Annotated in this window: 49 protein-coding genes and 4 pseudogenes; 25 read left to right on the top strand and 28 right to left on the bottom strand. The window is 68.7% G+C overall.

Features of this window, described 5'->3' with window-relative positions; genetic code table 11:
- Window positions 1–318 precede the first annotated feature (318 nt).
- Window positions 319–477 (top strand): Tn3 family transposase, encoded by a 159-nt coding sequence (locus tag ACIQFZ_RS31035; protein ID WP_402692783.1) that lies wholly within the window; start codon window positions 319–321, stop codon window positions 475–477.
- Window positions 478–1,038: 561 nt separating this feature from the next.
- Here ACIQFZ_RS31035 and ACIQFZ_RS31030 read toward each other — a convergent pair.
- On the bottom strand, window positions 1,039–1,392 hold the full coding sequence (locus ACIQFZ_RS31030; protein ID WP_402692765.1) for a VOC family protein: 354 nt from the start codon (window positions 1,390–1,392) through the stop codon (window positions 1,039–1,041).
- 309 nt (window positions 1,393–1,701) lie between these two features.
- Here ACIQFZ_RS31030 and mihF point away from each other — a divergent pair, with 309 nt between their 5' ends.
- Window positions 1,702–2,016: an integration host factor, actinobacterial type gene (gene mihF, locus ACIQFZ_RS31025; RefSeq protein ID WP_402692764.1), complete on the top strand. Its 315-nt coding sequence runs from the start codon at window positions 1,702–1,704 to the stop codon at window positions 2,014–2,016.
- A gap of 407 nt (window positions 2,017–2,423) precedes the next feature.
- On the opposite strand, the gene ACIQFZ_RS31020 is transcribed toward mihF, so the two are convergent.
- Both ACIQFZ_RS31020 and ACIQFZ_RS31015 read right to left on the bottom strand, forming a co-directional pair.
- Window positions 2,424–6,077, bottom strand: coding sequence for an ExeM/NucH family extracellular endonuclease (locus tag ACIQFZ_RS31020; RefSeq protein ID WP_402692763.1), 3,654 nt, complete (start codon window positions 6,075–6,077; stop codon window positions 2,424–2,426).
- Between the two features lie 759 nt (window positions 6,078–6,836).
- Entirely contained in the window at window positions 6,837–7,253 is a 417-nt protein-coding gene (locus ACIQFZ_RS31015; protein WP_402692762.1) for an HAD family hydrolase, read from the bottom strand.
- Between ACIQFZ_RS31015 and ACIQFZ_RS31010 the strand changes: the two are divergent.
- The 3 genes and pseudogenes from ACIQFZ_RS31010 to ACIQFZ_RS31000 all read left to right on the top strand — a co-directional run.
- Window positions 7,217–7,447 (top strand): annotated as a pseudogene (locus tag ACIQFZ_RS31010) (IS630 family transposase); the annotation flags it as partial. The gene ACIQFZ_RS31015 and the pseudogene ACIQFZ_RS31010 overlap by 37 nt on opposite strands.
- A gap of 83 nt (window positions 7,448–7,530) precedes the next feature.
- Entirely contained in the window at window positions 7,531–7,986 is a 456-nt protein-coding gene (locus ACIQFZ_RS31005; protein WP_402692761.1) for a VOC family protein, read from the top strand.
- A gap of 123 nt (window positions 7,987–8,109) precedes the next feature.
- Window positions 8,110–8,301: a hypothetical protein gene (locus ACIQFZ_RS31000; protein ID WP_402692760.1), complete on the top strand. Its 192-nt coding sequence runs from the start codon at window positions 8,110–8,112 to the stop codon at window positions 8,299–8,301.
- A gap of 275 nt (window positions 8,302–8,576) precedes the next feature.
- On the opposite strand, the gene ACIQFZ_RS30995 is transcribed toward ACIQFZ_RS31000, so the two are convergent.
- Window positions 8,577–9,563: a LacI family DNA-binding transcriptional regulator gene (locus ACIQFZ_RS30995; protein WP_402692759.1), complete on the bottom strand. Its 987-nt coding sequence runs from the start codon at window positions 9,561–9,563 to the stop codon at window positions 8,577–8,579.
- A gap of 134 nt (window positions 9,564–9,697) precedes the next feature.
- On the opposite strand from ACIQFZ_RS30995, the gene ACIQFZ_RS30990 reads away from it, so the two are divergent.
- The gene (locus ACIQFZ_RS30990; protein WP_402692758.1) at window positions 9,698–11,497 is read left to right on the top strand and encodes an amidohydrolase; all 1,800 of its coding nucleotides are present in this window, start codon (window positions 9,698–9,700) and stop codon (window positions 11,495–11,497) included.
- A gap of 305 nt (window positions 11,498–11,802) precedes the next feature.
- Here ACIQFZ_RS30990 and ACIQFZ_RS30985 read toward each other — a convergent pair whose 3' ends face one another.
- Entirely contained in the window at window positions 11,803–11,958 is a 156-nt protein-coding gene (locus tag ACIQFZ_RS30985; RefSeq protein ID WP_402692757.1) for a hypothetical protein, read from the bottom strand.
- A 763-nt stretch (window positions 11,959–12,721) separates the two neighbouring features.
- Window positions 12,722–13,681, bottom strand: a complete 960-nt coding sequence (locus ACIQFZ_RS30980; RefSeq protein ID WP_402692756.1) for a DUF5937 family protein — start codon at window positions 13,679–13,681, stop codon at window positions 12,722–12,724.
- A 66-nt stretch (window positions 13,682–13,747) separates the two neighbouring features.
- On the opposite strand from ACIQFZ_RS30980, the gene ACIQFZ_RS30975 reads away from it, so the two are divergent.
- The 3 genes from ACIQFZ_RS30975 to ACIQFZ_RS30965 all read left to right on the top strand — a co-directional run bounded on the left by ACIQFZ_RS30975 (window position 13,748) and on the right by ACIQFZ_RS30965 (window position 16,165).
- Window positions 13,748–14,221, top strand: a complete 474-nt coding sequence (locus tag ACIQFZ_RS30975; RefSeq protein WP_402692755.1) for a cupin domain-containing protein — start codon at window positions 13,748–13,750, stop codon at window positions 14,219–14,221.
- Window positions 14,222–14,487: 266 nt separating this feature from the next.
- A complete protein-coding gene (locus ACIQFZ_RS30970; protein WP_402692754.1) occupies window positions 14,488–15,162 on the top strand; it encodes an SDR family NAD(P)-dependent oxidoreductase in 675 nt (224 codons plus the stop codon).
- A 202-nt stretch (window positions 15,163–15,364) separates the two neighbouring features.
- Entirely contained in the window at window positions 15,365–16,165 is an 801-nt protein-coding gene (locus ACIQFZ_RS30965; protein WP_402692782.1) for a transposase family protein, read from the top strand.
- A gap of 119 nt (window positions 16,166–16,284) precedes the next feature.
- Here the strand turns inward: ACIQFZ_RS30965 and ACIQFZ_RS30960 are convergent, their stop codons facing one another.
- From ACIQFZ_RS30960 to ACIQFZ_RS30935, 6 genes are all read right to left on the bottom strand, one after another.
- Complete coding sequence (locus ACIQFZ_RS30960; RefSeq protein WP_402692753.1) at window positions 16,285–16,857, bottom strand: hypothetical protein; 573 nt, start codon at window positions 16,855–16,857, stop codon at window positions 16,285–16,287.
- A gap of 70 nt (window positions 16,858–16,927) precedes the next feature.
- Window positions 16,928–17,083, bottom strand: coding sequence for a hypothetical protein (locus tag ACIQFZ_RS30955; RefSeq protein ID WP_402692752.1), 156 nt, complete (start codon window positions 17,081–17,083; stop codon window positions 16,928–16,930).
- Between the two features lie 687 nt (window positions 17,084–17,770).
- On the bottom strand, window positions 17,771–18,271 hold the full coding sequence (locus ACIQFZ_RS30950; RefSeq protein WP_402692751.1) for a DUF302 domain-containing protein: 501 nt from the start codon (window positions 18,269–18,271) through the stop codon (window positions 17,771–17,773).
- A 1,043-nt stretch (window positions 18,272–19,314) separates the two neighbouring features.
- Window positions 19,315–19,599, bottom strand: coding sequence for a hypothetical protein (locus tag ACIQFZ_RS30945; protein ID WP_402692750.1), 285 nt, complete (start codon window positions 19,597–19,599; stop codon window positions 19,315–19,317).
- A 73-nt stretch (window positions 19,600–19,672) separates the two neighbouring features.
- Window positions 19,673–20,221: a DUF1524 domain-containing protein gene (locus tag ACIQFZ_RS30940; protein WP_402692749.1), complete on the bottom strand. Its 549-nt coding sequence runs from the start codon at window positions 20,219–20,221 to the stop codon at window positions 19,673–19,675.
- A 251-nt stretch (window positions 20,222–20,472) separates the two neighbouring features.
- Window positions 20,473–22,761 carry an N-acetylmuramoyl-L-alanine amidase gene (locus ACIQFZ_RS30935; protein ID WP_402692748.1) on the bottom strand — a complete coding sequence of 763 codons (2,289 nt, stop codon included), beginning with the start codon at window positions 22,759–22,761 and terminating at the stop codon, window positions 20,473–20,475.
- Between the two features lie 947 nt (window positions 22,762–23,708).
- Here ACIQFZ_RS30935 and ACIQFZ_RS30930 point away from each other — a divergent pair.
- Both ACIQFZ_RS30930 and ACIQFZ_RS30925 read left to right on the top strand, forming a co-directional pair.
- Window positions 23,709–30,449 carry a polymorphic toxin-type HINT domain-containing protein gene (locus tag ACIQFZ_RS30930; RefSeq protein ID WP_402692747.1) on the top strand — a complete coding sequence of 2,247 codons (6,741 nt, stop codon included), beginning with the start codon at window positions 23,709–23,711 and terminating at the stop codon, window positions 30,447–30,449.
- A 94-nt stretch (window positions 30,450–30,543) separates the two neighbouring features.
- The gene (locus tag ACIQFZ_RS30925) at window positions 30,544–31,101 is read left to right on the top strand and encodes a hypothetical protein (protein WP_402692746.1); all 558 of its coding nucleotides are present in this window, start codon (window positions 30,544–30,546) and stop codon (window positions 31,099–31,101) included.
- Between the two features lie 795 nt (window positions 31,102–31,896).
- Here the strand turns inward: ACIQFZ_RS30925 and ACIQFZ_RS30920 are convergent.
- From ACIQFZ_RS30920 to ACIQFZ_RS30910, 3 genes are all read right to left on the bottom strand, one after another.
- Window positions 31,897–32,691 (bottom strand): hypothetical protein, encoded by a 795-nt coding sequence (locus ACIQFZ_RS30920; protein ID WP_402692745.1) that lies wholly within the window; start codon window positions 32,689–32,691, stop codon window positions 31,897–31,899.
- A gap of 432 nt (window positions 32,692–33,123) precedes the next feature.
- Window positions 33,124–33,495, bottom strand: a complete 372-nt coding sequence (locus tag ACIQFZ_RS30915; RefSeq protein ID WP_402692744.1) for a toxin Doc — start codon at window positions 33,493–33,495, stop codon at window positions 33,124–33,126.
- A 1-nt stretch (window position 33,496) separates the two neighbouring features.
- Window positions 33,497–33,754 carry a YlcI/YnfO family protein gene (locus tag ACIQFZ_RS30910; protein ID WP_402692743.1) on the bottom strand — a complete coding sequence of 86 codons (258 nt, stop codon included), beginning with the start codon at window positions 33,752–33,754 and terminating at the stop codon, window positions 33,497–33,499.
- A gap of 346 nt (window positions 33,755–34,100) precedes the next feature.
- On the opposite strand from ACIQFZ_RS30910, the pseudogene ACIQFZ_RS30905 reads away from it, so the two are divergent.
- Window positions 34,101–34,439 (top strand): annotated as a pseudogene (locus ACIQFZ_RS30905) (Ku protein); the annotation flags it as partial.
- Between the two features lie 15 nt (window positions 34,440–34,454).
- Here ACIQFZ_RS30905 and ACIQFZ_RS30900 read toward each other — a convergent pair.
- Both ACIQFZ_RS30900 and ACIQFZ_RS30895 read right to left on the bottom strand, forming a co-directional pair.
- On the bottom strand, window positions 34,455–34,838 hold the full coding sequence (locus tag ACIQFZ_RS30900) for a toxin Doc (RefSeq protein WP_402692742.1): 384 nt from the start codon (window positions 34,836–34,838) through the stop codon (window positions 34,455–34,457).
- A 3-nt stretch (window positions 34,839–34,841) separates the two neighbouring features.
- Complete coding sequence (locus ACIQFZ_RS30895) at window positions 34,842–35,090, bottom strand: antitoxin MazE7 (RefSeq protein ID WP_376552701.1); 249 nt, start codon at window positions 35,088–35,090, stop codon at window positions 34,842–34,844.
- 55 nt (window positions 35,091–35,145) lie between these two features.
- Here ACIQFZ_RS30895 and ACIQFZ_RS30890 point away from each other — a divergent pair, with 55 nt between their 5' ends.
- The 4 genes and pseudogenes from ACIQFZ_RS30890 (at window position 35,146) to ACIQFZ_RS30875 (ending at window position 36,628) form a co-directional block, all read left to right on the top strand.
- Window positions 35,146–35,370, top strand: a complete 225-nt coding sequence (locus ACIQFZ_RS30890; protein WP_402692741.1) for a hypothetical protein — start codon at window positions 35,146–35,148, stop codon at window positions 35,368–35,370.
- The gene (locus tag ACIQFZ_RS30885) at window positions 35,279–35,515 is read left to right on the top strand and encodes a DUF418 domain-containing protein (protein ID WP_402692740.1); all 237 of its coding nucleotides are present in this window, start codon (window positions 35,279–35,281) and stop codon (window positions 35,513–35,515) included. Before ACIQFZ_RS30890 ends, ACIQFZ_RS30885 begins: the two co-directional genes overlap by 92 nt.
- Before the next feature lie 69 nt (window positions 35,516–35,584).
- Window positions 35,585–36,040, top strand: a pseudogene (locus ACIQFZ_RS30880) (IS21 family transposase); the annotation flags it as partial.
- A 153-nt stretch (window positions 36,041–36,193) separates the two neighbouring features.
- Window positions 36,194–36,628 (top strand): universal stress protein, encoded by a 435-nt coding sequence (locus ACIQFZ_RS30875; RefSeq protein ID WP_402692739.1) that lies wholly within the window; start codon window positions 36,194–36,196, stop codon window positions 36,626–36,628.
- A 21-nt stretch (window positions 36,629–36,649) separates the two neighbouring features.
- Here ACIQFZ_RS30875 and ACIQFZ_RS30870 read toward each other — a convergent pair whose 3' ends face one another.
- From ACIQFZ_RS30870 to ACIQFZ_RS30860, 3 genes are all read right to left on the bottom strand, one after another.
- Complete coding sequence (locus tag ACIQFZ_RS30870) at window positions 36,650–39,421, bottom strand: AAA family ATPase (protein WP_402692738.1); 2,772 nt, start codon at window positions 39,419–39,421, stop codon at window positions 36,650–36,652.
- A gap of 295 nt (window positions 39,422–39,716) precedes the next feature.
- Window positions 39,717–40,271 (bottom strand): ester cyclase, encoded by a 555-nt coding sequence (locus ACIQFZ_RS30865; RefSeq protein ID WP_402692737.1) that lies wholly within the window; start codon window positions 40,269–40,271, stop codon window positions 39,717–39,719.
- 33 nt (window positions 40,272–40,304) lie between these two features.
- Window positions 40,305–40,865, bottom strand: coding sequence for an NADPH-dependent FMN reductase (locus ACIQFZ_RS30860; protein ID WP_402692736.1), 561 nt, complete (start codon window positions 40,863–40,865; stop codon window positions 40,305–40,307).
- A 150-nt stretch (window positions 40,866–41,015) separates the two neighbouring features.
- On the opposite strand from ACIQFZ_RS30860, the gene ACIQFZ_RS30855 reads away from it, so the two are divergent.
- Complete coding sequence (locus ACIQFZ_RS30855) at window positions 41,016–41,489, top strand: MarR family winged helix-turn-helix transcriptional regulator (RefSeq protein ID WP_402692735.1); 474 nt, start codon at window positions 41,016–41,018, stop codon at window positions 41,487–41,489.
- A gap of 24 nt (window positions 41,490–41,513) precedes the next feature.
- Here ACIQFZ_RS30855 and ACIQFZ_RS30850 read toward each other — a convergent pair whose 3' ends face one another.
- The 4 genes from ACIQFZ_RS30850 to wrbA all read right to left on the bottom strand — a co-directional run bounded on the left by ACIQFZ_RS30850 (window position 41,514) and on the right by wrbA (window position 44,908).
- The gene (locus tag ACIQFZ_RS30850) at window positions 41,514–42,140 is read right to left on the bottom strand and encodes a TetR/AcrR family transcriptional regulator (RefSeq protein WP_402692734.1); all 627 of its coding nucleotides are present in this window, start codon (window positions 42,138–42,140) and stop codon (window positions 41,514–41,516) included.
- Between the two features lie 113 nt (window positions 42,141–42,253).
- Complete coding sequence (locus ACIQFZ_RS30845) at window positions 42,254–42,970, bottom strand: CE1759 family FMN reductase (RefSeq protein ID WP_402692733.1); 717 nt, start codon at window positions 42,968–42,970, stop codon at window positions 42,254–42,256.
- 44 nt (window positions 42,971–43,014) lie between these two features.
- On the bottom strand, window positions 43,015–44,202 hold the full coding sequence (locus ACIQFZ_RS30840) for a CE1758 family FMN-dependent luciferase-like monooxygenase (protein WP_384089292.1): 1,188 nt from the start codon (window positions 44,200–44,202) through the stop codon (window positions 43,015–43,017).
- A gap of 64 nt (window positions 44,203–44,266) precedes the next feature.
- Window positions 44,267–44,908, bottom strand: a complete 642-nt coding sequence (wrbA, locus tag ACIQFZ_RS30835) for an NAD(P)H:quinone oxidoreductase (protein ID WP_384089290.1) — start codon at window positions 44,906–44,908, stop codon at window positions 44,267–44,269.
- Between the two features lie 371 nt (window positions 44,909–45,279).
- Here wrbA and ACIQFZ_RS30830 point away from each other — a divergent pair, with 371 nt between their 5' ends.
- Together ACIQFZ_RS30830 and ACIQFZ_RS30825 are read left to right on the top strand one after the other, a co-directional pair.
- Window positions 45,280–48,042 carry an ATP-binding protein gene (locus ACIQFZ_RS30830; RefSeq protein ID WP_402692732.1) on the top strand — a complete coding sequence of 921 codons (2,763 nt, stop codon included), beginning with the start codon at window positions 45,280–45,282 and terminating at the stop codon, window positions 48,040–48,042.
- A 93-nt stretch (window positions 48,043–48,135) separates the two neighbouring features.
- Complete coding sequence (locus ACIQFZ_RS30825) at window positions 48,136–48,987, top strand: alpha/beta fold hydrolase (RefSeq protein WP_402692731.1); 852 nt, start codon at window positions 48,136–48,138, stop codon at window positions 48,985–48,987.
- 166 nt (window positions 48,988–49,153) lie between these two features.
- Here ACIQFZ_RS30825 and ACIQFZ_RS30820 read toward each other — a convergent pair whose 3' ends face one another.
- From ACIQFZ_RS30820 to ACIQFZ_RS30810, 3 genes are all read right to left on the bottom strand, one after another.
- Window positions 49,154–49,423: an ester cyclase gene (locus tag ACIQFZ_RS30820; protein WP_402692730.1), complete on the bottom strand. Its 270-nt coding sequence runs from the start codon at window positions 49,421–49,423 to the stop codon at window positions 49,154–49,156.
- Window positions 49,395–50,051 carry an isochorismatase family protein gene (locus ACIQFZ_RS30815; RefSeq protein ID WP_384089284.1) on the bottom strand — a complete coding sequence of 219 codons (657 nt, stop codon included), beginning with the start codon at window positions 50,049–50,051 and terminating at the stop codon, window positions 49,395–49,397. Before ACIQFZ_RS30815 ends, ACIQFZ_RS30820 begins: the two co-directional genes overlap by 29 nt.
- A 548-nt stretch (window positions 50,052–50,599) precedes the next feature.
- Complete coding sequence (locus ACIQFZ_RS30810; RefSeq protein ID WP_402692729.1) at window positions 50,600–52,021, bottom strand: NF041680 family putative transposase; 1,422 nt, start codon at window positions 52,019–52,021, stop codon at window positions 50,600–50,602.
- Window positions 52,022–52,447: 426 nt separating this feature from the next.
- On the opposite strand from ACIQFZ_RS30810, the pseudogene ACIQFZ_RS30805 reads away from it, so the two are divergent.
- The 6 genes and pseudogenes from ACIQFZ_RS30805 to ACIQFZ_RS30780 form a co-directional block, all read left to right on the top strand.
- Window positions 52,448–53,416 (top strand): annotated as a pseudogene (locus tag ACIQFZ_RS30805) (IS110 family transposase); the annotation flags it as partial.
- A 148-nt stretch (window positions 53,417–53,564) separates the two neighbouring features.
- Window positions 53,565–54,185 carry a hypothetical protein gene (locus ACIQFZ_RS30800; protein WP_402692728.1) on the top strand — a complete coding sequence of 207 codons (621 nt, stop codon included), beginning with the start codon at window positions 53,565–53,567 and terminating at the stop codon, window positions 54,183–54,185.
- Window positions 54,186–54,393: 208 nt separating this feature from the next.
- Entirely contained in the window at window positions 54,394–54,600 is a 207-nt protein-coding gene (locus ACIQFZ_RS30795; RefSeq protein ID WP_402692727.1) for a hypothetical protein, read from the top strand.
- Window positions 54,601–54,796: 196 nt separating this feature from the next.
- On the top strand, window positions 54,797–55,234 hold the full coding sequence (locus ACIQFZ_RS30790) for an RRQRL motif-containing zinc-binding protein (protein WP_402692726.1): 438 nt from the start codon (window positions 54,797–54,799) through the stop codon (window positions 55,232–55,234).
- Window positions 55,235–55,256: 22 nt separating this feature from the next.
- Entirely contained in the window at window positions 55,257–55,730 is a 474-nt protein-coding gene (locus ACIQFZ_RS30785; RefSeq protein WP_402692725.1) for a Pycsar system effector family protein, read from the top strand.
- 310 nt (window positions 55,731–56,040) lie between these two features.
- Window positions 56,041–56,289 (top strand): hypothetical protein, encoded by a 249-nt coding sequence (locus ACIQFZ_RS30780; RefSeq protein WP_402692724.1) that lies wholly within the window; start codon window positions 56,041–56,043, stop codon window positions 56,287–56,289.
- Here the strand turns inward: ACIQFZ_RS30780 and ACIQFZ_RS30775 are convergent.
- Entirely contained in the window at window positions 56,279–56,629 is a 351-nt protein-coding gene (locus ACIQFZ_RS30775) for a hypothetical protein (RefSeq protein ID WP_402692723.1), read from the bottom strand. The genes ACIQFZ_RS30780 and ACIQFZ_RS30775 overlap by 11 nt on opposite strands.
- Window positions 56,630–56,739: the final 110 nt, after the last annotated feature.

Raw genomic sequence — 56,739 nt, 5'->3', positions numbered from 1 at the left:
TCAGCGAGGAACGCACAGGTCAGCGCCTTGCCAGCTCAGCAGCCGTCCGCGTACGCGATCTTCCAAACTGGTGCTCCAAGGCAGAGTCACCGAGTTGACTGCGTCGTTCCACCACCGATGTACTTCCACGCATGGCAGGAACGGATGACGGTCAGTCACTCGAAGCTCACCCCGCTGTCTCCCGGCCTGTGACCGCGGCGCAGGACTACGTGGAGGGGAGGCTGTCTCAGCACCAGAAGTGGTACGACAAGAAGGCCGTCAAGACGAAGGCCATGCATCTCCGGATGAGGACGATATCCGTCGTCGGAGGAGCCTTCGCTGCTCACCAACGCGGTTATCTTCCACAACGCCCTGGACATCGCCGAGTTCGTCCGCCAGCTCCAGGAGGAGGGATGGGAGATCGACCCCGAGGACCTGGCCCACGTCGCCGTACCTGACCGAGCACATCCGCCGCTTCGGCGAGTACTCCACCCATGAACTCGGCCTCCAGCCCGAGGCATACGACCCGCACCTGGACGTCGACTTCAGCCAGCTCCGCGGTGACGAGCCGCCCACCAGCGACGGCTACGGCCAGGCAGCCTGACCAGCCAGGACACCCGAAGGGACCTCGACCCGTGCTCTTGTCCATGCGGCGCGACCCCGGCTGACTGCAGCGTCCTGGACATGCTTGGTGCCCAAGGACCGCGCCTGGGTCACCGTGCTGGCCTCGCCGCGGTGGTGGCGCCTGCCCAGGGAGGACCGCAGGCCGCTACCGGTCCGGCCTCGAACTCGGTCTCTGGACCAGCCGCCACGTCCGCAGAAGCGGCCTGTGCCTGTCGTGCTTGGTTCGGCGAGAGCAAGCCCGACATCCGGTTCTTGACGGCGGCGACTGCCGCAGCTTCGCCCGGCTCCTGCACCTCCTCACCGATACCCAGGGCCCGAAGTAGACCGCGTCAGGTTCGTCCGCGTCGGCCAAAGACACGCGAGCGGCTGGCAAGCAGCCCCTGGTCACTTCCGGAGCAGAACTTTCGGGGCCCCGGACAACTGCCCGGCCTCCGCTCAGCTCTTCCGCTCACTCAGGACGCAGAACTCGTTGCCCTCCGGGTCGCGGAGGGTCACCCAGTGCTGCTCGTCCTGCACGGTGTCGACGCGCCGGGCACCGAGGGAGAGCAGCCGGGCGACCTCGGCTTCCTGGTCGTCGGGGCGGAAGTCGGGGTGGAGCCGGTTCTTCGACGTCTTGCCCTCGGGGACAGGCACGAAGAGCAGGCCCGGCATCTGGTCCGGCTCAGGCCGGATCTCGATGATCTCCTCGGATTCGTCGACCACTACCCAGCCGAGAGCCTCGGCCCACCAGCGCCCGAGAGCGACGGGGTCGGCGGAGTCGACGATGATCTGTTCCCATTCCAGTGCCATGGGCCTGAGCATAGACAGGGCCGGCGGCCCACCCCGCGAAGCCGCCACTCTTCCCCGACCATGAGTTCGACGCCAGGATGGTCGCTGTCGTCCGCCAGGAGGTCGAGCGGATGAGGATGCTTGAGTGGGAACTCACGGGCACCCACCCGAGCAACACCGACCCGGACACCGAGTGACTCGCATAAACGGTCCGAGAGCGTCCCCATCGCCGAAGAGACCGTGTAAACCCCGTAAACATGCTGGTCAAAGCCTTAGCGGCGAGGACATGATGAGCGTTCCACTTCGCACGACGAGAGGATGAACCCCCTCATGGCTCTGCCGCCGCTTTCGCTCGAACAGCGCCGGGCCGCACTCGACAAGGCCGCCGCCGCCCGCAAGGAGCGGGCCCAGGTGAAGGACGCACTCAAGCACGGCAAGCTGTCGCTGCGCGAGGTGCTGGCCAGCGACTCCGAGGCCATCCGCAAGACGACGGTCCGCGCCCTGCTCGAATCCCTCCCCGGCATCGGCAAGGTCCGGGCCCAGAAGCTCCTCACCGACATGGAGATCTCTGACAGCCGCCGCGTGCGCGGCCTGGGCATCCAGCAGCGTGAACGGCTCCTCGAACGGTTCGCGCCCAAGAGCTGACTACCGCTCACGCAGGGCGTACGGGCTGATCTCCTTGTACCGGTCATCCTCATCAAGGCGACCGAAGCTCCCTTCTCAGCGCTCCGGCCAGTTCGCCGGCCCGCCAACCCGGAACCGTTCGTCGGCCCAACGGGGTTCGGCCACGCAGAAAGCGTGCATCGCGTACGGCGGGACGCTACCGGGACCGTGCCCACCCGAGGGACCAATGGCCAGAGCATCACTCGCGGCTTCGTCGTAGCTTCGGGAGCGGAGGGCGAAGCGCCTGTCAAAAGTTCTGACAGCTACGCCGGTTCTCTGTTCCGTTCCTGCTGGGACCCCGATCGCCGCGATCCTGGGCAGACGGAACGGGAGCCTGCCCGTGAAGGGCAGGCTCCCGTAGTCAGTGCCACACGTCAGTGCTTGTGCGCTTACTTGGCGTCGACCGTCACCGTTGCCTCAGCCGTCCCGGCGGCCACCTTGGCGTCCCCGGAGTAGTTCACGGTCACGACGTGCTTGCCAGCGTCGTGGAACACGGGCAGCTTGATGTTCGCCACGCCGTCGCTGAGCTTGGCGCTGTAGGTCTGGCCGTCGACGGTCACCGTGACGGTGCCGGTCGGGGTGGTACCGGTGGCCGTGACCGTCACGTGCGCCATGACCTCGGTCTTGTTCACCACGACCTTGTTCGGGGTGGCCTTGAGGTCGACCTTGGAAGCGACCTTCCCGGACTCCGACGCCGTGTTGAGGCCGACGATGACCGGGTCGTGGTCGGAGGCCGCGAACGGGTCGTTGGCGTTGAAGAGCTGGGTGACGTTGTAGTTGTAGCGGCTGTAGCCGAAGGCGACCGACTCCTGGGCGTTGATCTGCCAGACCGTCGCGCCGGTGACCATCGACTTCGCGGCCGGGCTGGCGACGATGTGGTCGAGGGAGCCCTCGAGGCCGTGGAAGGAGTAGGACGAGTGGTTCGGGTCGTACGCCGACCCGAGGTCGCTGTAGCCCTGGCTGTACAGGTACTCCATCGGGTCCTCGTGGTTGTAGGCGTTGAAGTCGCCAGCGAGGAACACCTTGTCCGTCTTCAGCGCCTGCGCCTGCTCCTGCGCGAAGGCGACCAAGTCCTGCGCCTGGTGTGTGCGGGTCTCGTTGTAGGCGCCCTGGTTGTAGGCGGGGCGGGTGTCCTCCTTGTCGCCGGGGTAGAGCCCGGCGGCGGTTCCGCCCTTCGACTTCAGGTGGTTGGCCACGACCAGGAAGGCGTCGGAGTCAGCAGCGCCGACGGCCTTGAAGCCCTGGGCCAGCGGCTCGCGCGCAATGGAGAAGTCCTGACCGGGACCGGAGAGGTCCTTCAGGATGTGCGAGGCTCCCACCGGGGAGACATCGGCCGGCTTGTAGATGAACGCGGTCCGGATGACGTCCTCACTGGCCACCGCCGGCCGGTCCTCAGCCGCCGGCGACGGCGTGAAGGCCCAGGTGCCGGCGCCCGCCTTGGCGTTGAGGGCGTCGACCAGGCCCGCGAGCGCCGTGTCGCGGTCCTCCTTGAACTTGGCCGAGTTCTCGACCTCCTCGAGCGAGACGATGCTGGCCCCGAGGTCGATGATGCCGGTGACGGTCTTGTTCTGCTGCCGCTGGAAGCTGGCCTCGTCGGCGGCGCCGCGCGGGCCGCCGGCACCGCAGTCGTTGACCGCGATGTGGTTGCCCTGGCGGTCGTTGTAGAAGGAGCACTTCCCCAGGCCCTTGGCGATGTACTGGTCGCCCGTCATCGGGAAGTAGTTCTGCACGTTGAAGGTCGCGAGGCGGACCTTGCCACCCACGGCCGCGGGCTTCGCCTTCTGGGCGCGCATGTCGGAGAACGAGACGATGTCCGTGCCGGCGCCGTTGACCTGGCCGGTGGGCTGGAAGTTCCACAGCGAGTTGCGGTATTCCAGGACAACGGTCTTGTGGAAGGTCACCTTCGCACCCACGCTGACCGGGTTGTCGGAGGTGAGCCAGGGCAGCGGGTCGTTGGCGGCGGCGCCGGTGGCGGTGTAGCTGACGCTGGCGCCGTCATCGAGTGTGATGGCGTGGGAAGCGTTGTAGTCGGCCTGCTTCTGCGCGGCGTCGCTGCCGGCGGGGCCCGCATCCGTCGGCTGGCGCAGCATCTTGTCGCCGGCGGCCAGCCCGATCTGGCCGTAGAAGTTGGTGTTGTAGTTGTCCGTCACCGTGAAGTCGCCCTGGGGAGCGATGAGCTCGCCCTCGTGCGCTTCCTTCTGGGCGTCGGTCTCCAGGTCGCTCCACGCGATCTTGAGAGGGGTGACGGGCGGCAGCGGGGTGGACAGCTTCGTGACGGTCGGGAAGGTGATTTCGGTGGTGCCCGCGTACTCCTGGACCGTACCGCGCACCTGGACGCTTTCGCCGACGGTCACGGTGCCGGCCGACTGCGACCCGTAGACGAACACGGCGTCCGAGGCTCCGGGGGTCTTGTCGTCGGCCACGGTGCCGCCGGTGCCTCCGGTCTGGATGTAGAAGCCGTTGAACCCGCCGGTCGCGTACACCGCCGTGACGACACCCTTGGTGGTGACCGTCTTGCCCGCCAACGGCGAGGTGTCGGTGTTGGTGCCCTGGATCTCGGCGATTGTCACCTCTCCGGCGTCACCGCTCGAGTCGCCCTGACCGGTCTCACCAGCCGAGTTCACCGGGGCGGGCTGTCCGGTGGTGAAGTCGGCGCGGTTGTCGTCGGTGTCCATGCCCTCGGGGCTGCGCAGCGCAGCCACGTCGACGCCGAGGTTGGTGCCCTGGTTCTGGCCCTCGAAGGTGTTCGCGTCGCCGTAGCCGAGCGCGTCCACGATGTGCGCGGTGCCCGTGATATCGCCGGCTGGAAGCGTCGGGGTCGTCGTCGTGTCGAGCAGTGCGACGAACGAACCGCTGTAGTTCATGTTCAGCGAGATCGTCGCGTCGGGCGTCGGCAGATCGGCACCGGCGCCGGCGGCGTCGGCGCCTGCCTTGATGAGGAAGTGGCCGTGCGCCGGAATGGTTCCGGAGATCGGGTAGTCGCTCAGCGGCGCGCCGGCCCCACGGTTGTATGCGCCGTAGGCGATCGAGTAGCCGGTCAGATCGACCGCGCTGTCCGTCGGGTTGTAGAGGACGATGAAGTCGTTGGCGAACGGCGCGTTGGTGTAGCCGCCGTCGCCCCAGACCTGGCTGATGACCACGTGGTCGGCGCTGGCGCCGGCGGCCTGGGTCTTCAGCGTGAACGTCGCGTGTTCCGTGGCACCCGCACTGTCCGTGACGGTCAGCTGCACCGAGGCGGAGCCGGTCGAGTCGGGGGTGCCGGTGATGCGGCCCGTGGCCTTGTCGATCGAGGCCCAGGCCGGCAGGCCCGTCGCGCTCCAGGTGTACGGCGACGTGCCGCCGGTCGCCGTGGGCGTGAAGGAGAACGCCGTGCCGACGGTGGCGGTCCGGGGGCCGATCCTGCCGACGGCCAGCTTGCCGATGGTGCTGCCGTCGAAGGTGGAGTTGCGCGGGTTCGGCGCCGCGAGCACGAAGTCGGCGCGGTTGTTGTCGGTGTCCACCCCGGGCGTCGCACGGGTGATGGCCATGGTGTTGCTCGGCGCGGGAGCGTCTCCGCCCTCGGCGATCGCGCCCGTGCCGTAGCCGACCGTGTCGATGACGGCGCCGGTCGCATCGGTCAGCGTCACCGAGCCGTCGGTCGCCGACATCGCCAGCTGACCGATCGCGTCGGGGGCGGGCAGCGGCGTGGTGCCGCCGGCTCCCTGTGCCTCCTGGATCAGGTAGTAGCGGTGGGCCGGCACGCTGCCCGAGAGGGGCGTCGACCCGCCGAGGTTGCCCTTGGCGCTGTAGTACGACACCGCCCAGCCGCTCACGTCGACGGCCGCGCCGGTCGGGTTGAAGAGCTCGATGTAGTCGTTGGTGTAGGTGGAACCGGAGTTGCCACCGCCGCCGTACACCTCGTTGATCACCAGTCCGGTACCAGCCGGGTTGGCACTTGCAGGTGCGGCTATGAAGCCGCTGAGACCTGTCACGGCCATCGCGATGGCGGTGGCTCCGACCAGCGCCCGGCGGGACCGGGAGATTCTCGGGAGGGGCAGAGACATGAAGTTGCTCCTGAAACTAGAGAGAAACAGGCCACATGTGGAGCTGGAACCCGCGCAATGCAAGGGGAGTGAAACCAGCGGCTCCCGACCGCGATGCGAACGGCATGTGAAATGTCCTCCCGATTTCTCCAAGAGCGATCGGAACGTTGTACGAACGGGTGTCAGGTTGATGTGGTCGATCACACCTTGCGTCAGCGGACCAGCCTCAGCTCGCTGTTCAACCTCGCGCGTCACCCGACCTACTGAGCTCTCCTGTTTCCGGGAGCACGTGACACGGCCGTCCTTCACGCTTCGAGAACTCGAGTAACGGAACGTGAGCGAACGGCCGTTGAGTATGAGTCTTGATCGGCAGGACGTGCCGGACCGGCTGCGCGAAGCAGCTGGGGAGATCAAGGAGGAGCTCAGTACCGTCCTGAAGGAAGCCCGGACCGGACTCGCCTCCCTGCAGCGGGAGATCCTCGACTTGCATGCCGCGGTGGAGGAGTTGCGGCCCCGGCCCGATGTCACTGCCGAGACCGCGGCCGGTGGAGTAGCCGCTGCCGTCGCGGTCGAGTTCGTGCGACCGGACCCACTGCGGGTTCTCCGGCCCCTCGCCCTTGAGCGGCTTCTCGAACCACGAGGAGAAGTCATCGGCCGGCTCCTCGGAGACGAAGGCGTGGGCCGCAGCCGGGCGAAGCAACGTGCTTGGAACCCACTGACGCGTGCCCCGGGGAAGGCGATGCCCGGGGGCGCTCACTTACGACGGATCATGAGAGCCGGTCAGGTGTTCGTGCGTGATAGGTGGTCGGGGAGGTCGGTGAGCCGTTCGATGCGGAGCACCGTCTCGTCTGCCGTCGGCGATGGTCCACCGGTGACGAAGTCGATGCCGCGGTCCAGCCAGATGCCGGTGAGCCCGGCGAGGGCGGCTGCGTTCACGTCGCTTTCCAGCATGTCGCCCACGTTGACAGCTTTCGCGGGGTCCGTCCGCATCCGCCGGCAGGCGGTGGCGTAGGCGACGGGCTTGGCCGCACCGAGTTCGGTCGGGATCAGGACGGCTTCGAAGTATTCGAGGAGGCCGAAGCGGGCGAGCTTGGCGCGCTGCTGCTCAGGGTCCCCGTTGGTGAGAACAGCCAGACGCGGTGCTCGGGGAAGCCGGCGGGTCGTGGGCCAACCCGATCGAGGCCCAGTTCGGGCCACTACGCACGTTCGTCACGGGCAGCTCCGATCACCCCAACCACACCGTGCTCGCCCGGAAGCTCCAGGAGTACCTGCGGTGGCGCAACGCCAACGCCCGCCACCCCGATGTGCTGAACGCCCAGCGCCGGGAACGCGCCCGCATTCGCAGCGAACGCCAGCAACGCTGGGGCCGCCCCCGGCCCAAGGCGGCGTAACCAGACCCACATCTTCTACTGGCCACCGCTCCCCTCACTCCTGCATCGTGACGGTGTGAGACCGCTCGCCAAACGGAGGCGCAATGACCGAAGAGGCTCCAATCCGGGTAGGACTCCGCGTCGAGGATGTGACCGAGGCGGCCACGTTCTATCAGGGGCTCGGTTTCGAGCAGACCGGATCAATATCCAATCCCGACGGCCGGACGGTCATGGCGATCCTCAGACGCGGTGACCTCCAGCTGCTCGTCGATGCCCTGGTCGGCATGCCGTTTCCCGACAGCGACCGTGAACGCATGACGAGAACCAGCCCGCGGGGCCTCGGTGTGGTCATCGGCATCGAGGTGACCGACATCGACGCGACCGCGGACTACTGCCGCTCGGCCGGATGCCAGGTCACCACCGGCCCGGTCGACGCACCATGGGGCGAACGGTACGTCGAATGCCTCGATCCGTACGAGTACGCATGGAAGTTCTTCCAGCTGCTCCCGGACCCGCCGCCAGACAGCTTAAGCGCCACTCGCAACAACTGGTTCGCCTGAACCGCACCTGAGCCAGCCACCACCCGCCACACAACAGGGCGTCCCCCGGCGAACGTTCGTGGTCAGCGCACTAGGGAGTGTGCCGAGTTGGGATCACGGGTTGGCCGTTTTTGCTGTCCCGGCTTGCTCGGGACGGTAGACAGGCGGGATGACCGGGGTGATCTCACGGACGACGAGTGGGCCGCGTTCGCCCAGCGGCAGCACTGGTACTGCCACCGCCGACTGCACGGTGAGATCGGGCACATCCCACCCGCCGAATACGAGACCAACTACTACCGAGCAACCACGGAACCCCAGGTCACAGTCACGACCTAGAGTCTCGATCAAACCCGGAACGGTTCAAGGTACACCTTCCTTCCGGAAGCAGTGATCCACAGTCGCGAGAGATGATCCACGGCGTCACGGTGTTGTAGCCCTGGGGAGCAGGTTTGACGGACATTTGGCTGCCTCCTGGGGTGCGGGCCCGTTCTCCGGTGAGGGCGAGGTTTGCCGAGCATGGCGTGGTGCGGCCTGATCGCCGGGGACCGGGCCTCCGCTCCGGCAGCGCGTGAGACGACACGTCACCTCCGCGAAGGCGTACGGGATCCAAGTCAGCCGGTTCGCCGGCGTTCGGTCGATCGGCGCGCCACGAGGCGTGCCGGGACGAGCGACGCCGTCTTGGAAGTCCCTGTCTCCACAAGCTGGATCAATGCCTCCACGGCGAGCTGAGCCCCGAGCCGGGGCGAGTGGGACACGGTGGTGACAGGAGGCTCGGTCGCGGCGTACCCGGGGTCCTCGCTCATACAGGCGATCATCAGGTCGTCGGGCACGCGAAGGCCATGCCTCTCAGCTGCCTCCAGCATCAGGTGGCCGCAGGTGTCGTAGATGCCGTAGACGGCATCGGGCGGCTGGGAGCCGCCGAACATTGCCCCGGCCAGGTTCGGGTGGCTCATGGCCACGACGACCGGAGAAGCGGAGTGCTCACCGCACCACACGCGATAGGTGTTGATGCAGGTACGGGTGTAGTGGTCGGTGCCGGGGCCCGCGATCAGGGCGATCCGCCGGGCGCCCTGGGCGCGCAGCCCGTCGAGCACCGCCCGCACCGACCCGACATGGTCGTTGTCCACCCAACTCCCGTCTGGCCAGGGCTCCACGGGCCTGCCGACGAAGACCAGAGGCACGCGCGCGTCGCACAGCAGGTGCGCCACGGGATCGCTCTCTTGGGGGTCGAGAAGCAGCACCCCGTCCGCGGCCAGTGACGTCCACTGCTCGTTGCTCGGTGCTGCGGGCAGCACCGTGAGCCCGTAGCCCCGCTCATGGGCGGTGGCCATCGCGCCGCTGATCACCTGGGAGAAGTACGGGACGTCGGCGAAGTTCCACACCCTGTCGCCATACGTGGTCACGCCCAGGGCGAGCGTGCGGCTGTGGGCCGGCCGGTGGACGAGACCGGGCGGCCGGTAGTCCAACGCGGCCGCCACCGCCCGGACATGCTGCCGGGTGGCCTCCATCATCCGGCCGGTGCCGTTGAGCGCATTGGTGACCGTGGCACGGGAGACACCTGCGGCCACGGCCACATCCACGATCCGTACACGTTTCATGGCGAGCAGGCTACGAAATCCGTCTCCGACAGTGAAGAACTCTGCGGAATCAGTGCTGAAACGGCTGTTGTGGTTGCCGGTGCAACCAGCGAGCGTGTGGACCTGCCCGTCAGCTCGCTGATCAGGAGGACGCCTTGGACAGAACCCCCGCTCGCCGCGCTGTGCTGGCCGGAATCGCGGCGACGGCCGCAATGACCGTAACCGGGACCGGCCTGGCCGGGTCCGCCGAGGCGGCGCAGGCGCATGAAGCGGACACCGTACTGCTCAACGGCTACATCTACACCGTTGATGCCCGCAATAGCATCAAGAAGGCGCTCGCGATCACCCGTGGCCGTATTGTCCACGTCGGAACCGACCGCAGCGCCTCGGCGTACATAGGGAAGCGGACCCAAGTCGTGGATCTGCGCGGCCGGATGCTGATGCCCGGTCTGCACGATGGCCACATCCATCCGTTGAGCGGCGGTCGCGGACTGCTCGGCCTGGACTTCCAGTACGCGCCGCTCACCGTCGTCGAGTTCCGCGCGACGATTCAGGCCTACCTCGACACGACGGCAGCCCAGGAGCCGGACGGCTGGGTCACCGGCTCGCACTGGTACCTGCAGGCGATGCGGCCTGCCGGAACCAAGGTGACCAGAGCCGACCTGGACACCCTCACGACCCGCAGGCCCATCCTCATCAGCTCCAGCGACGGGCATACCTCGCTGGCCAACAGCAGGGCCCTGCAATTGGCGGGCATCACCGGGAGCACACCGGATCCCGCCACCGGAACCATCGAGCGCGACGCCACCGGAGAACCCACGGGCATACTCCAGGACGGCGCCCAGGACCTCGTCCGGTCCAAGATCCCGCCGGCCACCGCCGAGGACAACGTCCGCTACGCTGAGGCCGCCCTGGCCGCGCTGCGCGCCCAGGGCGTCACCACCTTCATGGACGCCGCCGCGTCGGAGGGCTCTCTGCAGGCCTTCACCACGCTCGCCGAGCGCGGTCGCCTCACCGCTCGGGCCCACTTCGCCGTGCTGGTCGACCTCACCGACTCCCGCCCGGTCCAGCGCGTCAAGGAGCTCCGGGGGACCTACGACACCGGACTCCTGCGTGCTGCCCCGGACATCCATGTCCGCAACACCAAGATGTTCCTCGACGGCGTCTTGCAGTACCCGGCGCAGACCGCGGGCGTACTCGAACCGTATCTCGTGCACGACCACGACCACTGGGTCCCCGGTACCAACAAGGGCTCGGTGTACTGGCCGCCCGACCGGCTCAACTCCCTGATGAAAGAGCTTGCCGCCGCCGGCATCGACCCGCACGTCCACGCCATCGGCGACCACGCCGTGCGGGTCGCCCTCGACGCCTACCAAGGCGTACGCAGGGCCGGCTACCGCAGCAACCGGCTCACCGTCGCCCACGCCGAACTCGTGAACCCCGCCGACATACCGCGGTTCGCCAGACTCGGTGTCATCGCGGCCATGGGTTTCCACTGGGCGAAGCCCGGCCCCGACTCGGTGGATGCCGTCGAGCCGTACCTCGGGCAGGAGCGCTGGCAGAACTACGAACCCGAGGGCGCCATCTTCCGCTCGGGCGGAATCATCTCCCTGGGCAGCGACTGGCCCGTGGACCCGCTCGACGAATGGGACGCACTGCGCACGGTCATCACACGCACGGCACTGCGCGGCAGCCCGTACGCTGCATACGGTCCGATGACGCCCCATCAGGCCCTGCAGCGCCGCACCGCCATCCGCGCCGCCACGCGCAACGGCGCCTACCAGCTCCACCAGGAGAACGACACCGGGTCGATCGAGGCCGGCAAGCTCGCGGACCTCATCGTCCTCGACCGCAACATCCTCAAGATCCCCGCCGAGGACATCGCCAACACCAAGGTCCTGATCACCATGGTCGGAGGCAGGATCGTTCACGGCAGCGTCGCCGACCTGCGCTGAGCCATCTAGGCCCTCGGAGGCGGCCGGGCCCGGCAAGAACTCCGGGCCCGGCCGGCGCGACAACGGCCTGGACTCAAGATCTTTTTGCCTTCACCCCGCGCATCGCCCAGCAGGGGGAGAAGTGTGACACCCGCCCCGAACCACCTCGTCCGTCACTTCCACGCCCTGCTTCCCCCGCCGAGCCAGGTGCCAAGTTCCGGTGGGCCCTACTGGACAAGCGCTCATGTCGGCCGAGCGGTGTTGCGCCGATGTCGGCCTCCCGGCCGAGTGCGTTCCGATCGGGAGGCCAGCATCGGTTCACGGTGCTATGGGGTCGTCGACAACCGGATGATGCGGGTCGGCGTGCCGCCGAGGTCGAGCCGCCGTACGACCTTGCCGCTGTCGAGGTCGACGGTGAGCAGACGGCCGCCACGCGGCAGCGACACGTGCACGACGCCGCCGCCGGTGGCGAGGTCGGGCATCTCGACTTTTTCCGTGTGTTCGTGGAAGTCGAGGGGGTACGGCCGGTCAACGCGAACTTCCCGACGCAGTGCCCCGTGCGTCCGTCACGGATCTGCAACCAGCCCTGGTGAGTGAGCACGATCAACTGCGACCCGTCAGTGGCCACAGTGGTACGCAACTGGGTGCGGCTCGCCGTTGACTGCGAGGTCGACCGGCTCGATGGTCGGTTGCCCGCCAGTTGTGTCGATGCGCTGGATGCTCGACTGCGCCCCCTCCGTCGCTCCCCAGCGGATGCCGTCTGGACCGGCGTGGAAGTTGGCGGCGCGCACCTGTGAGGGGTCCCTTGCGCTTGCCGGTGGGGACGAACAGGTCAGGCTGGATCTGCTCGACGGACTCACCGAGTGCCCGGCGCCGCAGCACGGTGTGCAGCATGTCGTCGGTCATGACGGGTGGCCGGCCGCCGTGCTTGCCCTTGCGGGCCGCGGTGTCGAGCTCCTCCAACGTCGACTCCCGGATGTTCTCCCGCTCGGTATCCGCCATCGCCACGAAGAACGCGAACAGCACCTTCCCTGGCCCGGTCGGGTCCGGATCGGCTCTCAGAACCTGTTCGCACTCAAAAGCGGGACGCAAAGGATCACCAGTGGTCGGCGGGGACGGCTGGGGTCATCTGTTCGGGCTTCGCGGGCAGCGGCTTGCAGTCGGCGACGGCGTCGTGCGGGCCGTCGAGGGGGTTGGTTGCGGTAGGCGCCGCGCTTGACTGACCACCAGCAGCTCCCCGACCTGTCATGGCCGCGGCGAGGCCGCGTCCAGGAGAGCACGTCCAGCCTTGGTGAGCTCGTGCGTGGCCGTGCGACCGGCCCGGCTGCTGTCGATCAACCCGGCGTCTCGCAGGATTGCCAGGTGTTCGCTGGCCGTCGGGGGGGTGACGCTCACCAGCCTGGCCACAACGGTCGTCTGCAGCGGAGTGGCGAGCGCGGCCAGGATCCTCGATCGAGTCACTCCCAGAAGACGGTCAAGCGACCTCGGAGTGGGAGGTGCCGCCCAGAGGTACCGCCCGGATGCCGGGTAATAGATCGCCGGAGTCCAGTGGTCCGAGGTGGTGCACTGCATCCGGTCGGTGATGAACAGTGACGGTACGAGAATGAGTCCTTCAGGGCAGTCGACGTCGATGTCGACGGTCTTCTCGACGGTGATGGTGTCGCCTTCGCACGCAGCGGAAGGGTGCAGGCGCGGAAGGACTGCGCGCAGCCCCTCGCGGTTGACCTGGATGGCCCGATCCAGCATCTCGGCACGCAGAGCCTGCCGCATGGACGGCCATTCCGGTTCGACAACTGCCTTCCAGAGGCGGCGCAGCGCATCGGCGGCCTTGGACCTGGCTCGGTCGGGGTCTTCGAGCAGTCGGTGGCCCATTTCCGCCCCGCGCCCCCTCGTTGCGTCGACCAGCTCGGCGTACGTCTGGTCCGCCGGCGCGGCGAGGAGGGCATCCATGCCTTCCTCGAACGTTGGCTCACTGGACATCGGCGATGGGTCAAGGAAGTCGGGTCGATACGCGCCATCGGCCATGAAGACCGTGAGCGCCCCCAGGTCGGGGAGCGAGAGACGGCGGCGACGGCGAAGCCACGGGTGGAACATCGGGTGACGCTGCGGTTCGGTCAAGAGCTGGGCGAGACTGACCACTTCGTGGATCGGCGACATCGCCCACCGCACACTCGCAGCACCAACGCCCAATCGGTAGCGGATCACTCCACCATTGTTAGGCCACCGCCGAAGTGAGCGCGAGCAGAACGGCGAAGCCCCGAGACTCGGGTCATGACCGACACGGAGTCGATAGCCCGGTGTTCCAAGGAACCCGAGCGAGCCCAACAGACGCGAACGATCCGGCTGGGCGCCAGCGGATCGACCATCGAAGTCCTCGCCGGCCCGGCGGAGACCAGCGGGATCGTGAGCATCTACCGGTGGCGCATGTCGCCCTCCAGCCGGGGACCTGCCCCGCACTTTCACACGACCTTCAGCGAGACCTTCATCGTTGAAGAAGGTGAAATCGACTACTTCGATGGGCGGGCCTGGCGAACCCTGCGGCCCGGCGACACCACGCATGCCGCGGTGGGTGACGTCCACGCGCTCCGCAAGGAGCGCGCCGAACCTGCCACCCTCCTGATGGCACTCTCGCCAGGTGTACCGCGGGAGGAGTACTTCGCACAGCTCGCCACTGTGAACGAGCGTGACCTGAGCCGGCTTCACGAAGCCCACGACAACCATTTCGTCGACGACTACGGGCGGTGAGAGCACCGACAACGGCATGTGCCCCGCCCCCGGCCCACCCCGCTACCTGGAATGCGGTCGTAGAACTGCTCCCGCGCGTGATCGCCACCGCCGAGCCGGGTCCGGAGGCCGACTTCGTCCGCAGTGGCCCTCAAGGTGTTGGTGATCTCTGCCTACGACCTGGAACAGGCTGGCGACGCGTTCGGCGCCGGCACGCTCGGCAAGATCGCGCTCACCGTCGCCTGATCCACCCCTTTCCCAACGGGTTTCCCAGCAAAGGATTCACTGTGCCCAGCATCGCCATCGTCGGAGCCGGCCCCGGTATGGGCCTGGCCATCGCCCGTACCTTCGGCTCCCACGGCTTCGACGTCGCTCTCATCGCCCGCAACCGCGACAAGCTCAACGACCTGGTCGGCCAGCTCGACGCCGACGGCATCACCGCCGCCGCGTTCCCCGCGGACGTACTCGACCATGACGCACTCACCCAGGCGCTCAAGGACGCCGCCACCCGCTTCGGCGGAATCGACGTCCTGGAGTACTCCCCAGCCGGGAACATCGAATCCACGACGCTCACCGCTCCGTCCGAGACCAACCCGTCCGATGTGCAGTGGGCGATGGACTTCCTGCTCTACGGGGCCATTGCCGCCACACGGGCCGTGCTGCCCGCAATGCGCGAGGCCGGCGCGGGCACCCTGCTCTACACCAACGGCGCCGGCTCGGTCGACCCCACTCCGATGCTCGGCAACCTCAACGCCGCCCAGGCCGCGCTGCGCAACTGGGTACTCAGCCTGCACAAGGAACTGGCCGACACCGGCGTCCAGGCCGCGCACGTCGCCATCGGCGTGTGGATCGGCACGGACGGCCCGCCCGGAGCACCGGCGGCCTCGGCCGAGGAAGTCGCCCCCCTCTACTGGGACCTGCACACGCAACGCGACGAAGTCGAGCGCGTCTTCACCGTGTGACGCCGCCCCGGCCCTCCCCGTCCCACCACCGCTGATCCCTGATCCGCCAGTACGGCGGTGGCCGACCGCGGCGCCGTGGGACAACCGACAGCGATTACTGACCTCGGCGCTGTGAGGTGACTGTCTGCTCGGGCTGCTGATCTTGCGACAGAAAGATCCGACCGAGGGGCCTCACGTGTCGACCGGTGTCATTTACACCGCCGTGCTCGATGTCCGGCGGTCCACTGCCGAGCACCTGGCCCGGTTGCTGCGTGACCACCGTGCGGCGATCGGCACCCGCCGAGGGCGGCGTGCGCTGGGCTGCTTCCGGCAGGCCGTGCTCATCCTGCGCTGGTTCCTCGACGGCACCCGTCTGGCCCAACTCGCCCGTGACAACGGCCTGTCGTCCTCCACTGCCTACCGGTACCTGCACGAAGGGCTGACCGTCCTGGCGGCCGGGGCGCCGGATTTGAACACCGCGCTGGAGCGGGCGAAGACGGCCGGGCTGACCCATCTGAACCTGGACGGCACCGTGGTCCGCACCGATCGCGTCGCTGCTCCCGGCTCCAATGGCGCGGACCTGTGGTGGTCCGGGAAACACCGCCATCACGGTGGGAACGTACAGGTCATTTCCACCCCGGACGGCTGGCCGATCTGGGTCTCCCCGGTCCGCCCGGGCCGCGAGCACGACACCACCTGCGCCCGCCACCACGGCCTGCTCGACGCCCTGAACGTCCTCGCCGCCGAACTGGGCGTGCCGACCCTGGTCGACCTCGGGTACGAGAACGCCGGAGACGGCCTACGGCACCCGGTCAAGAAGCCCGCGGGCGGCGAGCTGACCGAGGCCCAGCAGACCTACAACAAGGTCATCCGAGGTGTCCACGGCGTGTGCGAACGGGCCAACTCCCTGCTCAAGACCACCTTCAAGGCCCTGCGGCGGGTCAGTCTCGACCCCAGCCGCATCACCCAGATCGCCGCCGCAGCCCTCGTCCTGCTCCAGCTCGAATACGACCGAACCATCTGAACGATCACACAACGTCGGGATCCATTACCGGGAAAGGCGCACTGGGACGCCGGTCACGGCGCCGACAACGACCCCGGTGACTTCATCACCTGGATCGCCGAGGTGACGGGCCACAAGGGCTACCGCAGGAGGTGATCCGGGGCGGACGGGTCGGGCGCCGGGTCCGGGTCCAAGACCCACGCCACCAGGTGGTCGGTCGCCAGGCACCACCAGCCGGCCCGTCCTCCCGTCGCGGCGGCGTGCAGACCACGGCCGTGCTCCGGGCAGACCGGCCAGAGCTTGCCGCGCGCCTCAGCGACATGGGCCTGGACCCCGCGCCCGACGTCCGCGACGATCTCCTGCCACAGGAACGAGCCGATCCGCTCATCGCCCACGTTCACGAGCCCCGTCGGGAACTGCTCGCCGGGGCTCTCGGCATACGGCTCGGGGGCCTCTCCGTGGCCCCCAGACCGGGGATCCCGGTCGGCCAGGGACTTCAACGCCCGCTCGGACAACCGGAGTTGGCGCAGGTGGAGGAGGTCAGCGAAGGCGGCCTCCGGGATCTCGCCGTGCCGGCAGTAGACCTCGTACGCCCAGGAGCGGTACTCGTCGTCCTGGAGGTCGGCCGACCGCCCGGCGTCCAACTGCCATGCCACGCACGCGTGCCAGGCGGCGAAGCGCTCGGGATGGTCCCGCATGAGTGATGTCTCCATGTCGTCCATGTTGAAGAAGGGTGGGGCGCGTCCGCCCGGCGGACGCGCCCCACCGTAGGTTCAGCGTCGGTCAGCGATAGGTGCCGCCACCGGAGAACGACTCCTCGATGTCGAGGCACTCCGACCTGCGGCAGGCCCAGTTCCCGGTGAGGATCGCCGAGAAGCCGAGGGTGTCCCCGGGATCGCCAGCAGGTAAACCCGTAGCACCGGAGGTATCCACGGCCACGGCTCTTGTCATTGGTCCACCAGCTGCGGCGGGCCGGGAGGAGGCGACTGCGTGCCTCCCGCTCGGCCTTGGCGTAGGAGCGGGTGAGCTTGGTGGTGGTCGCTCCGAGCTGGGAGGCGACGCTGCGGCGAATGATGCGGACGCACTTCAGGTAGGAGAGGCGGTCGGTATCCACGGCCGGGCGGGCGGGCGCCGCTGTGTGGGCGAACTGGCGGAAGGCCGTGGGTTCGCGGTTTCAGAAGGGGGCTCGAAGCTGAACCGACGAGTGGCGCAGCCATAACCGCATCGAGGCTGGCCTGGGTTCGTCGTGCCTCGCCGAACTGGCGCTACCCGGTAAGCGGGCAGGCTTCGGCGTAGTCGCATGAGGCGCGATTCGTGACATTCCGTCAGTTCGGTGGTGCCCCGGAACACGACAGGCACGGCTTCCAGACCTGGAGTTCCTACGCGGACTCAACCGGTCGTCGCAACACCGGTCTCTTGGATCAAGAGTAGGTGCTCATTGAGGACTTCGGCGGGTGTCTTCCAGGCAAGGGTTTTGCGGGGCCTGTTGTTGAGTGTGAGGGCAACGGCCTCGGTATTTTGCAGTGTCGGCGGTCTGGCGGGCCTGCACCTTTTGGGTGCGGGGCGCCCGCAGGTCGGGCGGGCGAGGCCGCCACGGGCCGTTTCCTGCGATTCGAGGTGATCAGGTTAGGCGGCGGCGGCTTCGAAGATCCCGACCAGCTCGTGGTCCAGCCGCCCGGGAACATCTGATCCCTGCATTTCATGGAATTGGCTGAAGAAGGCGGAGGGCTGGTCCACGTCGATACGTGTTTGCTCACCGTCGCGCTGGGACACGGAGATACGCACCGGTGCCCCTAGGCCGGCCGCACCGGTGTACTGGAACAAGCCTCGGGCAATGACGGGGTTGCCGACGAGGTAGAACTTGGACTCGATCGGGATTCCGGCCAGTCTCATCGCTGGTCCCTGCTCAAAATCGAAAAAGATGGTGTAGTTGCTTGGCGCCGTAATCCTTGTGACGTAGGCTTCGAACCCCTCGCGGTTTTTGTGTGTCATGTATTCCATCTGCCTGGTGATCGAGAAGCGCTGCAACTTCGACTCGATGGCCTCAGTAACCTCGAAATACGATTTATCGGAGCGAATTGTGACGAGCACCCCGTCGAAGTGGGTCTGTGTCGTCTGAGCTGACATGGTTATCCGCCCGTTTCTCTGCGCCGACGGTCACGTGAGACATTACGTGTTTTCATCGTCACGGCTTGTCCGTTTTATTGTGAATGTGCACGGGGAACTGCGATATCAGCCACCTGACTGCAGCTTTATGAGCCGGTATTTTGCAGTGCCGGCGGTCTGGCCGGCCTGCACCCTTCGGGTGCGGGGCGCCGAGTCGGACACGCTGCGCCACCGTCTCTGGCGCGCCCGCGTCCGCAAGACCAAGGCTACTGGGCCTGACTCATCGAAGCTGGCTCGGCGCGCGGTACAAGGTCAGGCAGATCAGGGGGTTCCCGCGCTTGCCCTTCGGGTTCGGCGCGTCGCGAACGGGAACGGGAACGGCACGTGTGCCTCATCTCCAGCGAGGCCGCCGCACGTACTACCGGCCCGGCCGGACCTGGCCCGCTGGCGGCATGCCAGCCGATGACGCACAATGCAGGGCGGATTCGCTTGCCGCCCGCGAAAAAGAAGCTGCTCAGTACCTCGACCATCTCACCGGGCAGCCGGTATGTGGCTGCATCGCCCGCCTTCCCGTCAACGAAGGCAGCCAAGTGTGCGTCGACCTCGCTTCGAATGCTTGCCACGTCGCACGGCTCGGCTCCCCGAACCGAGTCGCTCCTGGTCACCCTCCCGCCCTTCCGGCCGTGAATGGTCAATGTGCGAGTGCGCCGGTGACAGAACGCCACATGCCCCAGGCCATCGCTCAACATGCTGAAGCCCCGCTTCGCAGCTATGGAAAGTCTTCAAGAGCGCAGATGGATGTGAAAGGTGGCGAACTCGCCGCATCGGCTTGATGCGCTCGACGCGGCGTCGCGCTGATCGCCGGCCCGCTGCTCATCGGACCTGGGCGGGACCGGGTTTGTCCGGGCCCGCTGAGCCGACGGTGTCAGCCGATGTCGTCGGCGCGTAGGGACGGGCGTGGCCCGGAGTTGCGTAGGCGGTACTCGACGATGCAGCAGAGCGAGGAGGACTCTCTTCATGATCGAACTAACGGCCGGATCTCCCGCCTCTGCCGGCCTGCTCGTTCAGCGCGGGGCCTCGGCACCGCCGCCGTGGCGGACTCGTTCCAGGACCTGCTCGTGCAGTGCGGCCAATCCGGCTGGTGGCACCAATACGGGGCTGCCCGTGAGGGTGTACCACTCGTCGGCGTCGGTGTACTGGATGGTGATGCCGGCGCGCCCGTCGGGCAGGAGGCGGGTGGCGATGGTGAGGTCGCCGGTGATGACGCCGACTTCGTCGGTCATCGCGCCGCCGGGCCCGGCTTTCACCTCGTCGACGAGCTGCTCCTGCTGGGGGTCGTGGTCGCTCATGAGGGGCAGGTACCCAGCATGTCGGTGAGCGTGTTCTTCTCGGCTGCGGTCACCGACAGCTCGTACGTCGCCTTCACCGACACCCAGGCCCGGGCATAGGTGCACCAGTAGGGTTTGGACGGCGGCTGCCACTCGTCCGGCCCTTGATCGCCTTCGACCTGTTCGAGGCAGCGGAGACGGCCAGCAGCTGCGGGTGCGTCAGGTCGTTCGCGAACGCCTTCCGCTTCTCCTGCGTCCAGCCAGCGGCGCCGGAGCGCCATGCATTGGCGAGCGGCACCACGTGGTCGATGTCGAGGTCGGAGGCGCTCGTGAACGTCTTGTCGTCGTACACGCTCACCCAGCGTCCGGACACCACCCGGCACTCGGCATCGCGCTGCATCCCCGTACCGTCCCGCTCCAGCACCTTCTCGCGGGTGTCGCACTTCTCGCCTTGCTGAGCCCAGTGAGGGAACTTGGCGCGGCTGTAACCAGCCATCGAGCCGTGCGGCGCGACCTTCAGCCCGGCGAGTTCCGTACGGGCCTGCTCAGCTGACGGCACGCCCGGCAGCGTGCCCGTGTCGGCCTCACCACCCGGCGCGCTGGCCGAGACGGACGGCGCGGCGTCACTGGCCTTGGAATCCACTGCATCGTTGGTGACCGTGCAGCCAGCCAGCCAGCGTGAGTATCGCCACGGCAGCCAAGCTCCGCCCCCGCCACAGCTTCTGACGTCCCATGGCCTGCAGTCTCTCCCTCTGCCCGGTTGCTTCCGGCGCAGCGTACCGGGGGCGGGGCGGCCTGTGTCTCACGCTGACACGCGGGTCCGGTGGCAGCCGGAGTGGAGGTCCTGCTTGTGCAGGGTCCGGGGGCTGCCACCGGAGCGGGGTGCTGCGGGTCTTACTTGAGGTAGACGATGCCGTCCGTGGTGACGGCGGGGCGGTCGGCGGTGCCGACGACGACGATCTTGATGGTGTGCTTCGCGCTGGTGGGCCAGGTTTTGGTCCAGATCGCGTCGCGGTACTTGGTCGTCGTCGACTTGAGGTCGACTGTGGCGGTCTTGGTGCCGTCGATGTAGATGTCGGCCTGTCCGGAGGTGGAGGCGCGGGATACCAGCCAGGCCACGGAGCGGCCGGTGAAGGTCCAGGTCAGGGAGGCGTTCTTGGCCGAGCTGGTGTAGGAGTTGCCGCCCAGGTAACTGGTCGAGGCCTTGCTTGTCCAGGTGCCGGTCTTGGTCGCGGCCGTCTCCTGGACGATGACCGGGGTGCCGGACACGGTGGCCGTGCCGGTGTTGCCCGCCTGGTCGTACGCGGTCAGGGACCAGGTGCTCGCCGCATCTGACTTGGCGGTGAGGGCGGCGGTGGTCGTGGTCGGCCCGTACGTGGCGGCGGCCGGGGCGGTGAGCCTGACCTCCTTCAGCGCGGCGTTGTCGGCCGCCTTCCAGCTCAGGGTGACCGGGACCGCGGTCGTGTTCACCGTTCCCAAGCGCAGTGCCAGGGCCGGCTTGGTGGGGAAGGTGGGAGCGGTGGTCTCCGCGACGACTGTGGCCGCCGCGGAGGTGGCCGTCTTGCCGGACTGGTGGGTGGCCCGGACCTGCACCTGGTGGCTGCCGAGCGCCAGCGTGGCCTTGGCCGAGGTGGCGGTTCCTGCGGCCGTGGCCACCGGCTGTCCGTCGACGAGGAGTTCGTACTTGGTGATCAGTGCGGACGGTGTGGTGGCCGCCCAGTTCACGGTGATCGCGGCTTTGGTGTAGTACGTCGTGCCGGACAGGCCGGCGCCGGTGACGGACTTGATTGCCAGGCCGGTGACGGGGCCGGCGGCCCAGGCGCGGAGGGTGGGCAGCTTGGCGTAGTAGGCGTTGCCGGGGCACTGGGTGTTGAAGCCGTCGCGGTGCCCGTGGATGGCCGGCAGGCTCAGCTTCGCGCCCTTGGCCCAGGTCTTGCCGGCGTAGCTGCGGCCGCTGTCACCGGCGGTGAGGGTGGTAGTGCCGGTCGGGTCCACGCCGTACTGCCCGAGCTTCCAGGCGGCTATTCGGGCGACCGAGGTCAGCGCGGCGTCGCTCGGCGCGACGTCGGTGTAGGTGCCCAGGACGGAGATGCCGGTGGTCTCGGAGTTGAAGCCGTAGGCGTGGGCGCCCATGACCGGCCGGTCCACTCCGCCCTTGCGGCCCTCGTAGACCGTGCCGCACTTGTCGACGAGGAAGTTGTAGCCGAGGTCTTTCCAGCCCAACTGCTTGACGTGGTACGCGTAGATGCCGCGGACGACCGCGGGGGCGTCGGCGCAGGTGTAGTTGTTGCTCTCGGCGGTGTGGTGGACCACCACCGCCTTGATCTTTCCGCCGGGCAGGTAGTCGGGCGCCTCGGGACTGATCGACTCGTCGGCGCCCCACCCGGCCCGCGACACGATGGTCGGCCTGGGCGCGGTGGACGGGGGACCCGCGGGCGCGGTGGCACTGGGGCTGGGGGTTGTGGACGGGGGCTGGGAGGCCGGTGCGGAAGAACTCGGCGCCTGGCTCGGCGGGGTGGACTCGGCCGGGGTCTCGGACTCGGCCGGATCGGTGGTGGGATCGTCGCCGGCCGGAGTCTCGGCCGGCGGGGAGTCGGCCGGTTGACCCTCCGTGGGGTCGGGCGACTCGGACGGATCGTCGGGCGCGTCCACGCTGAAGGCCGCCGGTTCCATCGCTCCGGTGCCGCTACCGCCGCCCTTCCCCGGATCGATCATGTCCAGGCGCAACCCGGCAGGCAGACGATCGGACGTACGTCCGCCCGCGGTGACCCGCACCTCCACCCCGTCGGAGGGCCCCACCCAGGCTGGTTCCGTACCGCCGCGCCGGGCGGCCGCCTCGCCCTGACCGCCACGGCCGTCCAGCCGCAGCCAGTCCGACCACTGACCGGATCCCACGGCACGGGTGCGGGCCTCGATCGTGCCCTCGATCCGCGACGAGGGGTCGCTCCAGGTGATGCCGAGCATGCTGAACGGCTCGGTCTCCTGCTGCTTCAGGGTGGCCTTGGTGCCGTGCTCGGTCGTCGGCAGCTCGGCGGTGAGGGCCTGGCTCCTCACCGGACCCGGCTTGCCGTCACCATTGGTGTCGTTGCCCGACTGGTCGGAGCCCGTGGTCAGTAAGAGCCCTCCGACAATGCCTGCCGTGACCACGGCAGCCGTACCCCAGATATAGCGAGGTCTACCCATGATTGATCTGCGATGTCCTTTGTGAGGGGTGAGAAAACGAGGTCACATCGCACCAGCAGGGCGGGGCGACCCACCCAGCAGACCTTCAAGATCCACTAAGGGTTGCGTCATCACACCCCAAGCCGCCAAGTGATTCAGACCACAGCTCTGATTCTCCGACTCAAGATCCTTTCACCTCTCGCTGGTGGGGAGCGTCGGTCAACTCGGAAACGGGCACGGACCCGGGCCCGGCCGGGAGAATCCGCAGGGAGCGGACGACCGCGCAGCTCGCCGATGAGTTGGCGGCCTCGGTGGCGCGGGCCTGCTCCAGCCGGACCTTCGTCGTCCAGGCCTTGACTCCGCGCACACGGTGAACCAGCCCGTCTCGGAGTCACAGCCGACAGCCGCGATGTGCCCGGCCAGCGCGCCGCGACGGCTGCCCACCGCTCTCGCAGCAAGGCTGCCGACGGCCGGGAGTTCCCAGGTCCGCTCGGTGACCCGCTTGCCGATTGCCGCCGTCGAGTCGAGTGGCCCCCGCCCATCCCGGCGCACCGCACGGTCCGTATCTGCGGGAGGGGCTGCCGGGGCGCCGTTAGAGCCTGAACGATCTGCTGCGCGCGCAGGCCCAGGGGCTACTTCCTCGTCGTCGCCGACTTCTTCGTGATTATGCGGGCCAAAGTGACCGCATCGTGGTCGGCCTCGGCCGGGGCTGTGAGGCCGACTTAAGGGTGTTGCCGTGCTCGTCAACTTTCGGACCGGTCAGGAGATCAGCTGCTCACTGAGCATCTATGGCCACTAAACGTGCTCGAAAAGATTCGTACGGTGATAAAGGTCACGACCTCGGTTCGGCGGAGCAAGATCCTTTTTACCTCCCACTTGCCGTCTTTGCTCCCTTTTTACTTGCGCTAGCTTCACGACAGCGTCACATCTGTGACGTTTTCGCGAAGTGGATAAATCGGAGAATCAGGATGATTCGCAATCATGCGGCCCATCGACGCAAGCGCCCCTGGGCCGGGGGGAGCACTCGCTGGATAGCGGGAGGCCTGTCACTGGCCCTTGCCGTTACGCTCCTTGACGGTGCGTACGCAGCGGCCGGCGCCGCGCCGCAGAACCCCAAGAAGCCGAAGAGCGCGGCCGCCACCCAGGCCGCGGACATCCCGTCGGCGCGCGTTGCTGCTCGGCTGTCCGGCAAGCGGGTCGAGGCGCTGTCCGAGCGCACCGAGACCTCGACGACCTGGGTGAACAAGGACGGCTCGCTCACCACGGAACTCGCTGCCGGGCCCGTTCGGTTCACGGACGAGGCCACGGGGCAGTGGCGTGAGGTCGACCTGGACCTTGTCCAGGGTGCCGACGGGAGTGTCGAGCCCAAGGCCCACCCGGGCGGGCTGCGCTTGTCCGGCAAGTCCGGGACCCCGGCGACGTCGCTGAAGGCCGCTCGGCAGGCCGAAGCCACCGACCTGGCGACCTTAGGTGAGGGCGATCAGCAGATCACCCTGCAGTGGAAGGGTGGTCTGCCCCAGCCGAAGCTGGACGGTACGCGGGCGGAGTACGTCAACGCCGTACCCGGCGCGGACGTCGTAGTGGAGGCCACCCGGACCGGGTTCGAGCAGTTCGTCGAGCTCAAGCAGCGTCCCGAGACCGGTGACGCCGGCGGCTACTCCTACACGCTTCCGTTGAAGGCCAGGGGCCTGAAGGCGAAGCAACTGGCTGACGGCAGTGTGTTGTTCACTGACAAGAAGGCCAAGAAGCGGGCTGTCATGCCCGCGCCAGTGATGTGGGACGCCACCGTCGATGAGCGCTCCGGTGAGCACACCCGCAAGTCCAGGGTCGGTCTGAAGGTGGTCCAGAAGGGCGCCTCCGTCGACCTGGTGATCACCCCGGACGCCGACTTCCTTGCCGACCCGGACACCAAGTACCCGGTCACCATCGACCCGTCCACCTCCTCGCTGTCCAACGTCTTCGACACCTACGTGCAGCAGGGCGAGACTGTCGACTGGTCGGCCGACACCGAGCTGGACTGGGGCAACCCCGGCACCAAGAACGCCGACGGCACCCCGCGCACCGCGCAGACCTTCATCTCCTGGAACACCACGCCGATCCAGGACGCGCTGGTGCTGGACGCGAAGCTGTCGCTGTACAACTTCCACTCGGGCAACACCGACTGCAAGGCGTACCCGTGGGAGGTGTGGTCCTCCCCCGCCGCCTCCACCTCCAGCCGGTGGACCAACCGCCCGACGATGACGGCGAAGAAGGCCACCTCCACAGAGACCCGCGGCAACCCGTCGTGCACCAGCACCCAGCCCAAGGGCTGGATCAACGCCGACATCACCACGCTGGTGCAGGAGTGGGCCTCAGCCAAGGCCACCCGTGGCCACATGGGCATCCAAGCCACGAGCGAAGCGGTCGTGGCCCAGTGGAAGCGCGTCAACTCCGCCAACGCCGCCTCCAACCCGCCGAAGCTGGTAGTCAACTACAACTATCGGCCGCGCACCGGAACCAAGCAGGAGGCCGGCCCGCCGTACTTCTCCTACGGCGGCGACTACGTCGTCAACACCACCACGCCCACCCTGCGCGACACCTTCGTCGACGCCGACGGTGACAAGGTCAACGGCACCTTCCAGATCTTCGACTCCGCCACCAACGCCCAGGTCGGCAACGTCCTGGTGTCGAAGTACGTGCCCTCCGGGCAGGTCGCCTCGGTGACCGTCCCGGCCGGGGTGCTCGCCGAGGGGAAGACGTACAAGTTCCGCACCAGCCCGTACGACGGCACGCACTACAACACCGGCTGGTCGGCGTGGAAGACCTTCACCGTCGACACCAAGGCGCCATCCGCCCCGACGAAGATCGTCTCCACGGACTACCCCACCGGTCAGTGGGTGAAGGGCACCGGCCAGGCGGGTACGTTCACGGTCACTCCGCCCGCCGGCGGTGACCACAACTGGCTGGAGTGGTCGCTGGACGGCGTCGCCTGGACCAAGGTGACCACGAGCGGCTCCAGCGCCAACAAGGCGATCTCCATCGCCCCGCCCAAGGACGGCACCCACACCCTGCAGGTGCGGGCCGTGGACAAGGCCGACAACAAGTCCGAGGCGGCCGAGTACACCTTCCACGCGGGCCCCGGCGGGTTCGTCCAGCCCAACGACGGCGAACGCACTGCCCGCCGCCTGCCCCTCGTCGCGGAGGCCGAAGGCACCAAGTACAACGCGGTGTCCTTCTCCTGGCGGCGCTCCGAAGCCGACAAGTGGGTGGAGATCCCCAGCGGTCACGTGACCTCCGGCGGCACCCCGTTGACCGCGTGGCCCGTTTCGCTGACCAACGGCAAGAACGCCCCACTCGTCTGGAACGCCACCGACACCGTCGACCCCGACGGCACCGTCCAGGTCAAGGCCGACTTCACCGGCCCGGGCAACGCCTCCGGCAGCACCGAGCCGCTGACCGTCGTCGTCGACCGCAACGCCGACGGCGCCGCGAGCCAGGGCGTGGGCCCCGGCACGGTGAACATGCTGACCGGCGACTTCGGTCTGTCGGCCACGGATGCCTCCGCGTTCGACATGTCCGTCACGCGTACCGCCTCGTCCCGTATGCCGGACAAGGGCGCCACCCAGGAGGGACAGGCGCCGATCTTCGGCAAGGAGTGGGTGTCGGGTGCGACCGCCGAGCTGACGGACTCCGACTACTCCCACATCCGAAAGATCTCGGACACGGCCGTGGCCGTGGTCGGCTCTGAGGGTGAGGAGACGCACTTCACCGCGAACGCGGCCAGGACGGGCTGGATTCCGGAGCCTGGTGCGGAGGATCTGACCCTCAAGGGCAGCGTGAGCGGCAGCTTCACGCTCTCCGACACCGAGGGCACGGTCACGGAGTTCACCAAGCCCGATCCGACCGTGCCGACCTGGCAGGTCTCCAGCACCCTGCTGGACGGACTGTCCAACTCCACCACCACGGTGATCTCGCAGAAAACCACCTACAACGGCAAGGACGTCGCCCGGCCCAAGTGGGTCATCGCGCCCACCTCGGCCGTGACCGCCGCGGACTGCGCCGCGGATCCGGCGACCAAGGGCTGCCGGGTCCTGGAATACCTGTACCCGCTGACCACCACCGCCACGGACACCGCGTTCGGTGATGTGGTGGGCCGGGTCAAGTCCATCCGCCTGTGGGCCACCGAGCCCGGAGCGGCCAGCTCCAAGGTCCTCGCCATCCAGTCGTACGCCTACGACACACAGGGGCGGCTGCGCGAGACCTGGAACCCGCGCATCTCTCCCACGCTCAAGACCACGTACGAGTACGACAGCGCGGGCCGCGTCGTCAAGTTCACCCCGCCCGGCGAACTGCCCTGGACCTTCACCTACGGCAAGGCCGGCAACACCGCCACCGCCGGTGACGGCATGCTGCTCAAGGCCACCCGCGCGGGGCTGAAGCAGGGCACCGCCGATGTCGAAGAGGGCACGGCCGCCACCAGCATCGTCTACGACGTGCCGCTGACCGGCACCGCCGCCCCGAACAAGATGGGCGCCTCCGATGTGAAGGCATGGGGCCAGCTCGACGCGCCGACGGACGCGACCGCGGTCTTCCCGGCCGACGCCGTGCCGTCCTCGCACTCCGGCGGCTCGCTGACCGCGGCAGCCTACAAGCGGGCCGAGGTGCACTACCTGGGCGTATCCGGCCGTGAGGTTAACTCCGCCACCCCGGGCGGATACATCACCACCACCGAATACGACCGCTTCGGCAACACCGTCCGTGAACTGTCGGCGGCCAACCGGGCCGTCGCCCTCGGACTCACGGCCGGCGACCGGGCTGTCCAGGCCGACCTGGGCATTGCCCAGATGACGGCCGCGGAGCGCGCCGACCTGCTGGCCACCCGCTCCGTGTACAACGAGACCGGGACCCGGGAGTTGGAGGAGTTCGGCCCGCTGCGCCGGGTCGAACTCACCGCAGACCTGAAGTCCGGCACCACCACCCTGGTGCCTGCGGGTGCCTCGGTGACCGCCCGCAGCTGGACGGTCAACGAGTACGACGTCGGGCGGCCGACCGACGGCACTGCCAAGGTCAGGGATCAGGTCACCAAGGTCACCAAGGGTGCGCAGGTGCGCGAGCACCCGTCTGTCCAAGCGGAAACCCGGACCGTCCAGACGGCGTACGACTGGGCCAGAGGCCTGCCGACCCAGTCCATTCAGGATCCGGGCGGCTTGGCCATCACCACCAAGACCGAGTACGACGCCCAGGGCCGGGTCGTCAAGACCATGAACACCGGCAGCACCGGAACGGACGCCGGCACGGTCGTCACCACCTACTGGTCCGCCACCGGCACCGGCACCTGCGCCGGGCGGCCCGAGTGGGCCGACTTGGTCTGCTCGGTCGGACCGGGCGGAGCGATCACCGGTGGCGGCTCCAACCCGGCGCAGCTGCCGACCACCACCACCGAGTACGACTGGTGGGGCAACTCGGCCAGGAGCACCGAGACCGCCAACGGCGTTACCCGCACCACCACCACGTCCTACGACAACGCCGGTCGCCCGACCACGGTGAAGGTCACCGGCGGGGTCGGACAGGCGGTGCCGGAGGTCACCACCGAGTACGACCCGGCCACCGGCAAGGAGGCAAAGACCGTTTCCGCCACCGGCGGAACCATCACCCGGGTCCACGACAAGCTCGGCCGCCTCATCGCCTACACCGACGCCGACGGCGGAAGAACCAGCACCGAGTACGACCTGCTCGACCGCCCGGTCAAGATCACCGACACAGTCCCGTCCACCGTCACCTACACCTACGATCACACCGCCGAGCCGCGCGGCCTGGCCACGAAAACCACCGACTCGGTCGCCGGTTCCTTCTCCGCCACCTACGACGCCGACGGCTCGGTGGCCACCGAGAAGCTGTCCGGCGGCTACACCCTCACCGTCACCGAGGACACCACCGGCTCTCCGGTCGACCGCACCTATACCCGTGACAGCGACGGAACCGTCGTGATGTCCGACGCGGTCACCGAGTCCGTCCACGGCCAGACCATCACGCACGCCGGATGGTCCGACCAGACCTACCGCTACGACGCGATCGGCCGCCTCACCACCGTCGAGGACACCGTGGAGACCGTCTGCACCCGCCGGGTCTACGGTTTCGACAAGCACAGCAACCGCACCTCGGTGACCACTGCTGCCTCGGCTCCCGGCCAGGACTGTCCCCTCACCGGAGGCACTGCCAAGACCCACACCTATGACAGCGCCGACCGCATCACCGACAGCGGCTACACCTACGACGCGTTTGGCCGCACCACCGCCCTGCCCGGCGGGGTGAGCGTCGGCTACTACGCCAACGACCTCGCCCGCCAGCAGACCGCGAACAACAAGCGCCAGACCTGGCAGCTCGACGCCAACCTGCGCTTCCGCTCCTGGACGGTGGAGACCAACAGCGGGGGCACCTGGTCGCCGACGGAGAACAAGCGCAACCACTACGACGGCGACAACGACAACCCCCGCTGGATCGTCGAGAACACCGCCACCGGTGCCCTGACCCGCAACGTGGACTCCCTTTCCGGAGACCTTGGTGCGATCACCAGCGCCACTGGCGACATCGTGCTCCAGTTCAGCGACATCCACGGCGACATCGCCCTGCAACTCCCCCTCAACGCGGGAGAGTCCCCGATCGTCCTGGACACCGACGAGTACGGCAACCCGCGCAGCAACCAGGACGCCGTCCGCTACGGCTGGCTCGGCGGCAAGCAGCGCTCCAGCGAGACCGTCGCCGGCTACACCCTCATGGGCGTACGCCAGTACAACCCGGCCACCGGCCGCTTCCTGTCCGTCGACCCCGTCCAGGGCGGCAACGCCAACGCCTACGAGTACTGCACCGGCGACCCTGTCAACTGCACCGACCTCGACGGCAAGTGGAGCTGGAAGAAGGCGTTCAAGAAGACCAAGAGCTGGGCCTGGCGCAACAAGTGGGACATCGCCCTCACCGCGGCCGGCTTCATCCCCGGCCTCGGGGCCGCCGCCTGGGGCTACCGCGCCTACCGCGGCTACCGGGCCATCCGCGCCGCACGGACCATCGCCCGCGCCTGCCACCGCAACTCCTTCCTTCCCGAGACACCGATCGTCATGGCCGATGGGAGCACCAAGCCCATCAGCGAGGTGAAGATCGGCGATCACGTGTTCGCGGCGGACGAGGTGACGGGCGAACTCACCGTCTCTCCCGTCACTGATGTCATCATCGGTGACGGGACCAAGGACCTGGTCACCCTGTCCGTGGACGCCGACGGTGACGGGCGTTCCCAGAAGATCACAGCTACGGCCGGCCACCCCTTCTACGCTCAGGGCCGAGGCTGGGTCGACGCGTCCGAGCTGCGCCCCGGGGAACGCTTGATGAACCCGCGAGGGCCGGTCCCCACGGTCACCGCCACCAGCCGCACGCAGGAGATCCGCACCGTCTACAACCTGACCGTCGCTGGAAGCCACACCTACTTCGTGGCAGCCGACGGCCAGTCGGCGCTCGTCCACAACTGCGCTCGCCGGATCCCCAAGAAGCGGGGGTGGAAGGACCTGCGCACGCCGACGAAGTACAAGTCGAAGCAGGCTGCCATCGACGCCGCCAAGCGCGACGCCCGCGTGGGCGGGCGCTGTCGGTACCGTGGCGTGTGTTCGTCGGGTAACCACGTCCACGTCGATTACTTCAACAAACAAGGAAGAATCTCGCACACCCGCCACTACAACTGGTGACGGGACAGTGTTGAGGAGGGCCCGGCCGTTTCCTTCGACCGGGCCCTCCGGCCTCACCACTCATACAGAAACAGACGAGAGACAGCAGAACACCATGAGCATTTCCGACGCGTTGAACGATCTCGTGGCAGCTCTGACCGAGCATGCGGAGGTCATGTCCGGGCAGGACGTTTCGCCCGAGCGGGCCGTTGACGTCATCGAAAAGGTGCGGCTCGCGGCGGTGCGCTACTCCAGCGAGACGTTCGATTCCTCGGGCTGGGGCAGCCCGTTCTCCGACGTATTCGATGACGAGGAATATGTAGATGGCGAAAGCGATGCCGAAGAAATTCCGGACGCGGCGGAGCGTATCAGCATCACAGGCCGCTGGGATTTCGTGGTGTCGGACCGGAAGGCCTGGTTCGCATACGTCGACCAGCGACTGAAGGAACTCAACCTGTCCGACTGTGCCGTAGAACTGAACAACGTGGCTCAAGCGGCACACGAAATCCTCGCACACAGCGATCCCTTCGGTGCCTACACGTCGCACGGACTGGCCGATGGCGGCAAGGACTGGGGCCTCGAAGAGATCCCGAAGACCCTTTCTGAGATGACAGCCGAAGAACGGTCCGCCGCAGCAGGCACCGGTGCACCTTCGAGCGGATCCGACGCGTAACAGACCAGCACGGGTCGGCGAGGACGGCGCAAGACGCTGCTACTGCAGCAGGTCCTCGCCGAACCGGCCTGGGCATCGAGGCTCAGCTACGAGGACCGGCGCGGCCTGACCGCGCTGTTCTGGTCGAACATCAACCCCTACGGGACCTTCCGCCTCGACATGGAGACTCCTCTGGACCTCGGTGGACTGGTAGCCGAATTCACGAGGCCTTGCGCCAGCTCTCGGATCACTCATCCGTTGACGGATGCCTGTTGGGGCGCCGATGCATCACGTTCGCCGGTTTCTGGACCAGAGCGGCGGCGTCCGCCAGGCCCCGCGGCAGCGGTCGAAGCGGCATCTGCTGAGCGTGGGGCAGCGGGCGGTGCTGGACTCGCTGCTGACGGTGCCGCTCGGCCCGTCCCCCGTCGTCCATGCCCGCGCGTCCAGCCAACCCGCCAGCTCCTCGCGGACCTCGGCGAAGTCCCGCCAGCCCCCGGGGCGGCCGGCCTCCGAACACGCCTCGGCCCGATCGCCCACGACCACGTCCGGCACCGCAGGCCGGAGGGACGCCGTGCCCGGGGATCTCTGGGATCGGACACCGGTGCCCCTGCTGAGCAGGGGCACCACGATCGGGCTGGGTGATCAGACGGTGTGCGAGGTGTCAGAGCCACATGAGCTCGGACACCGCGATCGGGTCGGTGCGGCACAGGCGCAGCAGTTCCTTTTAGTTGGGGAGGAACTGGCCGGGCTAACCGCGCGCGTCTTGGTACTCGAGCAGTTCCGTTGCTGTAGCACCAGGACTTTCGCATCCGGCGACTACTTGAGCGCTACTGCGTCACCGGCCGACACGATCCGGGCCGTCGTCGTTGTGCCAGGGAAGTACCAGCGCCAACTCCCTGCCGCTGTGACGGTCACCTTGGTGCTGAGCTGCCCGGAGCTGCCCGTCTTCACAGTTTTGACCGTGCTGTAGTGCGTGGCGCCGGCCTTGCGGTACTGGAGCTTCACGACCTGCCCGGCGAACCCGTGGTACTTCAGGGTCTCCCAGTTCGCCCGCGACAGTTTGCCGGTGATCGTGAGCTTCGCGCCCTTGGCGACCCGCTCGGGGGCCGCGTCCGTCGTCAGCCGCGAGGCGCGCTTCACCTTGTACCGGGCAATATCATCGGAAATCCAGTAGTCGCCGTCGTTGGCCTTGACAGTGGCGTTCACCGTCCAGAGGCCGGCGACCTTGTTGGAGTCGATATCGTCACTGGCCGGGATCCAGGCCGGGTCCACCGTCATGGTTGCCGTGCACACCGACGTGGTCGAGGTCTTCTTCCGGCACGTCGTGCCCGTCCAGCTGAAGAAGCCGTAAAGGTTGGAGCGGTTGAAGGTGCTGACGTGGGTGAGCCCCTTCACCCCTGAGTTGTCCTTGACGGTGATGGCGATCGGGAACGTCACCTTCTTCGCCGTGCCGATCGTGACGTTGGCCCCGCCGTTGACGACGGTCGACACCACCCGGACGTCCCCCCGCCCCTCGGCGTGGGCTCCCGTCGCCGCCAGCAGCACCAGGGCGACTGCCCCTCCCGCCGCCACCCAGCCGGTTCTTCGCCCGGAGCGTGTTGTGCCTTTCATAGTCCTCCCCTTGTGAACCGATCACGAAGTCGATCAGTCACAGAGGCTACACACGAGGTCCGCCACTACGCGTTCGCTTTGTCCTGACGTTGTACGTCACCGCTCCATCCCTGGCCGACACCCCACAAGTAGGCACGCACTCCGCAGTCGGTAGCCCCTCACGAGCGCTTCACCAAGCTGACCGTGGCGACGGTGATCGTCCATGCGGAACTTCGCCGCGCGGTGATCCGCGGAGGCGGCGGATGCTTCACCAGCCAGGCCGTCGATCGCAACGCTTCCCAGGGCGGCTGCGGTCACCACCAGAGCAAGAGGAGCCGCGACGTCTCGCGTGCGAGACACCGGCCCCATGACCCCATCGTCCTTCGCGCCGACGGGCTGGACCAGGGCGTACGGGAGCACGGCCGCAAACTCCACAGCTGGGTGGGCCGGTGGTCAGATCCGCCAGGAGCGGATGCGGTCGGCCGCGTCGTACCCGTCGGCGCGGCCGGCGTCGATGTCCCGGGCGAGATCGATCAGCGCGCCGTACGGCGGGTCGACGGCCTCGCCCGCGGCGCCCATGTACGACACGACGATCGCGGCGCCGTACAGAGCGTTGCGGGCCGGAAGCGGGCGCAGCCGGATCACGGCGTGCATGAGTGCGGCCGCGCGCCAGGCGTTGTCCACCCTGGCGCCGACCTGCGGGGTGTTGACTCGGTGACGGGCGACGGCGGCCACGAGGTTGGAGAAGTCGTGGACCTCGGGATGCTTGGGCAGGACCTCCGCCTGGCGCTCCAGCAGCCAGCGGATGTCGATGTGGAGCTCCACGTCAGGCCGCCCGCCCCGGAACCTCGGCAGCGTCCAGACGGGCGGGGGTGTCGTCGGGGAAGGCCGCGTCGAACGCGTCGGCGTTGTCGGCGACGAACTGGCGGAAGACCTCCGCAGCGCCTTCGAGGCGGGGGTCGCGGACCGCGTTGCGCGCGGCCTCGGTGATGAGCGCGGTCACCGTGGTGCCCTCGGACTCGGCACGCTCCTGCAGCTGGGCGTGGAGCTCCTCGGGGACCCGGATTGTCACTGACTTCGACATACCACGACCGTACAGCAGGGCGTACAGCGCGGGGGCGGATACAGCAGAAACGTACCCGGACAGGCCGCCCGTGTGCGGTCGTGGGCCTCCCAGGCGAAGGCCTCACCCTGAGGCTTGTCGGGGACCGGCTCCACGGTGGCCAGGGACAGTGCGTAGCCGACACCGTCTGCGTCGGTGAACCAGACCGTTTCGTCGCCGCGGCCGAACCCGGCGACGAAACGGATGTGGGGGCTGCCGCGCAGCGCGTCGGCGACGCGGACGACGTCGTGGTCGGCGTCGAGCAGAGGGCTCTTGTCCCGGTCAACGGGCGGCAGCCGAAGCTCAGCAGGCCGCGGACGGCTCCCGCATCCGGCACCGGCGCGTATGCCAGGCCGAGCGCCGCGAGGTCGACAACCGGGAGGTCGCGAAAGGATTCAAAACCCCCGACGGGCACACGGTGGTGCTCGAAGAAGCAGATCTCCAGGCCCTGCCGCTGCCCAGCAAGCACGTCATCGACGTCCTCGGATTCGTCCCCGTCGACGGCCTGGACCCGATCCTGTTCTCGCGCGCCTACTACGCCGCACCGCACGGACAGGCCGGGCAGCGGCCATACGCGTTGCTGGTGGCCGCGCTGACCCGGGCCGAGCGCGCGGCCGTGGCGGGTGACGCTGCGCACCAGGGAACGCCTGGCAGCAGTCTGACCGCGCAGCGCCGGTCAGGGTCAGGCCTGGCGCCAGGAACGCAGCCTCTCGGCGATGCCGTACGAGTCCAGCTGCAGCCCCCGGATGTCGTAGATCAGTTCCCGCCAGAGCTCAAACTTCGTGTCCACGCGTTCTCCGGAGGCCTCCAGGTAGGCGATGGCGACGCCGTATCCGTACACCTCATTGCGGGCCGGGAGCGGGCGCAGCAACAGGCACTCCTCCAGCATGACCGCAGCCCGCCAGAAGGCGTCGGGATGGTGTTGATCATGCCGGGGCGGGTCGACCCGGTGGCGCTGGGCCATGCCGACGAGCACAGAGAAGTCGTTGACGGTCAGGTCGTCCCGGAGGATCTCTTCCTGGCGCTCGAGGAACCACCGGTAGTCGACGTACACGACGGGAGGCACAGGTCAGGCCGCCCGCGGGGTGTCGTGCGCGACGGACGGCAGCCCGCCGAACTCGGCATCGAAGGCGTCCATGACGCCGGGCTCGCTGATCGCGCGGCGGAAGGCGGCGGTCGCCGTCTGCAGGGCTCGCTCTTGTTCCTTCTCCTCAGCCACCTTGGCGAGGTAGGCCTTCACAGACAGACCTTCGGCGGCGGCGAGGCCCTGCAGGGTGTCCCTGGTACTCGTGTCGACCTTGACAGTGGTTTCAGCCATACCCGTAGTATCCCGCACGGTATACGCGCCGCGCTACCTACCCGCTTGCGAGTGCATGCGCCGCTTCGCCCGTTCACGGGCGGCACTGAAGGATTACGAGGAGCACCTCGACCTGGCCTCCGGTCGGCGGGGCCTCGTCACCACCGGCCGCAAGAAGGGCAAGCGGGTCGAGAAGCTGCGCAAGCAGGGTGATTGGTCCACCAACTCGGCGGTGTTTTGGGAGTACCTCGACGAAGGCGAGATGTTCGAGGACGCCGCCACCGACGGAATCGGGCTGTGACCGGACCCATGCGCCCGGTCCGGTCACGCTCGGCTTCATCGCGGCCGCCATGGTCTTCGCGACCGTCTGGTCGCGCTTCCAGCAGCGGGGACCACTCGAATGGCTGATGACCAAGGCGACAGGCCTGGCCCGGCACATCCCCTGAGCGCAGAACCGGCCGAACCGACGCCCCCGACCCCAGCGGTCGACGCCCCCTGGCAACGACCGCCGCGGTGCGCCGCGCGCCGCGTGGCGGTCGCTGCCGCCGCTGCGCAAGCGCCTCGCGCTGATCCGCCCCGAGTACGTCGGCATCGACCCGGTCGACCGGGTGGTCTACGAGCCGGGCCGGGTCGCCCAATGAGACTTGTGGTTCCCGGAGACGAAGGTGCAGGTCGGGGCCGGTCAGTAGCGGATTCTGCCGGTGCTGGTGATGACACTCGAGTTCTCCCGCTTCATGACCGCGGTGATGATCCCGTCCCGGCAGGCCGGCGACATCCTGTCGGGCATGTGGTCCCTGATCCACGGCATTGGCCGGGTGACGAAGACGCTGGTCTGGGACCGTGAGGCGGCAATCGGCGGGACCGGGAAGGTGACGGCTCCCGCAGCGACTTTCGCCGGGACCCTGGCTTGGCGGTCGAGTCGTCGCGGGGCCCGGGGCGGCCATGTCCTTCAAGCCATCCAGCGGCTCAACCATGACAGCCATACCCCGGCCCCCTGGGCCTCGCCGATCGTACGAGTGACCAGTTCAGGCCCACATCAATAGATAGGACGTGCCATAACTCGAACCTCTCAAATGATCGAGTCCCTACCGAACCCGGAACGATTCATAAGAGGGAAGGATCCCATGTTCAAGAGCATCCTCGTCGCCGTCGATCCGAGCCCTGCCCGACACTGCGCGGTCCGCACGGCTGGCGAGTTGGCTCGGTTGACCGGTGCCGAGGTTCACGTCGTGCACGTCGCCGCGTCAACGATCGCCTGGGACACGGTCGTACCCCTGGAGGAGTACCCCGAAGCCGACGAGATCCTCAAGGACGTGCTCGGCGGTCTCCGGGAAATCGGCGTCGCCGCCCGCGGGGTCACTGTCGACGCCATGACCCGGCAGATACCCAGTGTCATCTCCCTCGCCGTCAAGGAGGCCGGAGCGGACCTCGTCGTCCTCAGTCCGCATCACCGGGGTGCGGTCGCCGCCTTCTTCAACCCTCGCGTCAGCGACGCCGTCTCCCACACCAGCCCGGTCGCCGTCCTGCTCGCCCCGGAAGCAGGCCCGGCCCAGGGCTGAGCGCTCAGGGACCGGCGGGACTCACCCCCCGCCGTCCATCGCGTTCAGCGCGTCGCGCAGAGCAGCCCGCGTGGTGATCCCGAGTTTCGGATACACCTTGTACAGGTGGGCGCCGACGGTCCGGTGCGAGATGTAGAGCCGTTCCCCGATCTGCTTGTTGCTCAGGCCGGACGCCGCCAGGTGCGCGATCTCCAGTTCCTGCGGCGTCAGCAAGGACTGGGTGCCCTCGGGCAGGGTCGGCTGCCCGGTCGCGCGCAGTTCCATCCGGGCCCGTTCCGCCCACGGCGCGGCCCCGAGCCGGACGAAGGCGCCCGCGGCAGCGGTCAGCGGCACGCGGGCAAGCCCCTTGGCGCTGGTACGCCGCAATCGCTCACCGAGCGCCAGCCGGATCCGCGCCGCTTCGAAGGCCCAACGGTCCGCCCCCGGCACCGACAGCGCCTGCTGAAGGTGCGCGACCGCCTCATCGTCCGGGGCGCACAGGCCGGCCGCGCCCTCGACCAGCATCGCGTACCGGTCGGACAGTCTCGCGACATCCAGCTCGCGCAGGGCCCGGAGATGCGCGGCGGCCTCGGCGTCGCGGCCGGTGCGTACGGCAGCCTCGATCAGGTCGTACGCACTCCACAGGGCGTGTGCCTTGTACGGGGCCAGGGTCCCGGCCGGGGTGAGGGCGGTCGCATGGCGGTAGGCGGCCTCGTAGTCGCCACTGCCCAGGCAGACCAAGGTCCGCGCCTGGTGGGCGAAGGCAACCGCCGCGCCGACGCCCCTGCGCGTCCCCCAGCGCACCATCCGTTCGGCCAGGGCTTCCCCAGCTTCCACCTCGCCGCGCGCCCCGTGCAGCAGGACTTGGTTGTACTGGAAATACCAGGCGAAGAAGGGGTACTCGGCGTCACACAGTGCCGCTCCCTCGTCGGCGAGTTGCTGCGCCCCCTCCCAGTCGCCGGTCAGGAAGTCCTCCATGCACAGGTGCATCAGCGCGCCGAGGTGGCGGCGCACCTGTCCGCTGCTGTCGCGGCCTTGGCGGACCAGCTCCCACAATCGGTCCCGTAGTTCGCCGACCTGGTCGATGTAGATCGTCGCGGTCGCACCTCGGACGAGTACCGTCGGATCAGTCGTGCGGCGCAGCACCTCGCGGACCCCGTCCAGGTCGGAGAGCGCCGCGAGCCCGGTGCGCGCCGGATCGGGGAACGTGCGCGCGGCCATGGCCAGTACGGGCGGCGGGGACGGCTTCAGACGGCCCACGGCGTTAACGAACGGAGCCCACAGGTCGGCGCGACCGCTCCACCAGCAGACCAGTTGGAGGGTGTGCAGCGCGTCTATGAGCGCGGGGTCGTCGGCGTCGTAGTCCGGTCCGGCCGCTTCGATGGCGCCGACCAGCAGGCGGTGGGCGGTGACGAGGTCGGCCTCGGTGTTGATGAGGACGTAGACCGCCGCTGCCGCCACGTACAGGGCGGCGCTCGAACCGGGCTCGGCGGCCTGCGCCCGTTGCAGCAGCTCCGAGGCTCCTGCCACATCGCCGGTCGCCTCGGCACCGAGGTAGGCCGCCTCGGCGAGCCGCCGCGCCCGGTCGTGGGCCACGGGGCTGAGTTCGGCGGCTCTGGTCAGGGCGGCGACGGCTCCGATGGCGTCGCCGCGGTGCAGCACGGCGTGGGCCGCGTCCTGAAGTCGTAGGGCCACCTGTTCGTCCGGTTCGATGGCTGCCTCCGCGAGGTGCCAGGCCTGCCGCTCCGGGCGTTCGGCGAGGGCTGCCGCCAGCGCTTGGTGTGCGGCTCGCCGCTGGGCCAGTGTGGACGCCTCCACGACTGCCGCGCGGATCAGTGGGTGACGGAACGCGAGGCTGCGTGTCGCACCGTCGGTCCGGACGAGGCGTTCGTGCTCGGCGGGCGCGAGGTCCTCCAGGACCGCCGTGTCGGTGCCGACGGCCCGGTGGAGTACGCGCAGATCCCCCGTGCCGTCCAGTGCGGCCAGCAGCAGGAGCCGGCGCGCGTCCGCGGTCAGGGCGGTGACCCGGGTGACGAACAGCTCGCGCAAGCGCTCGCCCAGCGGCAGCACCATCGGCAGGTCTTCCTGTGCGGTCCGCTGCGACGCGGTGAGTTCCCTCGGCAGCTCCATCAGGGCCAGCGGGTTGCCGCGGGCCTCGGCGACCACCCGCGCCCGGACCCGGGCGGCCAGGCCCGGGTAGCGGGCGGCGAGCAGGAGATGCGCCGAGTCGTCGTCGAGCGGCTCCAACTCGGTCTCGTACAGGCCGCTGTGGTCGAGCATGTTCGCTCCGCCGGTGCGCGAGGCGGCGAGGAAGCCGACAGTGCCGCCGGACAGCCGGCGCGCGACGAAGCCCAGGATCACGGCGCTCGCCCGGTCCAGCCACGGCAGGTCGTCGACGATCAGGAGAAGCGGCTTCTCGGCCGCGAGCTGCCGCAGCAGCGTGAGGGTGGCGTTGACCAGGAGCAGCCGGCCCGGAGCAGGGCCCGCGCCGAAGCCGAGTGCGACCAGGAGGGCTTCGCGGTAGTCGGACGGCAGCCGCTCGATGTCGTCCAGGACCGGCGTCAGTATCTGGTGGAGTCCGGCGAACGAGACGTCGGCCTCGAATTCGACGCCGTTGGCACGCAGTACGCGGCAGTCCGCCTCGCTCACGGCCTCGGCCACCGCGTCGAGCAGGGTGGTCTTGCCGACGCCGGCCTCGCCGATGATGTGCAGGCCGCGGCCGGAATCGCCTTCGAGGAACTGGCACACCCACTGCACGTCCCGGATGCGGCCGACGATCTGCAACCGCCGATTCGACGGTTCACTGTCCTTCATGGCTGGCGCCTCGCCTCCCCTTGTCCACAGGCCAGCGTGCTCGGCCGCTCCTGGTTTGCCGCCCGTGGCGAGCCCTGGCCTTGCCGTGGGCACCCCCGGGAGTGCCCACGCAGCGCCCCTGGCACCTGTGCGTTCTGTCGAAGGTGCGGTTGTGCGGCGCGGGCCGTCCGACCCACTCGTGTCAGCCGACCCTCGCGGGCTTGTCGGCCTTGGCCCAGCGCCGCACCAGGCCGTGGCCGACCTCTGGCAGGTCTGACGCGCGAACGGCCCAGCGCCGCACCGAGCCGTTCGCGCGTCAGACGTCCTTGCCCCTGATCGTGTCCAGGAACCTGCCGAAGTTGCCTTCGGACCAGTGCTCGACGGACTGGCGGCCCGCGACGCGGTCGATGGAGATTCCCGTGAGGGACACGGCGCGACCGGACGGCGGAATCCCCAGGATGGTTCCTGTGTGGACGCCGCCGATGCGCCAGCGTGTGACGACCTTGTCACCCCCCACGATCTGATCGAAGACGTCCATGTGGAAGCCGGTGAGCGACGACTGCAGTTCGAGGTCGCCGGCGACCCAGGCGTCGCGGGTGTTGGGGCCGTCGAACCCGTGGAGCACGAGGTCCTGCGAGATGTACCGCTCGAAGCCGGCGGCCAGGTCCCCGTTGTAGGTGGCGTAGAACTCGGCCATGAGGCGGCGTGGAGAGACGCTGTCGAGCGCGTCGCCGTAACCGTCCTGGCTCTGCGCCGTGGCGGGCGTGGCGACTGCGGCGAGGGCTGCCGCGGAGCCGAACGCGGTCAGGGCTCCGATCATCCTGCGCCGGCTGGGAGCGGGCGCCGCCTCGGTGGACTTCTGTACGGCCATGGCTGTCTCCTCGTACGTGCGGGTGGGGCGCGGTCAGCTGGCGCGCAGCGGCGCGAGGGCGTTGGTCCAGGAGATGACCTGGTCGAGCATGGTGGTGAGGGTGGCACGCTGGACGTCGAGGGGCTTGAAGTCGCTGAAGTTCTCGAAGTCGTTGAAGAGGGAGAGAGCGACCTGGGTGCGCACGTCGGCCATCTGGAGTTCGCCGGCGATGAGGCGCAGGTGCTCGACGGCCCGGGTTCCACCGGTCGCCCCATAACTGACAAAGCCGACGGCCTTGTTGGTCCACTCGGCATAGAGGAAGTCGATGGCGTTCTTGAGTGCGCCGGGGACCGAGCGGTTGTACTCGGGTGTGACGATCACGAAGCCGTCGAACGAGTCGACCTTCTGCGCCCAGTCCTGGGTGTGCGGCTGGTCGTACTGGCCCATGGACGGCGGGTAGACCTCGTCGAGGAGCGGGAGCTTGAAGTCCGCCAGGTCGACGAGTTCGAACTCGGCGTCCGTGCGCTGGGCCGCCTGCTCGTACACCCAGCGAGCGACGGCCTCGCCGTTGCGTCCCGGGCGGGTGCTGCCGAGGACGATGCCGATCTTGGTCATGGTGGTCCTCTCGGTTCGGTTCACGAGCACCCGAACAGGTGCTTGCTCCGTCAAGCATTTCCTTGACAGGGCAAGTACATGAGAGATTCCTTGACGTGTCAAGCGGTTGGTGGGGGTTTCCTTGCTCGGTCAAGGAGTTACAGTGAGGTCATGCCCTCCGACCCACAGCACCTGGAGCCCCTCAGCGCGACCGAGGAGGCGTTCGTCCGTGAGCTGAGCCGGGTGATGCTGGCTCTACCGCGCGCGGTCGACGCTGACATCGCGCGCGAGGCTCAGCTACCACTCTCCGAGTACACGCCGCTGATGCACCTGTCCGAGGCGCCGGGCAAAGCCATGCGGATGAACGAACTCGCCGCTGCCTGCAGCCTCTCACTGAGCGGCATGACCCGCGTCGTCATTCGGCTTGAGAAGCAGGGGTGGGTCGAACGCGCCAAAAGCGATCAGGACAAACGCGGATGGAACGCGGTCCTGACCGACGCCGGACTCGCCCGCCTGGAGCGCGCCTGGCCGACGTTCCTGTCCAGTGTGCGACGGCACCTGGTCGACCATTTCACCGGCCATGACCTCGACAGCCTGACCGCCGCCCTGCGCCATGTGGCGACGTCCGGGGACACATCCGGCTGATGCCCTGTGTTGCCGCGGGGCGGATCAGTCTCCGGGATCCTTGAGGAGCGCTCTCTTGGCAGCCGCGGTCAGCCACTCCTCGGCGTCGTCGAAACTCCACCGCCGGTGGGCGACGAGGCTGAACCAGGCGTCCTGACCGAGATGGAACCAGAGCAGGTCGACAGCGCGTCGCTGGTTCAAGTCGGCATGCAGCGCCCCGAGTTGATCGAGTCGCTCGACGATCGCGCCCAGTGCCTTCACATACTCGGCGGAGGCCGCATCGAGGGCGGCCGCGGCGGCCGGCTCGGAAGGACACTGCGGAATCACCGCGGCCAACGTGGACCAGTGCACCTCGTGGGCCTCACGCGCGCCCCGGGCGGTGATGTCGATGACCTCACGCGGGTTGTCGGTGGCGGCGATCGCCCGCTGGGTGATCTCGACGTGGGGGTCGTTCACCGCGGGAAGGAGCAGTTCCCGGAGCATGTCCGCCTTGCCGCCGGCACTGGCGTAGACGGTCTGGACCGCGACCTGGGCCGCGTCGGCGATCTGAGCGACGGTGACGCAGGAGTAGCCGCGGGAGACGAACAGCTCCTCCGCCGCGGCCAGGATCGCCCCCCGCGTCGCGGCAGCCGCTTCGGTACGACGACGAGAGCGGTAACTCCTGCTGCCCACCGTTCACCTCACGCTACGCCCCGCCTGGTCGCCACCGACTCTATCCGCCCTGGCCTCCCCCAGGGGCTACGGGAAGCCAGGGCCGAGCGTACGCAACACCGCCACCACCGCGCTCAGCGTGATCCGCCGGCGGCGAGCCGCATGAGATCGGTGGAGAAGTCGACGTCGGCGACGCCGCGTTCGGCGCGAGTGGCCTTGCCGCCGAACTGGTGCTGGTATCCGTCCCAGCCGCCGTCGGCGATGGACCGTCCGACACCCGCACGCAGCAGGAGCACCAACTCGGTGGCCGCGCGTTCGATCCGGCGGCCGAGGGCGGGGTCGCCCCAGTCCTCGGGCGCGGCGAACAGCGACGTGGGCGTCGGCAGGGCGCGCAGGAAGGCGAACAGCGGCCGTAGCTGCTCGTCGACCACCATCGCGTGGCGGGAGGTTCCGGCGGTGGCCGCGAGGATGACGGGCTTGGCGATGAGCAGGTCATTGTCGAGGATGTCGGCGAACGACTTGAACAGTCCGCTGATGCCGGCCTTGTACACGGGTGTACTCGCGATGACGGCATCGGCGGCGGCCAGGCGCTCGATCGCGGACTGCAGGCGCTCACCGGGAAAGCCGGACACGATCGCCTGGGCGATGTCGACGGCGAGCGGACCGAGCTCTATGACTCCCACCGTCGCCGCGGTTTCGGACTCACGGAGCAGGTCGACGGCCTTCTGCGCCGTCCGGTCGGCGAGCAGCCGGGTCGACGAGGGGTCGCTGACACCGGCGCTGACGACGACCAGGTTCACTGAGGTGTCCGCACCGGGTGAATCGTGCGGAGGGACGGATTTCAACGTCATGGCGGGTTCTCTTTCGTTCGCGGCGCGGAAGCTGTCGGCCACGGTCACACAGCCTGCGGGAAGCTGGCCGGCACGTTCGGGTCGCTGTCCTGGTACGGGGACGTGCCGGAGAGGTTGTCACCGCGGTTCGGGTTCGGGCGCGGCCGGCGCGGTTCGGCGTCCCCGTACTTCGCCCTGACCAGCGAGTCGTGGGTGGGAGCGTCGGGCACATCGGCGGCGCGCCGGGAAGCCATCTCCTTCCGGAGCACCGGCACGACCTCCGTGCCGAGGAGTTCCACCTGTTCGAGGGCCATCTCCACGGGCAGTGCCAGGCCGTCGACCGCGAAGAGCTGGCGCTGGTAGTCGCCGAACCCGTCCTGGAAGGTGAGGACCTTGTCGATGACCTCTTGCGGGCTGCCGACGGTCAGCGGTGTGCGCGCCATATAGTCGTCAAGCGAGCCGCCCTTGAAGACCGGGTACTCCTCGAAGTACGGGCGGAACGTCCTGATGGCGTCCTGGGAGCGCCGGGCGATGAACGCCTGGCCGCCGAGACCGACGATCGCCTGCTCCTTCGTGCCGTGCCCGTAGTGCTCGAAGCGGGCGCGGTAGAGGTCCACGAGCGGCTTGAAGTGCAGGTTCGGCGCCAGGATGTGATTGGCGAAGAAGCCGTTGCCGTAGTACGCGGCCTGTTCGGCGATCTCGGGTGTGCGGATCGACCCGTGCCAGACGAAGGGGGGTACGTCGTCCAGGGGCCGCGGGGTGGAGGTGAAACCCTGCAACGGGGTGCGGAACTCGCCCTCCCAGTCGACCACGTCCTCGCGCCACAGGCGATGCAGCAGGTTGTAGTTCTCCAGCGCCAGGGCCACCCCCTTGCGGATGTCCTTGCCGAACCACGGGTAGACCGGCACGGTGTTGCCGCGCCCGACCATGAGGTCGAGCCGCCCCTTCGCCACGTGCTGCAGCATGGCGTAGTCCTCGGCGAGTTTCACCGGGTCGTTCGTGGTCACCAGCGTCACCGAGGTGCTCAGGATGATGCGCTCGGTCAGCGCCGCGATGTGCCCCAGCAAGGTGGTGGGCGAGGACGGGATGAACGGAGGGTTGTGGTGCTCGCCGAGCGCGAACACATCGAGGCCTACCTCGTCGGCCCGCTGGGCGATCCGCACCAGGTTGCTGATGCGTTCCGCCTCGCTCTGGGTGTAGCCGGTGACGGGATCGGGGGCGATGTCGCCGACCGAGAAGATTCCAAACTGCATGATGCTCGCCTTTCGCGGTGGTCCAAGATTCCGCGCAGCAACGTGACTGCGCGCGTGTCCTCGCTCAGGAGGACAGCCGCCCCCGCTTGATCAGGGCGGCGAACTCGACGGCGCGCCGGCTCTGGAACTCCATCGCGGCGAGCTCGACCTCGCCGGGCGGTTCCTCGCCCGTGGCGGCAACGTGCCCGGAGCCGTAGGGGTTGCCCGACCGGAACTGGATCGGGTCGGCGTAGCCGGGCGGGACGATGACACAACCCCAGTGGTAGAAGGTGTTGTTGAGGGCGAGGATGGTGGACTCCTGGCCGCCGTGACGGGTGCTCGTGGCCGTGAACGAAGACGCCACCTTGTCCATAAGCAGGCCCTGGGCCCAGAGCGGCCCGGTGGTGTCGATGAACTGCTTCATCTGCGAGGCGGGCAGCCCGTAACGGGTCGGCGCTCCCAGCAGGATCACGTCGGCCCAGGCCAGATCGTCGTGCGCCGCCTCCTTGACGTGCTGGGTGACCTCGAGATGCGCCGACCAGCCGGCGTTGGCGGCGATCGCCTCGGCGGGGGCGAGCTCGGGCACCTTGCGCAGGCGCACCTCGGCACCGGCCTTCTCGGCGGCTGTGGCCGCCGCCTTGGCGAGGGCGAACACGGTGCCGGTCGACGAGTAATAGATCACCGACACGTTGACCGGCGCGGACAGCTCTGCACCGACGGTTCCCATATCAACTCCGCTTCTGTCATGGGGCGGACGCAGCTCGGAGGCGCCGCCCAGGTCACGCGCCCAGCGTCGGTTCTACGGTCGCCCCCTGACATCGGTCATGCGACCACGGTTCCGTCACCGGACCCGGGGCAGTCATCCGACTGAGTTCCACCCCGCTCAGAGCTTCCTGAACATTGGATAGGGATGCCTCTATCGATTAGAGTGCCGCCCATGGAGCTCTCCAGCACGGGGACTGCGGCGGTCGTCGAGACGCGTGTGGCCCCTGGTCCGCACTGCCCGGCGACGCGCCACCCGATGGAAGCTCCTCTTCGGCCAACGGCCGCCGTCGCGACCTGCGCCGGGCCGGCGGCCCCTTCCACCGGATTGCCCGGATGAGCGCGCGGCGCGCCGAACTCGTCGGCCGGACGGAAGAACGCGATGCGTTAGCCGAACTGCTCGGAGCTGTATGCGCCGGAAAGAGCCGGGCACTGGTGGTCCATGGCGAGGCCGGTATGGGCAAGTCGGCCCTGCTCGACCATCTGACGAGCCGAGCCGACGACTGCCGTGTGCTGCGCGTCGTCGGCATGCAGTCAGAGATGGAGCTGATCTTCGCGGGGCTGCATCAGCTCTGCGCTCCCCTGCTCGATCGCCTCGACCGGCTGCCGACACCGCAGCGGGACGCGTTGCGAACGGCGTTCGGTCTGTGTGAGGGCCCGCCGCCCAAACCTCTCCTCATCGGCCTCGCGGTGCTCAGCCTCCTGTCCGAAGCCTCCGGTGACCAACCGCTGGTGTGCGTGATCGACGACTACCAGTGGCTGGACCAGACGTCGGCTCAGGCGCTGGGCTTCGTCGCTCGGCGGCTCTCGGCGGACCCGGTCGCAATGATCTTCGGAACCCGGGCCGCCCGCGACGAACTGGCGGGAGTCCCCGAACTACGCCTGGCCGGACTGCCCGACTCGCACGCGCACGAGCTTCTGGACTCCGTAATCACCGGCTCACTGGATGAGCGGGTGCGGGACCAGATCGTGGCCGAGTGCGGCGGGAATCCGCTCGCGCTCCTTGAATCGCTGCGCGGTACGACGCCGGATCGGCTGGCCGGTGGCTTCGGCCTGCCGGCCGCGGTGTCACTGTCCGGCAGGCTCGAAGAGAACTTCCGCCGCCAGCTGCAGTCGTTGCCTTCCGCGACTCAACGGCTGCTGCGGCTGGCCGCCGCAGACCCATCTGGTGACGCGCCCTTGGTGCGGCGCGCCGCCCGTACCTTGGGGATCAGCCTCCACGCGGCGACGCCCGCGGTGGAAGCGGGCCTGGCGGAATTCAGCACGAGGGTGCGGTTCCGCCATCCACTGCTGCGCTCGACCATCTATCGGTCGGCGACGGAGCAGGAACGGCAGGAGGTACACCTGGCCCTGGTGGCGGCCACCGATCCCGACATCGATCCCGACCGCAGGGCCTGGCACCGCGCGCAGGCCGCCGCGGAGCCGGACGAAGAAGTCGCGGCGGACCTGGAGCAGTCCGCCGACCGTGCCCACGCCCGCGGCGGGCCGGCCGCGGCCGCCGCATTCCTGGAGCGGGCGGCACTGCTGTCCGCGGATCCCGTACGGCAGACCGAGCGGAACCTGGCGGCTGTCCAGGCCAATCTGCAGGCCGGATCGTACGAACGTGCCCTGGAGCTCCTGGCCGCCACAGAGGCCGAGCGGCTCGACCCGTTGCAGCGCGCTCGGGCGGAGCTGCTGCGCGGTCACATCGCCTTCGCCTCGGGGCTGGGCAACACCGCCCCGCGGCTCCTGCTCAAGGCCGCCGAGCAACTGGTGCCGCTCGATGTCGGACTGGCCCGCGAGACGTACTTGACCGCGTGGATGGCCGCCGTGTGCGCCGGTGGCCTCGCCACTGAGGGAAGTCTCCCGGACGTCTGCCGCGCCGCTCGGCGGGTTCCCCGCTCACCTCAGCCCGACAAGCCGGAACTGATCCTGGACGCGATCTCCGCGGTGATCACGGACGGCCCGGCGGCGGTCGAGCCGGCCCTGCGCCACGTGGTGAGCGCCTTCACCGCAGCGGAGACGACACCGGAAGAGAGCCTGCGGTGGGGCTGGTTCGCGCACGCGGCGGCCATCGCTCTGTGGGACCACAGTGCCTGGCGTTCGATGCAGGAACGGGAAGCCGAAGTGATGCGGGCGGCGGGAGCGCACGGCCTGCTGCCCATCGTGCTGTCCACGCTGGCCACCGTCACGGCATGGAGCGGGGACTTCACCGCGGCAGCGACCATGATCGCTGAGGCGGAGATGGTGTGCGACGCGACAAGAGCTCCCGCCGCATTGTTCGCCCCGATCGTCCTCGCGTGCCTGCGCGGCGACGAGAACACCGCGGTCCCACTGATCGAGGCGTCCGTCCAGGATGGCAGGACCAGCGGGACGGGCGTGTTCCTGACCTACGCCAACTGGGCAGCCTCGATCCTCTACAACGGCCTGGGCTGCTACGAGGACGCGCTGGCGTCCGCCACCCGGTCCCGCGACAGTGCGCCCTACCTCTTCGTCGCGAACTGGACACTGCCCGAACTGATCGAAGCGGCCGTACGCTCTGGACATCCGGACCTCGCACACAGTGCTCTGGCCCAGCTGACGGCATCGGCCGTGCCTGGCGGCACCGATGTCGGCCTCGGTCTACTGGCCCGCTCGCGCGCACTGCTCAGTGACAGCGAGAGCGCCGAACCCCTCTACAGCGAGGCGATCGACCGCCTGAGCCGCACCCCGCTGCGCCCCGAACTCGGCCGCGCCCACCTGCTGTACGGGGAGTGGTTGCGCCGAGCGGGCCGTCGTACGGATGCCCGCGTCCAACTGCGCACCGCCCTCGACCTATTGGCGGGTATGGGCGTCGAGGCGTTCGCCGAGCGGGCCCGTCGCGAGCTCCTGGCCACCGGTGAACGGGTACGCCGCCACGGTGCCGAAGCGGTCGACTCGCTCACCGCGCAGGAGGCACTGATCGCGCGGCTCGCCCGTGACAGCCTCACCAATGCCGAGATCGCCGCGCAGCTGTTCCTCAGCCCGCGCACCGTGGAATGGCATCTGCGCAAGGTCTTCGGGAAGCTCGGCATCGCCTCACGCCGTGAACTGACGTCGGCGCTGACCCACGCGGGCGAGGTGCTCACCGTAGTCGAATGACCGATGTCAGCCGCTCCTGAGGACGGGAGGCTGAAGGAGAGGCGGGACCCGCCCCGCCCCCTGCCCGAGCAGCCCTCCGCATGAGGAATCGCCATGCCCCACATCACGATCGGCCACGACATCAGCGGCGCCATCGAGCTCCATTACGAGGACCGTGGAACCGGTCAGCCCGTGGTGCTGGTCCATGGGTACCCGCTCGACAGCCGCAGCTGGGACAAGCAGGTTCCGACCCTGCTGGCAGCCGGATACCGGGTGATCACGTACGACCGCCGCGGCTTCGGCCGCTCGTCACCGGCCGCCGACGGCTATGACTACGACACGCTCGCCGCCGACCTGAACTCCGTGCTTGCCGAACTGGACCTGGGCGATGCCGTCCTGGTAGGCCACGCGGCGGGGACCGGGGAGATCGCGCGCTACCTCGGGACGCACGGCTCGGCACGCGTGGCCAAGGCCGTCTTCCTCGCCTCCCTGCCACCCTTCCTGCTCCGGACCGACGGGACGCCACACGGCGTCGACCTCACGTTCTTCGACGAGTTGATGGCCAAGGCGCGAAGCCTGGACCGACGCGCCTACTTCGCCGAGCTGTGCGACCTCTTCCTCAACACGGATAAGCCTGCCGGCACGGAGTCGGGTGACAGCGCTGCGGAGACGTTTCTGGACATCGCCTCCGCCACCTCCCCGCGCGCCTGCGTCGCGGTGATCCCTGCCTGGATCACCGACTTCCGCGCCGACATCGCGTCGATCGACGCACCAACGCTGATCGTCCACGGATCCCGCGACCGGCTGCTCCCCGTCGACGCGACCGGCAGACCGCTGCACGCCCTCCTGCCGCAGGCCACCTACGTCGAGATCCCCGACGCACCACACGGCCTCCTGTGGACCCACGCCGAAGAGATCAACAAGGCGGTACTGGCGTTCCTCGCGGACACGAAGCCCCGCACCTGAGCCGGTGCGGGGTGGACAGCTTCCCTACGGGGTGCGCTTTCCTGCGTGGTGCGCGATGGAACACATAGGTGGTGCGAGCAGGCCGGCGCGGCCCGGTGGCTTGAGCCACGGCGGGCCGCGCGACGCAACCGTCAGACGTCAACTGTCGGCTGTAGGACCTCAGTTATCAGCAGTGAGCTTTTACAGAAAGGCCGCAAAACGTGACGTACCGGCCGGACGGGGGTTTACCGAGGAGGGCCTTCGTGTGGTGTCCCCTCGCGCGCCAGCGGGTCGCGACCGCGTTCCCGTCCGCGGTCTGGTCGAACAGCGTCTTGTCGTGGTCCGCGAAGGCGCCGTGCCTGAGGATCGCCCATGGCCGGTGCCTCCAGTCCGATATCGGTACGCGGACGGCGGGGCGGGGGGCGGACCTACATGAAGTCGGGCGCCTTGACGACACCCGCGGCCACCTGATCCATGACGTAGTCGGTGTACATGGCCGCCGTGCCGCCGCGCCGCGCCATGACCTCGCTGATCTTCTGCTTCTCCGGTCGGGTGTAGTCAGGGGCCCACTCGGCGGCGACCGCGACCCAGTTGATCGGCTTGGCGCCGGCCATCACGAGCCGGGTCTTCGCGTCCTCGTGCGCCTCGGGTGTCACGCCGGCCGAGCAGTCGGTCACGAAGTAGACCTCGTAACCGTCCTTCAGCGCGCCGAGAACGGTCTGCGCGAGGCAGACGTCCGTCGACAGGCCCGCCATCACGAGCTTCCGGCGACCGGTGGCCTCAACCGCCGCGCGCACCTCGGGGATCGACCACGCGGCCGTGGTGGTCCGGTCGATCGGGGTGACGTCCGGGAAGGCCTCCCTTATCTCCTTGAAGATCGGATCGACCAGCGGTCCGCCGGTCGCGCCGACCGTGGTGAGGACCGTCGGCACGCCGAGAGCCTTGGCGGTCTCCGCCAGCCCGGCCACGTTGTTGACCAGGTCTGCGGGCGACCGGGGCGTGGTCATCAGCGCGACCCCCGGCTGGTGGTCGATCAGGACGACAGCAGAGTTGTCGATGGTGAGTTCGTTCGGGTTCTCGGTCACGGTTCTCTCCCCTTCGGTCGGTGCGGTGGCGTTCCCGCTGAGAACCGAGTTTCGTGAAGTCGGGCAAGCATCACATCGGTCAAGTAACTGGTGGTGTGGACGTTCGCCGCCCGCAGTCATTCGACTGCCCCGCGACCGATGTCCGTCAAAGCCCTGGCGTAAAGGAGTCGCAGGCTTCTGGCCTGCCCTTCTGCAAGCCAATCCGCACATGCGAGACCAACCGCGGGCGGACCGCAGAGTGCGAACCAACGCTCAGGTCTCGTGACCGGGTGGCCAAGTGCCCTATGAGGGCTGTCCCGCGCGCGCTTCACCAGCATCTTCGCCCTTTCGTGGACGGTTCAACAATGCGCTCCGGGACGCGCGCCGTGATGGCGTCGATCTCGTCGGCACGGAGCCGGATGTGACTTGCGGCAAGGTCCTCCTCCAAGTGCTGGACACTGGTGGTACCGGGGATGGGCAGCATTTGCGGGCCGCAGTGCAACTGCTAGGCCAGGGTGATCTGTCGCGGGGTGGCTTTTAGCTTGAAGTTAAAGGTTTCCCCTCGGCCGTCAGGGCCGGGGGGTGTCCTTTTTGCCTGGTTTCTTGCCGACGGGGTGGCGGGGGGCGGGGGCGGAGGTGCGGCCTCGTGGGCGGCCGGGGCCGGGCCGGGTGGCTTTCGGCGGTTTGGCGGGGGTGCCGAGGATCCGGCGGATGCGGGGATAGCCGCGTCGGACGCGGCCGGGGGTGAGCTGGTCCTGGGCCAGGGGTCTCTCCCAGGGGCGGCGGAGGTCGTCGGCGAGGGGCCGGGCGAGGCGGAGCTGGGTGTAGGCGGCGATGATCAGCCAAATCCAGCGGTCGGCCTGTTCCGGGTGGCGCAGGCGGGGCCGGGTCAGGCCGAGGGCCTGTTTCCAGAAGCGGAAGGTGTGTTCAAGATCGAAGCGGCGGAGGAAGATCCGCCACAGGCGGTCGACGTCGTGGGCGGCGGCATCGGGGACCGAGTGCCACAGCCACAGGGGCTTGGGATCCCGGTTGCCGGGCAGGTGCTCGACCGCGAGGTGGACCAGGGTGCCTTCCACGGTGGGAAGTTCACCGGGGTGGTCGTGCCAGCCGCCCTGGCGGCGTTCCAGCTTGGGGTGCAGGCGTCCCCAGCAGCGGGCGGTGACGCGGCCGAACCGGTCGTGGCGGGTGGTGGATTCCTGCACGGGTCCGGGGTGGGTGGCCGGGTCGGCGAGCCGGAACGTGTCACCGTGCCGGGGCTGCCGGCCCGGGTGGGGTCCCTTGCGGCGGCCGGGCGGGTGGTACATGACGCGGTCGGCGCGGATCCGCCCGAGCAGCCGCACCGGCTCGTTGCGCAAGAGCCATGTCAGGCGCACGACGTCGTAGCCGGCATCCAGCACGAACAGCACCTCGGGGTCGCCCTCGCGGTGCTGCCCCGCCTCGCGCAGCCGGACGAGCAGGCCCACGATCTGGGCGGCGGTGACCTCGGTGGGGTCGTCGTCCGGGCCCAGACGGACCGCGTCCAGCGGACCGCTCCACGAGGAGCGGCCTCCGCCGAGCGCGGCCGCGACCTGGTAGGGCCAGCCCGGGATCGTCTGCCGGACCCCGTCGCAGCGGCACGGCCGGTGGCAGTGCAGCTGGTCCGGAGAGCACTCGGCGTCCGGTCGCGGCCAGGCGGTGACGTCCAGCGCGATCGAGATCTGCCGGTCCGCTCCGCGCGGCAGCTCCAGGCCGGCCAGCGCCATCTGCAGGCGGGCCACCTCGATCCGGCCCGCGGCGAGCGCGTCGTACATCGCCCCGTGCCCACGCCGGTGCACCGCCTCCAGCGACAACTCCGGCAGCGACACCACCGGAGAACCCGCGCACAGCACCGCGTCCGCCAGCTCGAACAACGCATCCGCACGGCGAGGCAACGCCGCGTACAACTCCATTCGAAAGGAGGACAGTTCGGCAAGCGCCTGCCGATGCCCGGCTTCATGGACGACACTCGACACCGACGACCTCCACTGCCGTTGTGCGACTCGACATCACACAGCGTGAAGCGGAGGTCGTCGCCATGTCCGGGAGATTCCCATGTGGGTGAACAACTCGAACATCGAACGACCACTGAAGGTTAAATCTGAAGTTTAGACCGACCGGCGAATGGTGGCACTGAATACGAGACAGGCACGGGCCTGAGTGATCATGGAGTCCTACCTTTCAAGCGTGGGTTTCCGCTGGTCATTCGTAAGATCGGTGGGCCCAGGGGCTCCGGGTATGGCTGTCATGGAGGAGCCGATCGGATGGCTCAGAGAACATGGCCGCCCGGAGCCCCGCGACGACTCGACCGCCAATTGGGATACGCGACTTGATCGCTCTGTAGGACTACGCCGGCGAGGTCGTCTGCGGGATGGACTGACGACGAGCTGACGGAGGTGGCCGTGCCCCGGATCTGGGCCGGGATGGACATCGGCAAGGAGCATCACCACTGTGTGGTGATCAACGAGCGGGGCGAACGGCTGCTGTCCCGCCGAGTCCTGAACGACGAGGCGGCCCTGCTGGAGCTGATCCGCGACGTCCTGGACATCGACCCGGAAGCGCTGTGGGCGGTGGACGTCAACCACGGCAGCGCTGCGCTGCTGATCGGTCTGCTGCTCAACCACGGTCAGCCCATGGCCTACCTCACCGGCCTGGCCGTCCACCGCGCGTCCGGCACCTACCGCGGTGGGGGCAAGACCGACGCCAAGGATGCCTTCGTCATCGCCGACCAGGCCCGCATGCGCCGCGACCTGGGCCTGCTGCGGCCCGGCGACGAAATAGCCGTCGACCTGCGCATCCTCACCACCCGCCGCACCGACCTCGCAGGCGACCGCACCCGCCAGATCAACCGGCTCCGCGCCCAACTGCTGGAGTTCTTTCCTGCGTTGGAACGCGCGCTGGACCTGACCAACAAGGGTCCCGTCATTCTCCTGACGGGATACCAGACACCGGCCGCCATCCGCCGCGCCGGGGCGAAGCGTATCGAGACCTGGCTGCGTAATCGCAAGGTCCGAAGCGCCGCGGCCCTGGCCAAGGCCGCCCTGGAGGCGGCGCAGGCCCAGCACACCGCGCTGCCCGGCGAGACACTGGCCGCCGGCATGGCGGTCCGTCTCGCGAAGGCGGTGATGGCCCTCGACGAGGAGATCGCCGAGCTCGATGCGCTCATCGAGGCCCGGTTTCGTGAGCACCCGCACGCCGAAGTGATCTGCAGCCTGCCCGGAATGGGCACTCAGCTCGGTGCCGAGTTCATCGCAGCCACCGGCGGCCACATGACCGCCTTCGCGAGCGCCGACCGTCTTGCCGGCTACGGAGGCGTGGCCCCCGCTGCCCGCGACTCCGGCCGCATCAGCGGCAACCACCACCGCCGCCGAGCTGGCCGCCCTCGGTGAACGCGAGGACATCACCGCCCACGGCATCAACTCCGACCAGGCCGCGCTGTGGCTGGCCACCCGCGCTCAGGTGGCGGACCTGTGCGGAAACCCCGCCCAGGCCGTGCAACTGCGCGCTACCGTCGCCTGCATGGGCAAAGACGTCGAATGGTTCGAGACCCGGCCGCCGGCGCAGGACGCTGAGAGCACTCCACCGGCCTGGCATCCTGAGCCGCAGCCCCCCGCATCGGCGCCGGACCGTGACGAAATCTCACCTATGCGGTCCCGTCGGCGCTGGCCCTACGTTGCTGCCATCGCGGCCGCGGCCCTGACGGTTGCGTGCGTGTGGCAGAACGCCAACGACGAACAGCAGCAGAAGGACCGCCAGGAGAAGGCCGCCGCGTACAAGGGCATGACGGGAGCGGCACTCAACGTCGACGGCGTCAAAGCACAGCTCGTAGCCCACTGGAACAACGACAGGCACCGCGTCATTCTGCAACTGCGTTCCTACTTCGACCGCAACGCCAAGTACCTACGGATCGACGCGTCCGGGAAGTCGGCCAGCAGCGTCCAGGAAAACGGGTGGTTCCCCAAGGACCCTGAGATTGAGCTGCCGGTTGAAGATCCCCTTGCCGATGTGACGGTCCGGGTCGCGATCGGCGGCAAGAACTGGAAGGAAGGCATGCGCGCCTTCTCCCGGACCGTGCGCCTGTCCCCCACCGGCATCGCGTACGACGCAGAGACCGGCAAGCAGCTGCCTTCCGATCTCTGACCGCATCGCCACTGCTGAGGGCCCGCACCCCGATCGGGGTGCGGGCCCTCAGCACGTCTGCGGAACCCTCCGGACGCTCCGCCTGGTCCTCGCCTCACCGCCCCAGCGCGGTGAGGCGAGGACCGGACAGGCCGTCCGGCCGAAGCACCACCTCATCGAATCCGAAGGAGATCTTCCTGTGGCCAAGGGTCCCGCTGTCATAGGTGTGTTGACCGAACCGCCTACGCCGACCTGGTGGGTACTCAACCGCCACAAGGTCTTCGGCATCGGGGGGCTGCTGATCGGCTACCTGGCCGGCACCCACCTGCACGACGCCCCCCAGCAGCCGGACCAGCCCCAGCCGGGCCACACCACGCCCGCGCCGGCCACGCCCGGAGAGCACCCCACGCCCACGGCCCACGGCCTCGCCGCATAACCCAGCCGCACCACCCGCTGCGCCCCGCCGACACCAGCACAACGTCGGCGGGGCGCAGCGCTGTCCACCGACGACTGGAGGAACTGCTCGTGCTCATCCCCCGCCCGCGCCGCCGGATTGGCCGGCCCCGCCCCATGCTGCCCGGCCCCCGCTACCCGCACCGCCCCGACCGGCTGCCTGCCCCGTGGAAGACGCGATGAGCTCCCGCACCCGACGACGACTCACCAACCCGCGGGCGGAGCAAGGCTTACCCGAATACGACTGGACTGCAGCGCCCGAGGGGTTGGCCACGCGCCGCCAGCTGCGCGCGGCCCGGCTCCGCCCCGGCGGACAAGAGCCCGTCGCGATCCTGCGCTGCAAGGCCTGCGCGACCCGCCCGCAGCGCACCTGCACCCGGCCCGCCTACCTGTACCGGATCGACCTCGCCCAACCGATCCGGCCCATGACCCTCGCCAAAGAGAAGGCGCTGGACGCGGCGATGGCAGCCCGCACCACCTGCACGGTCTGCGGTCGCCGTTACTACCACTGCCTGCCTCTGAAAACGCTGGGCTCCTGCTTGGAGTGCTTCGACGGCACCCTGGCCGACCCCTCCACCTACACCGCTCCCCCGGCCGCACATCAGCTCGCCGCCTGACCCTGACAGGAGAGAGATCACTGTGTCCGTCCCGACCACAGCGCACCCCGCGAACACCGACACGAACCTGGCCGAAGCGCTCGCGGCCGTCGCCACGGAGATCGGCCGCACCGACGGCAAAGCCTCCTTACTCCTGGCGTTCAACGGCGCCACCTTCGCGGGACTCGCTACCCTCGCCGGGCACCGGCTGCCGACCCCCGCCACGGTCCTCGGCATCCTCGCTGCTACCGCGCTCGGCACTGCGACCGTCCTGCTCCTCATGGTCGTCCGCCCCCGCCTCAGCGGCAGCGACCGGGCCTCGTTCCCGCACTGGGCACGCCTGACCGAGACCGAGATCCGCGCCTGCATGACCGGTGACACCCGCGCCGCTCGCGTCCGCGTCCTGTCCGTCATCGCCCTGGGCAAGTTCCGCCGGCTGCGCCGCGCGGTCGACTGCACCCTTGCCGTCCTCGCCTTCCTCGCCCTGGCCGCCGTAGCGGCTGTACTGGCCGCGTGAGAGGAGACGCTTCGATGGCACGCACGACCATCCGGGCGGCTGCTGTGGCAGCACCCGCCCCCTCGCCTCGCTGAACCGCCTGGCGGCAGCAGCCCCGGGGCGGCCGCCGCATCGGCTAAGGCGCTTCACGACCGCCCCAGACACCCGCCTCCCCATCACAGGACGCGAGTACATCCAGCATGCCTGACCCCCGGTATTTCCCGGGCGGCAGTGATCACACAGCAAGAGGCGCACCCCCTACGCCTGCAACAGCTCGGGGTGCGCCTCTCCCTATTTCCGCCCCCGCAGGGGCGAGAACGGAGATCCCATCATGCCCGCGACCGGAGCCTTACGGCAGCCGACGCGCAACCTTGTCATCGCCGCGGCCGCCGTGCCGCTCGCCCTGGCCGCGCTCGCCGACAACCTCCGCGTGCGCCGCCAACTGGACGCCGCCCGCCGGGACCCGCTGTCAGGACTGCCCGGCCGCCCCGACCTGTTTGCGGAGAAGGCCCAGAGGGTGCCAGGTTATGCAGGATTCCGGAAGTCGCCGTCGTTCGTGACGGACTCCGTCAGGGCCTGAGCTTGTTCAGCTGAGGGTCGAAGCAGACCAGTCCCATGGACTGCGCAAGGCCGGCTGCGAAGGCGGAGGCCTCCTCAGCCATGCTCCATCGCATCGGGAAGTAGATCAGCGGACCCCTGGCCTCGCCGATCAACGGGCCGGTCGACCAGGGCGAGGCGTCGTCCTCGTCCTCGGTCAGGTCACACCAGCGCTCAAGGAGCGCGGCGACGTAAGCCGCGATGCGCTCGGTCGGAGGCTGGTCAACCTCCGCGTCGATGAGGCGGAGGTCGTTGAAGACCTGACCGGCGGTCTTGTCGTCTGCTGGTCTCTCGCCTTCCCAGACGGCCAAGTCGTAACTCATGGTCGCGAGGTTCTCAGAGGGCTTCTCGAAACCGAGTGTGGGGCTGGGGATTCCGTACGGGTGTGCTGTTCAGGTGATTGTGGCCGCGCGGGGGCATGAAGGCAGGGCCT

Origin of the sequence: Streptomyces sp. NPDC093064 (genome assembly GCF_044754605.1) — a bacterium.
GTDB lineage: Bacteria > Actinomycetota > Actinomycetes > Streptomycetales > Streptomycetaceae > Streptomyces.
This window is presented reverse-complemented; position numbering and strand designations above follow the sequence as displayed.

Excerpts from the sequence above, each read along its gene's own strand:
- ACIQFZ_RS31030 (WP_402692765.1), bottom strand. The coding sequence starts at position 1,392 with ATGGCACTGGAATGGGAACAGATCATCGTCGACTCCGCCGACCCCGTC.
- mihF (WP_402692764.1), top strand. The coding sequence starts at position 1,702 with ATGGCTCTGCCGCCGCTTTCGCTCGAACAGCGCCGGGCCGCACTCGAC.
- ACIQFZ_RS31020 (WP_402692763.1), bottom strand. The coding sequence starts at position 6,077 with ATGTCTCTGCCCCTCCCGAGAATCTCCCGGTCCCGCCGGGCGCTGGTC.
- ACIQFZ_RS31005 (WP_402692761.1), top strand. The coding sequence starts at position 7,531 with ATGACCGAAGAGGCTCCAATCCGGGTAGGACTCCGCGTCGAGGATGTG.
- ACIQFZ_RS30995 (WP_402692759.1), bottom strand. The coding sequence starts at position 9,563 with ATGAAACGTGTACGGATCGTGGATGTGGCCGTGGCCGCAGGTGTCTCC.
- ACIQFZ_RS30985 (WP_402692757.1), bottom strand. The coding sequence starts at position 11,958 with ATGCCCGACCTCGCCACCGGCGGCGGCGTCGTGCACGTGTCGCTGCCG.
- ACIQFZ_RS30975 (WP_402692755.1), top strand. The coding sequence starts at position 13,748 with ATGACCGACACGGAGTCGATAGCCCGGTGTTCCAAGGAACCCGAGCGA.
- ACIQFZ_RS30960 (WP_402692753.1), bottom strand. The coding sequence starts at position 16,857 with ATGGAGACATCACTCATGCGGGACCATCCCGAGCGCTTCGCCGCCTGG.
- ACIQFZ_RS30950 (WP_402692751.1), bottom strand. The coding sequence starts at position 18,271 with ATGTCAGCTCAGACGACACAGACCCACTTCGACGGGGTGCTCGTCACA.
- ACIQFZ_RS30945 (WP_402692750.1), bottom strand. The coding sequence starts at position 19,599 with ATGAGCGACCACGACCCCCAGCAGGAGCAGCTCGTCGACGAGGTGAAA.
- ACIQFZ_RS30935 (WP_402692748.1), bottom strand. The coding sequence starts at position 22,761 with ATGGGTAGACCTCGCTATATCTGGGGTACGGCTGCCGTGGTCACGGCA.
- ACIQFZ_RS30930 (WP_402692747.1), top strand. The coding sequence starts at position 23,709 with ATGATTCGCAATCATGCGGCCCATCGACGCAAGCGCCCCTGGGCCGGG.
- ACIQFZ_RS30925 (WP_402692746.1), top strand. The coding sequence starts at position 30,544 with ATGAGCATTTCCGACGCGTTGAACGATCTCGTGGCAGCTCTGACCGAG.
- ACIQFZ_RS30920 (WP_402692745.1), bottom strand. The coding sequence starts at position 32,691 with ATGAAAGGCACAACACGCTCCGGGCGAAGAACCGGCTGGGTGGCGGCG.
- ACIQFZ_RS30910 (WP_402692743.1), bottom strand. The coding sequence starts at position 33,754 with ATGTCGAAGTCAGTGACAATCCGGGTCCCCGAGGAGCTCCACGCCCAG.
- ACIQFZ_RS30895 (WP_376552701.1), bottom strand. The coding sequence starts at position 35,090 with ATGGCTGAAACCACTGTCAAGGTCGACACGAGTACCAGGGACACCCTG.
- ACIQFZ_RS30890 (WP_402692741.1), top strand. The coding sequence starts at position 35,146 with ATGCGCCGCTTCGCCCGTTCACGGGCGGCACTGAAGGATTACGAGGAG.
- ACIQFZ_RS30875 (WP_402692739.1), top strand. The coding sequence starts at position 36,194 with ATGTTCAAGAGCATCCTCGTCGCCGTCGATCCGAGCCCTGCCCGACAC.
- ACIQFZ_RS30870 (WP_402692738.1), bottom strand. The coding sequence starts at position 39,421 with ATGAAGGACAGTGAACCGTCGAATCGGCGGTTGCAGATCGTCGGCCGC.
- ACIQFZ_RS30865 (WP_402692737.1), bottom strand. The coding sequence starts at position 40,271 with ATGGCCGTACAGAAGTCCACCGAGGCGGCGCCCGCTCCCAGCCGGCGC.
- ACIQFZ_RS30860 (WP_402692736.1), bottom strand. The coding sequence starts at position 40,865 with ATGACCAAGATCGGCATCGTCCTCGGCAGCACCCGCCCGGGACGCAAC.
- ACIQFZ_RS30855 (WP_402692735.1), top strand. The coding sequence starts at position 41,016 with ATGCCCTCCGACCCACAGCACCTGGAGCCCCTCAGCGCGACCGAGGAG.
- ACIQFZ_RS30845 (WP_402692733.1), bottom strand. The coding sequence starts at position 42,970 with ATGACGTTGAAATCCGTCCCTCCGCACGATTCACCCGGTGCGGACACC.
- ACIQFZ_RS30840 (WP_384089292.1), bottom strand. The coding sequence starts at position 44,202 with ATGCAGTTTGGAATCTTCTCGGTCGGCGACATCGCCCCCGATCCCGTC.
- wrbA (WP_384089290.1), bottom strand. The coding sequence starts at position 44,908 with ATGGGAACCGTCGGTGCAGAGCTGTCCGCGCCGGTCAACGTGTCGGTG.
- ACIQFZ_RS30830 (WP_402692732.1), top strand. The coding sequence starts at position 45,280 with ATGAGCGCGCGGCGCGCCGAACTCGTCGGCCGGACGGAAGAACGCGAT.
- ACIQFZ_RS30825 (WP_402692731.1), top strand. The coding sequence starts at position 48,136 with ATGCCCCACATCACGATCGGCCACGACATCAGCGGCGCCATCGAGCTC.
- ACIQFZ_RS30800 (WP_402692728.1), top strand. The coding sequence starts at position 53,565 with ATGGGCAAAGACGTCGAATGGTTCGAGACCCGGCCGCCGGCGCAGGAC.
- ACIQFZ_RS30790 (WP_402692726.1), top strand. The coding sequence starts at position 54,797 with ATGAGCTCCCGCACCCGACGACGACTCACCAACCCGCGGGCGGAGCAA.
- ACIQFZ_RS30780 (WP_402692724.1), top strand. The coding sequence starts at position 56,041 with ATGCCCGCGACCGGAGCCTTACGGCAGCCGACGCGCAACCTTGTCATC.
- ACIQFZ_RS30775 (WP_402692723.1), bottom strand. The coding sequence starts at position 56,629 with ATGAGTTACGACTTGGCCGTCTGGGAAGGCGAGAGACCAGCAGACGAC.